General features: G+C 66.1%; 52 protein-coding genes and 1 other RNA gene (2 of these 53 cut by a window edge). 26 read left to right on the top strand and 27 right to left on the bottom strand.

Annotated elements, in window-relative coordinates:
* Positions 1-1326: the 3' portion of a methyl-accepting chemotaxis protein gene (locus QX132_RS28035; RefSeq protein WP_316163381.1), read on the top strand. It extends 423 nt beyond the left edge of the window; 1326 of the gene's 1749 nt are visible here — the last part of the coding sequence; its start codon lies off the left edge, out of view; it ends in the stop codon at positions 1324-1326.
* A gap of 45 nt (positions 1327-1371) precedes the next feature.
* A complete protein-coding gene (locus QX132_RS28030; protein ID WP_315734386.1) occupies positions 1372-2802 on the top strand; it encodes a methyl-accepting chemotaxis protein in 1431 nt (476 codons plus the stop codon).
* A gap of 9 nt (positions 2803-2811) precedes the next feature.
* On the opposite strand, the gene QX132_RS28025 is transcribed toward QX132_RS28030, so the two are convergent.
* From QX132_RS28025 to QX132_RS28005, 5 genes are all read right to left on the bottom strand, one after another.
* Positions 2812-3636 (bottom strand): TIGR00282 family metallophosphoesterase, encoded by an 825-nt coding sequence (locus QX132_RS28025; protein WP_315734388.1) that lies wholly within the window; start codon positions 3634-3636, stop codon positions 2812-2814.
* Position 3637: 1 nt separating this feature from the next.
* Positions 3638-4219, bottom strand: a complete 582-nt coding sequence (locus QX132_RS28020; RefSeq protein WP_316163386.1) for a 5-formyltetrahydrofolate cyclo-ligase — start codon at positions 4217-4219, stop codon at positions 3638-3640.
* A 107-nt stretch (positions 4220-4326) separates the two neighbouring features.
* Positions 4327-4488, bottom strand: a non-coding RNA gene (gene ssrS, locus QX132_RS28015) — 6S RNA.
* 318 nt (positions 4489-4806) lie between these two features.
* Positions 4807-5157, bottom strand: a complete 351-nt coding sequence (locus QX132_RS28010; protein ID WP_316163380.1) for a hypothetical protein — start codon at positions 5155-5157, stop codon at positions 4807-4809.
* A gap of 9 nt (positions 5158-5166) precedes the next feature.
* Complete coding sequence (locus tag QX132_RS28005; RefSeq protein WP_316160100.1) at positions 5167-6783, bottom strand: IS1182 family transposase; 1617 nt, start codon at positions 6781-6783, stop codon at positions 5167-5169.
* Between the two features lie 409 nt (positions 6784-7192).
* On the opposite strand from QX132_RS28005, the gene QX132_RS28000 reads away from it, so the two are divergent.
* Together QX132_RS28000 and QX132_RS27995 are read left to right on the top strand one after the other, a co-directional pair.
* Positions 7193-7648, top strand: coding sequence for a DsrE family protein (locus QX132_RS28000; protein WP_316163379.1), 456 nt, complete (start codon positions 7193-7195; stop codon positions 7646-7648).
* A 117-nt stretch (positions 7649-7765) separates the two neighbouring features.
* Positions 7766-9016: a TAXI family TRAP transporter solute-binding subunit gene (locus tag QX132_RS27995; protein ID WP_316163378.1), complete on the top strand. Its 1251-nt coding sequence runs from the start codon at positions 7766-7768 to the stop codon at positions 9014-9016.
* 74 nt (positions 9017-9090) lie between these two features.
* Here QX132_RS27995 and QX132_RS27990 read toward each other — a convergent pair whose 3' ends face one another.
* Both QX132_RS27990 and QX132_RS27985 read right to left on the bottom strand, forming a co-directional pair.
* Entirely contained in the window at positions 9091-9732 is a 642-nt protein-coding gene (locus QX132_RS27990) for a glutathione S-transferase family protein (protein ID WP_316163377.1), read from the bottom strand.
* A 3-nt stretch (positions 9733-9735) separates the two neighbouring features.
* Positions 9736-11004 carry a serine hydrolase domain-containing protein gene (locus QX132_RS27985; protein ID WP_316163376.1) on the bottom strand — a complete coding sequence of 423 codons (1269 nt, stop codon included), beginning with the start codon at positions 11002-11004 and terminating at the stop codon, positions 9736-9738.
* A gap of 211 nt (positions 11005-11215) precedes the next feature.
* On the opposite strand from QX132_RS27985, the gene QX132_RS27980 reads away from it, so the two are divergent.
* Positions 11216-11419, top strand: coding sequence for a hypothetical protein (locus tag QX132_RS27980; protein ID WP_316163375.1), 204 nt, complete (start codon positions 11216-11218; stop codon positions 11417-11419).
* 65 nt (positions 11420-11484) lie between these two features.
* Positions 11485-11871, top strand: a complete 387-nt coding sequence (locus tag QX132_RS27975; protein ID WP_316163374.1) for an ester cyclase — start codon at positions 11485-11487, stop codon at positions 11869-11871.
* Between the two features lie 303 nt (positions 11872-12174).
* Here the strand turns inward: QX132_RS27975 and QX132_RS27970 are convergent, their stop codons facing one another.
* The gene (locus tag QX132_RS27970; protein WP_315734404.1) at positions 12175-12558 is read right to left on the bottom strand and encodes a cell division protein ZapA; all 384 of its coding nucleotides are present in this window, start codon (positions 12556-12558) and stop codon (positions 12175-12177) included.
* Positions 12555-12905: a DUF4164 domain-containing protein gene (locus QX132_RS27965; protein WP_315771745.1), complete on the bottom strand. Its 351-nt coding sequence runs from the start codon at positions 12903-12905 to the stop codon at positions 12555-12557. The genes QX132_RS27970 and QX132_RS27965 overlap by 4 nt, the downstream gene beginning before the upstream one ends.
* A 268-nt stretch (positions 12906-13173) precedes the next feature.
* Between QX132_RS27965 and tkt the strand changes: the two genes are divergently transcribed.
* The 10 genes from tkt (at position 13174) to QX132_RS27915 (ending at position 23612) form a co-directional block, all read left to right on the top strand.
* A complete protein-coding gene (gene tkt, locus QX132_RS27960) occupies positions 13174-15159 on the top strand; it encodes a transketolase (protein WP_316163373.1) in 1986 nt (661 codons plus the stop codon).
* Between the two features lie 213 nt (positions 15160-15372).
* A complete protein-coding gene (gene gap / locus QX132_RS27955; RefSeq protein WP_316163372.1) occupies positions 15373-16380 on the top strand; it encodes a type I glyceraldehyde-3-phosphate dehydrogenase in 1008 nt (335 codons plus the stop codon).
* 104 nt (positions 16381-16484) lie between these two features.
* Complete coding sequence (locus tag QX132_RS27950) at positions 16485-16628, top strand: hypothetical protein (protein ID WP_315734412.1); 144 nt, start codon at positions 16485-16487, stop codon at positions 16626-16628.
* A gap of 27 nt (positions 16629-16655) precedes the next feature.
* Positions 16656-17846 (top strand): phosphoglycerate kinase, encoded by a 1191-nt coding sequence (locus QX132_RS27945; protein WP_315813510.1) that lies wholly within the window; start codon positions 16656-16658, stop codon positions 17844-17846.
* 46 nt (positions 17847-17892) lie between these two features.
* A complete protein-coding gene (locus tag QX132_RS27940) occupies positions 17893-18168 on the top strand; it encodes a hypothetical protein (protein WP_316163371.1) in 276 nt (91 codons plus the stop codon).
* A gap of 189 nt (positions 18169-18357) precedes the next feature.
* Positions 18358-19425 (top strand): class II fructose-bisphosphate aldolase, encoded by a 1068-nt coding sequence (fba, locus tag QX132_RS27935; RefSeq protein ID WP_315771738.1) that lies wholly within the window; start codon positions 18358-18360, stop codon positions 19423-19425.
* Positions 19426-19873: 448 nt separating this feature from the next.
* Positions 19874-20896: a class I fructose-bisphosphate aldolase gene (locus QX132_RS27930; RefSeq protein WP_315771736.1), complete on the top strand. Its 1023-nt coding sequence runs from the start codon at positions 19874-19876 to the stop codon at positions 20894-20896.
* Positions 20896-21573: a thiamine phosphate synthase gene (locus QX132_RS27925; protein WP_316163370.1), complete on the top strand. Its 678-nt coding sequence runs from the start codon at positions 20896-20898 to the stop codon at positions 21571-21573. Before QX132_RS27930 ends, QX132_RS27925 begins: the two co-directional genes overlap by 1 nt.
* A gap of 9 nt (positions 21574-21582) precedes the next feature.
* Positions 21583-22680, top strand: coding sequence for a tetratricopeptide repeat protein (locus QX132_RS27920; RefSeq protein ID WP_316163369.1), 1098 nt, complete (start codon positions 21583-21585; stop codon positions 22678-22680).
* A gap of 140 nt (positions 22681-22820) precedes the next feature.
* Positions 22821-23612, top strand: coding sequence for an inositol monophosphatase family protein (locus QX132_RS27915; protein WP_316163368.1), 792 nt, complete (start codon positions 22821-22823; stop codon positions 23610-23612).
* 238 nt (positions 23613-23850) lie between these two features.
* On the opposite strand, the gene QX132_RS27910 is transcribed toward QX132_RS27915, so the two are convergent.
* The 5 genes from QX132_RS27910 to QX132_RS27890 all read right to left on the bottom strand — a co-directional run bounded on the left by QX132_RS27910 (position 23851) and on the right by QX132_RS27890 (position 31309).
* Positions 23851-24447 (bottom strand): hypothetical protein, encoded by a 597-nt coding sequence (locus tag QX132_RS27910; protein WP_316163367.1) that lies wholly within the window; start codon positions 24445-24447, stop codon positions 23851-23853.
* A 369-nt stretch (positions 24448-24816) separates the two neighbouring features.
* Entirely contained in the window at positions 24817-27972 is a 3156-nt protein-coding gene (locus tag QX132_RS27905; protein WP_316163366.1) for a multidrug efflux RND transporter permease subunit, read from the bottom strand.
* Positions 27973-27977: 5 nt separating this feature from the next.
* A complete protein-coding gene (locus QX132_RS27900) occupies positions 27978-29174 on the bottom strand; it encodes an efflux RND transporter periplasmic adaptor subunit (protein WP_315734436.1) in 1197 nt (398 codons plus the stop codon).
* 281 nt (positions 29175-29455) lie between these two features.
* Entirely contained in the window at positions 29456-30484 is a 1029-nt protein-coding gene (locus QX132_RS27895; RefSeq protein WP_316163365.1) for a cyclopropane-fatty-acyl-phospholipid synthase family protein, read from the bottom strand.
* Positions 30485-30496: 12 nt separating this feature from the next.
* Positions 30497-31309, bottom strand: a complete 813-nt coding sequence (locus QX132_RS27890) for a DUF1295 domain-containing protein (protein ID WP_316163364.1) — start codon at positions 31307-31309, stop codon at positions 30497-30499.
* A 182-nt stretch (positions 31310-31491) separates the two neighbouring features.
* On the opposite strand from QX132_RS27890, the gene QX132_RS27885 reads away from it, so the two are divergent.
* From QX132_RS27885 to QX132_RS27875, 3 genes are all read left to right on the top strand, one after another.
* Positions 31492-32481 (top strand): flagellar motor protein MotA, encoded by a 990-nt coding sequence (locus QX132_RS27885; RefSeq protein ID WP_315734443.1) that lies wholly within the window; start codon positions 31492-31494, stop codon positions 32479-32481.
* 42 nt (positions 32482-32523) lie between these two features.
* On the top strand, positions 32524-33552 hold the full coding sequence (locus tag QX132_RS27880; protein ID WP_315734445.1) for a peptidoglycan -binding protein: 1029 nt from the start codon (positions 32524-32526) through the stop codon (positions 33550-33552).
* Between the two features lie 123 nt (positions 33553-33675).
* Positions 33676-34125 (top strand): GNAT family N-acetyltransferase, encoded by a 450-nt coding sequence (locus QX132_RS27875; RefSeq protein ID WP_315775430.1) that lies wholly within the window; start codon positions 33676-33678, stop codon positions 34123-34125.
* A 202-nt stretch (positions 34126-34327) separates the two neighbouring features.
* On the opposite strand, the gene QX132_RS27870 is transcribed toward QX132_RS27875, so the two are convergent.
* Both QX132_RS27870 and QX132_RS27865 read right to left on the bottom strand, forming a co-directional pair.
* Positions 34328-34528 (bottom strand): hypothetical protein, encoded by a 201-nt coding sequence (locus tag QX132_RS27870; protein ID WP_006614616.1) that lies wholly within the window; start codon positions 34526-34528, stop codon positions 34328-34330.
* Positions 34529-34674: 146 nt separating this feature from the next.
* Positions 34675-36531 (bottom strand): ABC transporter ATP-binding protein/permease, encoded by a 1857-nt coding sequence (locus QX132_RS27865; RefSeq protein ID WP_315813647.1) that lies wholly within the window; start codon positions 36529-36531, stop codon positions 34675-34677.
* Positions 36532-36754: 223 nt separating this feature from the next.
* Here QX132_RS27865 and rpmE point away from each other — a divergent pair, with 223 nt between their 5' ends.
* On the top strand, positions 36755-36982 hold the full coding sequence (rpmE, locus tag QX132_RS27860) for a 50S ribosomal protein L31 (RefSeq protein ID WP_015664357.1): 228 nt from the start codon (positions 36755-36757) through the stop codon (positions 36980-36982).
* Positions 36983-37138: 156 nt separating this feature from the next.
* Here the strand turns inward: rpmE and QX132_RS27855 are convergent, their stop codons facing one another.
* Positions 37139-37651 carry a DUF1465 family protein gene (locus QX132_RS27855; RefSeq protein ID WP_315713893.1) on the bottom strand — a complete coding sequence of 171 codons (513 nt, stop codon included), beginning with the start codon at positions 37649-37651 and terminating at the stop codon, positions 37139-37141.
* Between the two features lie 615 nt (positions 37652-38266).
* On the bottom strand, positions 38267-38458 hold the full coding sequence (locus QX132_RS27850) for a DUF1192 domain-containing protein (protein WP_315713892.1): 192 nt from the start codon (positions 38456-38458) through the stop codon (positions 38267-38269).
* 87 nt (positions 38459-38545) lie between these two features.
* On the opposite strand from QX132_RS27850, the gene QX132_RS27845 reads away from it, so the two are divergent.
* A complete protein-coding gene (locus tag QX132_RS27845) occupies positions 38546-39544 on the top strand; it encodes an NAD(P)H-quinone oxidoreductase (RefSeq protein WP_315775431.1) in 999 nt (332 codons plus the stop codon).
* A gap of 169 nt (positions 39545-39713) precedes the next feature.
* A complete protein-coding gene (locus QX132_RS27840; protein ID WP_315783597.1) occupies positions 39714-42593 on the top strand; it encodes an EAL domain-containing protein in 2880 nt (959 codons plus the stop codon).
* Between the two features lie 164 nt (positions 42594-42757).
* Here the strand turns inward: QX132_RS27840 and QX132_RS27835 are convergent, their stop codons facing one another.
* On the bottom strand, positions 42758-43237 hold the full coding sequence (locus QX132_RS27835) for a MarR family winged helix-turn-helix transcriptional regulator (RefSeq protein ID WP_315775434.1): 480 nt from the start codon (positions 43235-43237) through the stop codon (positions 42758-42760).
* A gap of 300 nt (positions 43238-43537) precedes the next feature.
* Here QX132_RS27835 and QX132_RS27830 point away from each other — a divergent pair, with 300 nt between their 5' ends.
* Together QX132_RS27830 and QX132_RS27825 are read left to right on the top strand one after the other, a co-directional pair.
* Positions 43538-45394, top strand: a complete 1857-nt coding sequence (locus QX132_RS27830; RefSeq protein ID WP_316163363.1) for a feruloyl-CoA synthase — start codon at positions 43538-43540, stop codon at positions 45392-45394.
* Positions 45395-45652: 258 nt separating this feature from the next.
* Positions 45653-46003, top strand: coding sequence for a PilZ domain-containing protein (locus QX132_RS27825; protein ID WP_315797037.1), 351 nt, complete (start codon positions 45653-45655; stop codon positions 46001-46003).
* A 16-nt stretch (positions 46004-46019) separates the two neighbouring features.
* Here QX132_RS27825 and QX132_RS27820 read toward each other — a convergent pair whose 3' ends face one another.
* The 7 genes from QX132_RS27820 to QX132_RS27790 form a co-directional block, all read right to left on the bottom strand.
* Complete coding sequence (locus tag QX132_RS27820) at positions 46020-47018, bottom strand: dipeptide ABC transporter ATP-binding protein (RefSeq protein ID WP_315753319.1); 999 nt, start codon at positions 47016-47018, stop codon at positions 46020-46022.
* Positions 47018-48016, bottom strand: coding sequence for an ABC transporter ATP-binding protein (locus QX132_RS27815; RefSeq protein ID WP_315753321.1), 999 nt, complete (start codon positions 48014-48016; stop codon positions 47018-47020). The genes QX132_RS27820 and QX132_RS27815 overlap by 1 nt, the downstream gene beginning before the upstream one ends.
* Positions 48016-48957 carry an ABC transporter permease gene (locus QX132_RS27810; protein ID WP_315734470.1) on the bottom strand — a complete coding sequence of 314 codons (942 nt, stop codon included), beginning with the start codon at positions 48955-48957 and terminating at the stop codon, positions 48016-48018. The genes QX132_RS27815 and QX132_RS27810 overlap by 1 nt, the downstream gene beginning before the upstream one ends.
* A complete protein-coding gene (locus QX132_RS27805) occupies positions 48923-49882 on the bottom strand; it encodes an ABC transporter permease (protein ID WP_315783606.1) in 960 nt (319 codons plus the stop codon). Before QX132_RS27805 ends, QX132_RS27810 begins: the two co-directional genes overlap by 35 nt.
* A gap of 43 nt (positions 49883-49925) precedes the next feature.
* Positions 49926-51719, bottom strand: coding sequence for a peptide ABC transporter substrate-binding protein (locus QX132_RS27800; protein WP_316163362.1), 1794 nt, complete (start codon positions 51717-51719; stop codon positions 49926-49928).
* Between the two features lie 388 nt (positions 51720-52107).
* Positions 52108-52434: a hypothetical protein gene (locus QX132_RS27795; protein ID WP_410052901.1), complete on the bottom strand. Its 327-nt coding sequence runs from the start codon at positions 52432-52434 to the stop codon at positions 52108-52110.
* Between the two features lie 9 nt (positions 52435-52443).
* A complete protein-coding gene (locus QX132_RS27790) occupies positions 52444-52701 on the bottom strand; it encodes a hypothetical protein (RefSeq protein WP_315734477.1) in 258 nt (85 codons plus the stop codon).
* Positions 52702-52843: 142 nt separating this feature from the next.
* Between QX132_RS27790 and QX132_RS27785 the strand changes: the two genes are divergently transcribed.
* On the top strand, positions 52844-54352 hold the full coding sequence (locus QX132_RS27785; protein WP_315783610.1) for a diguanylate cyclase: 1509 nt from the start codon (positions 52844-52846) through the stop codon (positions 54350-54352).
* 46 nt (positions 54353-54398) lie between these two features.
* Here QX132_RS27785 and QX132_RS27780 read toward each other — a convergent pair whose 3' ends face one another.
* The gene (locus QX132_RS27780) at positions 54399-55280 is read right to left on the bottom strand and encodes a UTP--glucose-1-phosphate uridylyltransferase (RefSeq protein WP_315734482.1); all 882 of its coding nucleotides are present in this window, start codon (positions 55278-55280) and stop codon (positions 54399-54401) included.
* A 219-nt stretch (positions 55281-55499) separates the two neighbouring features.
* On the opposite strand from QX132_RS27780, the gene QX132_RS27775 reads away from it, so the two are divergent.
* Positions 55500-56756, top strand: the 5' portion of a protein-coding gene (locus QX132_RS27775; protein ID WP_316163361.1) for a lytic murein transglycosylase. The gene runs 138 nt beyond the window's last position; 1257 of the gene's 1395 nt are visible here — the first part of the coding sequence; it begins with the start codon at positions 55500-55502; its stop codon lies off the right edge, out of view.

Here is a 56756-nt window from a genome sequence, read left to right as displayed (position 1 = left end):
TCGGCGGCGATCGGCAACGTCGTCAACCTGATCTCCCAGATCGCGCGCCAGACAACCCTGCTCGCGCTCAACTCGACCATCGAGGCCGCTCGCGCCGGCGACGCCGGCCGCGGCTTCGCGGTGGTGGCGACCGAGGTCAAGGCGCTTGCCGTCCAGACCCAGAACGCGACCGAGGAGATCACCCGCAAGATCGAGGCACTGCAGAAGGACGCCGCCGGCTCGGCCGACGCCGTCCACCGCATCGCCCAGGCGATCGAGGCGATCCGCCCGGTCTTCACCAACGTCAACGGCGCCGTCGCCGAGCAGAACCAGACCACCGGCGAGATGTCGAACAATGCGGCGCAGGCCTCGCAGTTCATATCCTCGGTGGTCGACAGCGCCGCTGACATCAGCAGCGCCACCCAGCAGGCCGAGAGCTATGGCGAGCGCGTCACGAACGCCGGGCGCGCCGTAACCATGTACGCCCAGAAGCTGAAGGCGCGCTGTGCCGTGCTGCTGCGCCAGGGCGATCGGCCCGTGCGCAGCGGCAGCGAGCGCCTGCCTTGCCATCTCAAGCTCGAGATCAAATCCGGCGCCCGCACGATCACGGCCGCGGTCTACGAGATTGCCAACGACGGCGTGCTGATCACCGGCCCCGACGCGAGCCGTCTCGCCGTGAACGAGGGGGTCGACGCCGTGCTGGAGGACGTCGGCCCGTGCCGCCTGCGCGTCACCGAGCAGGTGAAGGCCGGCGCCCAGGCGCGGTTCGATGCGCCCAATGCCGAGCTGCGCGAGAAGATCGAGGACAAGCTCTGGGCGCTGCACGAGGAGAACAATGAGTTCGTCACCCGCGCCATGGAAGCCGGCACCGAGCTGAACCGGATGTTCGAAAGCGCCGTCGCGCGCGGCGAGATCACGCTCGAGGACATGTTCGATACCAACTATGTCGAGATCCCCGGCACCAATCCGCAGCAGCACCGCAGCCGGATTCTCGACTGGGCCGAGCGCGTGCTGCCTTCGTTCCAGGAGGCCTTCCTCGCCAAGGACCAGCGCATGGCGTTCTGCGTCGCGATCGATCGCAACGGCTATCTGCCGGTGCACAACCGGATCTATTCGCATCCGCAGCGGCCGGGCGACGCAGCCTTCAACACCGCCAACAGCCGCAACCGCCGCATCTTCAACGATCCGGCCGGGCTCGCCGCGGGCCGCAACCAGCGGCCCTATCTGATCCAGAGCTACGCGCGCGACATGGGCAACGGCAACACCGTCATGATGCGCGAAATCGACGTGCCGATCCGGGTTCGCGGCCGGCACTGGGGCGGCTTCCGCACCGCCTACAAATTGTGAGTCGAGCGGTGATTTTCTGATCCTTTCAAGCCCTGGAGCCTGGACATGTCGGTCGCGCAACGCGCCATTCTGGAAAGTCACGACGCGCGCACCGGCGCCGAGCGGCTGATCGACGAGATCGCCGACCGCATCGGCGGCCTCGGCGTCGAGCTTGCCGACGTCGCCGGCAACGTCCAGGAGGTCGCCGCCCGCGTCAGCTACCAGTCGCAGCGGTTCGGGCATCTGCAGGCCACCGCCAAGACCATGGTCGCGGCCAATCACGACATCGCCACCGCCTCGCAGGCGGTGCAATCGGCCACGACCGCCGCAGTGGGCGACATCGCCCAGTCGCGCAACGTGGTCGACACCGCGGTGCGGCACATCGCCGAATTGGTCGACTCCGTGGAGCGGATCGAGCAGCGGCTCGGCTCGGTCGGCGATGCGCTGTCGCAGGTCGCCAAGGTCTCGGTCGCGATCGAGGCGATCGCCAAGCAGACCAACCTGCTGGCGCTGAACGCCACCATCGAGGCGGCCCGTGCCGGCAGCGCCGGCCGGGGCTTCGCTGTCGTCGCCAGCGAGGTGAAGTCGCTCGCCGAGGCGACTCGCCAGGCCACGCAGCAGATCGGCGACACCCTGCGCGGGCTCGACTCGCAGGTGAAGAGCCTGCTCGGCGAGAGCGGCCAGGCCTCGTCGCGCGCCAAGACGGCGGGTGAAGGCGCCCAGCAGATCGGCGGCATCATCGTCCGCGTCCAGGACGGCTTCACCAGCGTCGGCCAGGAGATCGACGGCGTGGCGAAGGCCGCGACCTCCAACCTCGCGCATTGCGACGCCGTGATCAGCGAGCTCAACGAGCTCGCCAAGGGCGTCGACCAGTCCTCGGTCGAGCTCAAACAAGCCGACAGCCGGATCGCCAAGCTGCTCGATCATTCCGAGGCGCTGATCGGGCTGATCGCCGAGAGCGGCGTACAGACCACGGACGCGCCGCTGATCAGGACCGTCGTCGACACCGCCCGGCAGATCTCGGCGACCTTCGAGGGGGCGATCGACCGCGGCGAGATCACGCTCGCCGACCTGATGGACGAGAGCTATCGCGAGATCCCCGGCACCAATCCCAAGCAGTACATGACGCGCTACGTCGAGTTCACCGACCGCGTCCTGCCGGCAATCCAGGACCCGATCCAGGGCAGCGACCCGCGCATCGTGTTCTGCGTCGCCTGGGCGCGCGGCGGCTATCTGCCGACGCACAATCCGAACTACCGCAAGCCGCAGGGGCCCGATCCGGTCTGGAACAACGCCAACTGCCGCAACCGCCGGCTGTTCGACGACCGCGCGGTGAAGAAGGTGGCCGCCGCCAGCAACAAGCCGTTTCTGCTCCAGACCTACCGCCGCGACATGGGCGGCGGGCAGTTCGTGCTGATGAAGGACCTGTCCGCGCCGATTGTCATCAAGGGCCGGCATTGGGGCGCGTTCCGGATGGGTTTTCGCCTCAAGGCCTGACGCAGGCTCTCATCCTCCCCAGAACGCCGGCCTCGTCGGCGACAGCCGGCCGCCGATGCGCACCGGCGCGACCTTGATCGCAAGCCCGGTGCCGTTGTCGGTCTCGACCGCCACGCCGCTCAACGTCGCCTCGCCGGAGGCCGGCTCGAAGCGCGCCGACGGGATGCCCGACTGGAAGCGGCGCAGCGGCTCGTCCTTCTGCATGCCGATGATGGAGTCATAATCGCCGGTCATGCCGGCATCGGTCATGTAGGCGGTGCCGCCGGGCAGGATCCGGTGATCGGCCGTCGGCACATGCGTATGGGTGCCGACGACAAGGCTGGCGCGGCCGTCGCAAAAATAGCCCAGGCCCTGCTTCTCGCTGGAGGCCTCGCAATGCACGTCGACCACGATCGCATCCGCCGCCTCTCGCAGCGGACAGGCGCCGAGCTCGCGGCCGACCGCCGCGAACGGATCGTCGAACGGCGTCATGAACACGCGCCCGAGCACGTTGACCACCAGCGCGCGGGCGCCGTTCTTGGCGTCGATCAGCGCGGCGCCACGGCCGGGCGTGCCTGCCGGATAGTTCGCAGGGCGCACCAGGCGCGGCGCGCGCTCGATGAACACCAGTGCCTCGCGCTGATCCCAGGAGTGGTTGCCGAGCGTGACCGCGTCGGCGCCGGCATCGACGAGCTCCTGATAGATCGCCTCGGTGATGCCGAATCCGCCGGCCGCGTTCTCGCCATTGACGATGACGAGATCGAGCGCCCAATCGCGGATCAAGCCTGGAAGGTGGTCCGAGACGGCGCTGCGGCCGGCCCGGCCGACGACGTCGCCGACGAAGAGAATTCGCAACTCAATTGCTCCGGAAATCCAAGGTCTCGCGCTCGGTTAGCACATAATCCAGCGCCGCGTCGTGGGCCAAGGCCGGGATGGCCTCGGTTTCCTGAATGGCGAAGCCGAGGCCGACGCCGATGACGTGATGCATCTTCCGCAGGTGCGAAAAGGTGTAGTCGTAGTAGCCCCCGCCGTAACCGATGCGGTGGCCGGTGCGGTCGAAGGCGGCGAGCGGCACCAGCATCACATCGGGCACCAGCTCGGCGGCTGCCGGCGACGGCTCGGGGATGCCGAGCGACCCGAGCGTCAGCCGGTCGCCCGGCGCGAAGGCGCGGAACGAGAGCGAATGGCCGCGCGCCAGCACGACCGGCAGCGCCAGCCGCGCCCCCTGCCCCGCCAGCTCACGCAGCAACGGCATCGGATCGAGCTCGTTGCGGACCGGCGCATAGCCGGAGACGACCGTGCCGGGCTCGAATGCGAAGGGGAGCCCGCGCGCGGCGATCGCCTGCGCGGCCACGCTCCGCGTCTCGTCGCTCAACGCGTCGCGCGCGACAAGGGCTGCGGCTCGGAGCTGCTGCTTGGTGTGCTGAGCGGCCTTCATCGGCATGCGACGTGACCTCCGTGACGGGCGGGCGGACGCGGGCACGCAAACGTTGCAGAAACGCAGCAGGTCGGCAACCGAAGGGGAGAGGAGAGACGGAAAACAAGCGCGAAGCCGCAATCGCCGTTGAAACGCTCGATCCCGGAGTTCCCTACGAAAGTAGGTGGGCACCATATGTCCAGGTCCACAGACCTGGCCAGGGACAGTTCCCTAAAGGATCGATAAGGCCCCGGGGATATGTTGGTTCCGGACGCGCGTCGCAGCCTCGCAGTTGCAATGTAACCATCACGGGATGATTTTGCCAGCGGTGGAAGCGGGTCGAGGCGCGACACGGTTGCCAACATTCGGCGTCGTCGCCCGGCCCGACCGGGCGCGCAGTACGCCGTGACGGCGATGGCGAAATCGAGGGACCGCGGCGCACACTGCGCCGGCGATGACAGCGATGGGGCGGCGGCAACACAACAGAACATGGCATGGGCTCGCGTCCTCGCGACGCGTTGCGTCCGAGCTGTTGATCTCGATCGCCCCCCTCAAGACAGAGGGCACAGGGAAGGCCGGGCGTCGGCTGACGCCCGTGGCCCGCCTGCTCAAAAAAATGCAGGCGGCAGGTACCACAGGTGCAGCCGGAAACACCCGGCCTTCCCTGCGCGACGGTTTGAACGGCTGCTTCGCGATCTCCTTGGTGCGCCGGGCTTGTTGGCCACCATGCGCGACAACGCGCTTGCGCGCATTGCGCGGGACACCAGCATCGGGGTGTCAGGACCACGCGACTTGACCGTACGTGCATCGCCGTTCGTCCGCGTGAAGTAGCTCACGCTGCGGCAATCCACGCCCATCGCATCCCACTGCCAACGGTCCGTGACGGTCGCGAAACGCCCCTCATGCGGCAGCAGGACGGGCGGAAAGATCGACCTGATTTGCCCGACGAGGCTGGGCAAGAATCCGAATTAGGGGGGTGAGAGGGCTCGGCGCGGTGCAATTTCGAGCCATGACTGCATCATGGTCCAGAATCGGATCAGGGCAAGCGAAACCGCCTCCCATGCGCCCCTCGCTTCGCCGGAAGTGGCATGTAGAGCTGCAAGAGCCCATTCGGCGATGCGGGCGAGGAAGTCGTCGAAGCCGAGAATGTTGAGGGCGCGGGTGAGATTGTAGCAGAGCGCCATGAGGCTCCATTCCCCGCGAACCTTGTCGAAGCCGCGGACAAGGAAGTGCTGATAGCCGGCGCGGCACTTGAGCGTGCCGAACGGGTGCTCGACGATGGCCGAGCGGCGGCGCATCAATTGGCCGGCCTGTTCGCTCGCCATCCTCTGGCGGTGACGATCCAGCACCTCTTCGTGCTCCCATCGAGAGACGCGGCGGCTTTTTTCCTTCGCAGAGAGACAAGACGCCTTGAGGGGGCAGATGCCGCAAGTCGCCACGGAGGCCAGGTAGCGGCGTTCCATCCTGCCGCTCGTATTCTTCCAGAGCTTCTTTGTTGGATGCAGCGCTTGGTCTGCGGGACACTGGTAGGTGTCGGTCGCGGAATTGTAGGTGAAGTCACCTCGCGTGAAGCGACCGTGCTTCTTGCCATTGCCGTGATGCAGCGGGACATAGGCGGTGACGCCGTCATCCTCGCAAGCCTTGATATCCTCGCTGTTGTAATAGCCAACATCTGCCAGTATCTGCAGCGCCTCGACCTGGAGGCCCTCCTTGGCCGCCTTCGCCATCATATGAAGGTGTCCTGTATCGCTGCGATTGACGACCTCGCTGGCGATGATCAGCTTATGCTTGTCGTCGACGACGCTCTGGACATTGTAGCCTGCGATCGTCTGGTCGCCCTTGCTCAGCAGTCGCGCATCGGAATCGGTCTTCGACACCTGTCCCTTGTCGCCCTTGTCCAGGTTCTCCAGATCGGACTGTGCGCGTTCACGCCTGGCCATCAGCTCCTTGATCTTGTCCCCGACATCGCCGCCATCCTTGTTGCCATCCTTGCCGTCGTCGGGCTGCTTGGCTTCCGCCGCGTCGTTGGTGTCGAGAGACTTGCCGTACGCCTCAATCTCCTCATCGAGCTTGGCGATCTGTTTGGCGAGCTTCCCGCGCGTGAAGATGCTGTCCTTGCTGGCATTGCCGTGGAACAGCGCGCCGTCGACCGCGACCAGGGTCCCGCCGATCAACCCGATCTCCTGCAGCAACAGGACGAAGCTACGGTTCGCCGCCTTCAAGGCAGCCCAGTTCTCCTTGCGGAAGTTCGCAATCGTCCGATAGCCGGGCTTCAGGTTCCTCAACAACCAGATCAGCTCCAGATTGCGGCCGGCTTCACGCTCGAGCCGGCGCGACGATCTGACCTGGTTCAGATAACCATAGAGATAAAGCTTCAGCAGGTCCGCCGGATCGTACGGCGGCTGCCCGACACCCGATCCCCTCCGCTTGGCGTGGCGGAAGCCAAGCTTGGCCAGATCGAGAGCGTTGACGTAGCTGTCAATCGCACGAACCGGATTGTCCGGCCCGACATAATCCTCAATCCGAGGCGGAAGCAGGCTCTCTTGATCGCGGCTCTCGCCGCTCTTGAACGGCCGATTCGTCATGCCCCCAAATCTTACCGTGAACACTGAGTTCTTGCCCAGCCTCGACGTGACAAGCCGCGCAGCCTGCGACATCGTAACGCGACGGGCAGTTTGCGCATGATGGATATGTGCGGATTGGCCGTCATGCAGTTTACGACGTGCATCTGCTCGCGTGCCGCCAGCCCAGCATTCCGCCGTCGTCCCGGACTAGCGCGCCCTTGCGCCGAAGCAATCCAGGATCTCTCCGCAGATGCAGTCTTGATTGCCTCGCTGCGCTCGCAATGACGCCCTGGCGATGACGGCGCTCCCGCGGCAGCGCCGTGTCGGCAGCGCATAGTGTCGCCACGATTGGGGCTCATCGGTCGAAGCTGAGGTTGTGGCAGATCATGCCCACATCCCAATGCCGTGTATCGTACATTGGAGTCCTGGCATGCGCTTCGATCTCAAATCTGTCACGGCCGCCTGCGCGCTGCTGATCGCGTCGGCTGCCGCGAGCCTCGCCGCCGACGTCAAGATTCATCGCGTCTCGATCCAGGTCGATCAGAACGATCCGGCGATCATGAATCTGGCGCTGAACAACGCCACCAACATCATGGAGACGTTCAAGGAGAAGGGCGAGGAGGTCGAGATCGAGCTCGTCACCTATGGACCCGGGCTGAACATGCTGCGCGAGGATACCTCGCCGGTGAAGGACCGGCTCAAGCAGATCGCAGAGCTCAGCTTTCCCGCCAAGATCAGGTTCTCCGCCTGCAACATCACCAAACGCGGCATGGAGAAACGCGAAGGACATCCGATTGCGATCGTCGCCGAAGCGAGCCTGGTGCCCTCGGGCGCAGTGAGGCTGATGGAATTGCAGGAGAGCGGCTGGAGCTACCTGAAACCTTAGGTAGTTTTTGCCCCAAAACTGCCAGGTTTAGGGCTCATTGAGATACGATCTTGGATTGATCTGTGTCATCAGTCTGCTCGGGGGAATGGCGAGCAGACGCGATCGGGGACTAGTCACATGCACAGAGTACTCGCCCGGCCGGCGCTGCTGGTGCTGGCAACGCTTTCGGCTGCCTTGCTCACCCCCGTCGGCGCGGTGCTGGCGCAAGAGCAGTCCGCCGCTCCGCTCTCGATCAAGCCTGCGCGCGCGTCCGAACGGCGGGCCGTCCAGCGTCGGGTCTCCGAGACCCGCGCGCCCGAGCCACGGAGCACCTCGGATGAAGCCGCCATCAAGACGCGTATGAACCAATGGACCGTCGGCCTGGCCGCGGGCCTGCCCGACGGCGGCTTCGTCCGCCTCGCCAGCGAGATGGCGCGGACGATGGACGATGGCGACAACATGCGCCTGATCCCGATGGTGACGCGCGGCACCACCTCGAACATCGCCGATCTCCTGTATCTGCGCGGCGTCGACGTCGCCGTCACCTACGCCGATGCGTTCGACTTCTACGCCAAGCAGGCCGGCCTTTCCAACATCAACGACCGCATCCGCTACGTGCTGCGCTTCTTCATCTCCGACGTGCACATCTATGCGCGCGAGGAGTTCAAGTCGCTGCAGGATCTGAAGGGCCAGAAGATCGCGGTTGGAACGGCCGGCGTTGCCGCCGCGCATACGGGGCAGCTGATCTTCCGGCGCCTCGGCATCGACATCGAGCCTGTCGCCATCGGTGGTCCTGTTGCGCTGGAGAAGCTGCACAAGGGCGAGATCGCCGCGATGGTCTATGTCGCCTCCAAGCCCGGCGAGCTGTTCAGCGGCAAGAAGGCGGATCCTGGATTCCACTTCGTGCCGGTGCCGTACACGCAGCAATTCTCGGATTTCTACTATCCGACCAGCATCAAGGCCGACACCTATCCGGGGCTGGTCGCACCTGACACCGCCGTGGAAACCATCGCTGTGCCGTCGGTGCTGGCCGTCTACAACTGGAAGCCGGGCAGCGACCGCGCCGACCGCGTCAATCGCTTCGTCGATGCGCTGTTCACCAACCTCGCGCGGCTGCAGCAGCCGCCGTTCCATCCGGGCTGGAAGGATCTCAATCTCGAGGCCCAGGTGCCGGGCTGGCAGCGCTATCCCTATGTCGACGCCGTGCTGGAGCGGATGAAGAACGAGGCCAATGTCGGCCTGCCGCCCGCCGCGACCGGCAGTCTGTCGCAGCAGGAGCGCTTCGAGGCCTTTCTCGAATCGCAGGCCAAGGCGCCGACCTCGAAGGCGGAGAAGGAGGAGCTGTATCGCTCGTTCCTGGACTGGAGCCGCAAGCGGCAGGGGAAGTGAGGCGATCGGGCTTCACAGCGATCGCCTCTACGCCGGATGACGTCATTGCGCGGTGGCACGCGGGCTGAGCGGGATCAGCTCAACAACAACGCCATGCCCGGGTCGCCCTTGGCCATGGCGCGCTGATAGGCCGGGCGGGCGCCGATGCGCGCGAGGTAGGCGCGGATGTTCGGGAACGGCGCGAGGTCGTAGGGCAGGAAGTAGCGCATGGTGGTGAGTGAAAACACCGTCATGATGTCGGCGGCGGTAAGCGCGCCGCCTGCCAGATAGTCCGCCTCGCCGCAGCGCGTCTCGACGGCTGCAAAGGCGCGGTCGAGCCGCCCCCTGATAGCGCCGAGCACGGGATTGTCGTCCGGCAGATTGAGCCGGTTGAGGATCATGAGCCGGCCCATCGCGGCCTGCAGGGTGCCGTTGGCGAAATGAAGCCAATAGAGGAACGGCGCGAAGCTCGGATCGTCCGGCCCGGGCCGCAACCGACCGTGGCCGTATTTGGCGATGATGTACTCGACGACCGCGCCGGACTCGGCGAGCACCAGCTCGCCGTCGGTGATCACGGGCGCCGCGCCGATCGGATGCAGCGCCTTGTACTCGGGCGGCGCCAGCATCGTCCGGGCGTCGCGCGTGTAGCATTTCAGTTCGTACGAAATTTCCAGCTCCTCGCAGAGCCAGACGATACGTTCGGACTGCGACTTGCCGAGGTGATGAACCGTGAGCATGCGCTATTTCACCATCGCGCCATAGACGATGTCCTGCACCTGCTCCCGATAATATTTGCGCAAGTCCCCAGGCGCCGCCGTGCCGACCACGACGACGAGACGCTCCCTGGGATCGCAGAAGAACTGCGTGCCATAGGCGCCGTTCCAGCTGAACTCGCCGGGATTGCCGGGCACCGCCGACAGGCCCTCGCTGACGCGCACGGCGACGCCGAGCCCGAAGCTGAATCCGGCGCGATGCGGCTCGACAGTGGCGACGGTGTTCTTGATCTCGGACCCGAGATGGTTGGAGGTCATGTGGTGCACCGTCTTCGGACTCAGGATCCGCACGCCATCGAGCTCACCGCCATTGAGCAGCATCTGGCCGAAGCGGACATAGTCGCCGATAGTGGCAAACGAGCAGGCGCCGCCGCAGTCCGACTTCGTCGGCGTGTCCAGGAGCTTGATCGCCTGCGGCTTGCCGGTCAGCGGATTGTTCGGAAACGGATGCGCCAGCCGCGGGCGTTGTGCGTCGGTCGGCGCGAACGTCGCGTCCTGCATGCTGAGCGGCTTCCAGACATTGGTTGAAAGATATTCCCCGAGCCGCTGCTCGCTGACCTTCTCGATCACGGCTCCGAGCACGTCGATCGAGAAGCCGTATTCGAACTGCGTGCCCGGCTGATGCGCCAGCGGCAGCTTGGTGATGCGCTCGATGAAGGCCTGGGTGTCGCCTTCGATCGCCGGCGCCGTGCCGTCGGGATAGAGCCGCGCCACCGCGCTCGAGCTGTCCGGCCGGCCGCCATACATCAGGCCCGAGGTGTGGCGGTAGAGATCATGGATCAGGATGGGGCGGGCCTGCGGCACCAGCAGCAGCGCGCCGTTCTCCTGGGTGACGCCGACCTTCATGTCGGCGAAGGCCGGATAGTAGTCGGCGAGCCTGGCCTGCAGCGGCAGCCGCCCCTGCTCCATCAGCATCAGCCCGCCGACCGCAGTCATCGGCTTGGTCATCGAGGCCAGGGCGAAGATCGCGTCGAGCGGCATCGGCGTGCCCTTGACCGGATCGAGCTGGCCGTACGCCTTGTAATGCACGAGCTTGCCGTCACGCGCGATCGCCACGACCGCGCCGGGCACGCGCTTGGCGGCGATCTCGCGAGCGAAGAAATCATCCATGCGTGCGAGACCCGCCGGCGAGAAGCCGACCTCGTCGGGCTTGGCTTCCGGCAAGGGCGCGGCAGCGACCTGCGTGATGATCATGGTGAAGGCTGTGGCTACGGCCGCCTTGAGCAGCGTCTTCATGGGCACTCCCTGATGCGCGGACGATCCCGTTTGTCGCCACGGGATTCAATGGCTCCGCCTGGACAATGAGTAGAGGACACAGGGAGGAACGACAAGCGGTCGCAACACGATCGCATCGCGATGACGTGATCGGCTTCGCTGCCGCACAATGGCGAATCCGCGCGACCAATCGAGGGGGACGGGTGAGACGCGCTGACACGCGAGATCACGCATGCTGAGGACGATCGGACTCATCCTTCACACGCTCTGGGCTGTCTGCGCGATGGCGACAGGCACATTCGCAGGTGTTGCCGTCGGCCTTCACTCAGGCGGCTGGATCGGCGCCGTCGTGCTGGGCGTCATCGGCCTGACCGTCGGCGCCCTGGCAGCGGCATTCCCGTTGGAAACCATCGCACTGATCTTGGGAGGACTTTGATCCCTGGTCGGAACCGTTGCCGTTGCGAGAGGTTGCCTGCTCTCGTTTCGAACGGACACAGCGCCATGACCGGACCCGAGCTCGCCAATCACTATCGCGCCTACATCGCCTGCCTGAATGCGCAGGCCTGGCCGCAGCTCGGCAATTTCGTGCACGAGCACGTCGTTCACAACGGCCGGCAGCTCGGACTCTCCGGCTATCGCGACATGCTGATCGGAAACTTCGCCGACATTCCCGATCTCCGCTTCGACATCGGCCTGCTGCTGTCAGACCCGCCCCTTGTTGCGAGCCGGCTGGAATTCGACTGCCGGCCTCGCGGCGCATTTCTCGGCCTTGCCATCAACGGCCGGCGCGTGTCGTTCACCGAGAACGTGTTCTACGAATTCCGCAACGGCAGGATCGCCGAGGTGTGGTCGGTCATCGACAAGACAGCAATCGAGGCGCAGCTGTGAATGCGAACGCGGGGCCGGCACTAGCGCCCCAATGTTGTCCGAACCTCGTCGCGCCATGTTCGCTTGGTCGTGGCCGGGGCTGTCGCCAAACTCTCCGCTGTCGTCCCCGCGAAAGCAGGGCCCAATAACCACAGCTGATTATTGTTGCACCCGTCCGCAGCCATCCTGGCCGATCGGGAGATCGCGCGGTATGGGTCCCGGCTCAAGGCCGGGACGACACCTTGGATGAGGCCGCGGGTCAGACAATCGCTGATGGAGAAACTCACAACGCGATTATTCGTTGCCGCGAGGGCTTGAATCACCTCACCCGATCGCCACACCACCGCCGATGGTGCGGTTGAGCACCTGCGTGGTGCGCTCGATGCGCTCGGCGGCAGCGTTCAGCGCTTTCGCCACCGCGACCTGAGTCGCACGAGCGCGGTCGGCGGACTGGTTGCGCACGTTGCGCAGGCCTTCGAGCTCCTGCTCCAGCACCTGCACGCGCTGATTGGCATCGATCAGCTCATCGCACACGGTGAGCGCGGCCATCACCGTGAGCCGGGCGTCGCCGATCTCGCCGAACTTGCCGCGCAGATTGGTGATGCGCTGCTCGAGACTCTCGGCGAGCTTGAGCAGCCTGAGCTCCTGGCCTTCCTCGCAGGCCATGCGATATTGGCGGCCGTTGATGGTGACGTTGATGTGGCTCATTCCTCGTCCTCATCGTCTTCAGCGGCGTTCTGCCCGTCGCCGCCAGCGAGCACGGTGCGGATGGTGCCGATCGCGGTGTCCAGACGTTCGGCGATCTCGCGATTGGTGCGCTCGAGCCGGCGCGTTTTCATCAACGAGCCGTCGAGCTCGTCGGCGAGACGCGAGCGGTCGGCGCCGAGCGCCTGGATGCGCGTGGCGAGCTCGTCCTCGTCACGATCCGCCTCGCGCCGCCGCTCGACCGCGCTCTCCAGCGCGTCGAGGGCCGTCATCAGTCGCCGCGTCGCCGCCTCGAGATCGGCGGCGCCGGGTTCCACCTGGCCGGTAAGATTGGCAGGGTGATCGTTCATGGCACGGATGCGAGGCCCTCGGAGCCAGCGGGATGCGACAAAAGCGCTGTCCGGCAAGCGGTTACGGGCAAAATCTTACGTGCTGGGCGAGCCAAGCGCAACGCTCGGCCGAAACTATGCACTACTAAGCAACTTTTGGGAGGTTCCCGGCGTTGCAGAACCTTTGATTCCCGGAACCGAGGTGCTAATCAGCCCGCAAAATCCCGGCCCGCCAGCAATACCGGCGGCGCTCCTGTCATCAGCATTTCACGTTTGGACGGATTCCAGCATGACGCAGGTCGATCATTCCCGCATGGCCAACGCCATCCGCGGGCTCGCAATGGACGCCGTCGAGAAGGCCAAATCGGGCCATCCGGGCCTGCCGATGGGCGCGGCGGACGTCGCCACCGTGCTGTTCACCCGCGTGCTGAAATACGATGCCGCAGCGCCCGCCTGGCCGGACCGCGACCGCTTCGTGCTCTCCGCCGGCCACGGCTCGATGCTGCTCTATGCGCTGTTGTATCTCACCGGCAACGAGGAGATGACGCTCGACCAGATCAAGCGCTTTCGCCAAGTCGATTCGCTGACGCCGGGCCACCCGGAGAATTTCCGCACCAAGGGGATCGAGACTACCACCGGCCCGCTCGGCCAGGGCATCTCCACCGCGGTCGGCATGGCGCTGGCCGAGAAGATGCTGCAGGCCGAATACGGCAAGAAGATCGTCGACCACCACACCTATGTACTGGCGTCCGACGGCGACCTGATGGAGGGCATCTCCCAGGAAGCGATCGCGATGGCCGGGCACTGGAAGCTCAACAAGCTGATCGTGCTGTGGGACGACAACGGCATCTCGATCGACGGCCCGCTGTCGATTGCCGACTCGGTCGACCAGGTGAAGCGCTTCAAGGCGTGCGGCTGGGCCGCCGAGCTGATCGACGGCCATGATCCCGAGGCGATTGCCGCCGCGATCGCACGGGCCCAGAAGTCGTCGAAGCCGTCGCTGATCGCCTGCAAGACCACGATCGGCTACGGCGCGCCGACCAAGGCCGGGACCTCCAAGGTGCATGGCGAGGCGCTCGGGGCAGAGGAGCTGAAGGGCGCCAAGGAGAAGCTCGGCATTTCGCAGGAGCCGTTCTCGGTGCCCGACGACGTGCTCGCCGCCTGGCGCGAGGCCGGCCGCCGCGGCGCGGCTGTGCGCGGCGAATGGGAGACCCGGCTTGGCGAGATGGGCCCGCGCAAGCGCGCCGAGTTCGAGCGCCGGCTGCGCCACGAGCGGCCCGCCGCGCTGGCGAAGGCGCTGAAGGATCACAAGAAGGCGCTGCTGGAGACCCCGCTCAACGTCGCCACCCGCAAATCGTCGGAGGCCGCGATCGAGGTGATCGCAGCCGCAATGCCGTTCGAGTTCGTGGCCGGCTCGGCCGACCTCACCGGCTCCAACAACAACAAGGCGAAGTCGGCTGTCTCGTTCTCGGCCAAGACGCCGAAGGGGCGCTTCATCCATTACGGCATCCGTGAGCACGGCATGGCCGCCTGCATGAACGGCATCTTCCTGCATGGCGGCTTCGCGCCCAACGGCGCCACCTTCCTGGTGTTCTCGGACTATGCGCGTGGCGCTATCAGGCTGTCGGCGCTGATGGGCGCCGGCGTCGTCTACGTGCTGACGCATGATTCGATCGGCCTCGGCGAGGACGGCCCGACGCACCAGCCGGTCGAGCATCTGGCCGCGCTGCGCGCGATCCCCAACATGCGGGTGTTCCGGCCGTGCGATGCGGTCGAGACCGCCGAATGCTGGGAGCTGGCGCTGAACCGCACCAACGGTCCGACCGTGCTGGCGCTGACGCGGCAGAACCTGCCGCAGCTCCGCACCTCAGCGCCGTCGGACAATCCGTGCAGCCGCGGCGGCTATGAGCTGGTCGCCGCCCAGGGCGAGGCCAAGGTGTCGCTGTTCGCGACCGGCTCCGAGGTCGAGATCGCGGTGGCGGCGCAGAAGCAGCTCGCCGAGCGTGGCATCCCAGCCCGCGTCGTCTCGGTGCCGTCGCTGGAGCTGCTGCTGGAGCAGCCGGCCGAGACCAGGGCCAAGATCATCGGCAACGCGCCGGTCAAGATCGCCGTCGAAGCCGCAGTGCGCTGGGGCTGGGACGCGGTCATCGGCCAGGACGGCATCTTCATCGGCATGCATTCGTTCGGCGAGAGCGGACCGGCCAAGGAGCTCTACAAGCATTTCGGCATCACCGCCGAGGCGGCTGTCGCGGCGGCCGTACAGCGGCTGGCGTAAAGGCCCGCTCGACCCTGCGCGGCGGTTCACCAAATCAGGAGCGCCGCACGAACGTGCTTCGCGACGGTTGAGCGATCGCAAAAAAAGGACTACGAAAGGACCATATCGTCCGCTCCCGCCCGGCAGAACCGGGCGGCAACAGTTCCAAAACCCTCGTGGGGCCCGTGAGAAGGCTGCCGACGGGGATGAGAAACGTCATTGAAGGAGACGAAAATGGCAGTCCGGGTCGGGATCAACGGGTTTGGCCGCATCGGCCGCAACGTTCTGCGTGCCATCGCGGAATCGGGCCGCAAGGACATCGTGGTGGTCGGCATCAACGATCTCGGCCCGGTCGAGACCAATGCCCATTTGCTGCGCTTCGACAGCGTGCACGGCCGCTTCCCCCACACCGTGACCGTCGACGGTGACAGCATCGACATCGGCAACGGCAAGATCAAGGTGACGGCCGAGCGTGATCCGTCGAAGCTGCCCTGGAAGGATCTCGGCGTAGACATCGCGCTGGAATGCACCGGCATCTTCACCTCAAAGGACAAGGCCTCAGCGCACCTGACCGCCGGCGCCAAGCGCGTGCTGGTCTCCGCGCCGGCCGACGGCGCCGACGCCACCATCGTCTACGGCGTCAACCACACCGCGCTGACCAAGGAGCACCTCGTCGTCTCCAACGGCTCCTGCACCACCAACTGCCTGGCCCCGATCGCCAAGGTCTTGAACGACACGGTCGGCATCGAGACCGGCTTCATGACCACGATCCACGCCTACACCGGCGACCAGCCGACGCTGGACACCATGCACAAGGATCTCTATCGCGGCCGCGCGGCGGCGATGTCGATGATCCCGACCTCGACCGGTGCGGCCAAGGCGATCGGCCTGGTGCTGCCCGAGCTCAAGGGCAAGCTCGACGGCGTCGCGATCCGGGTGCCGACGCCGAACGTGTCGGTGGTGGATCTCAAGATCGTCGCCAAGCGTAACACCGATCCGAAGGAGATCAACGAGGCGATGAAGCGCGCCAGCGAGCAGGAGCTCAAGGGCATCCTCGGCTACACCACGGCGCCGAACGTCTCGATCGACTTCAACCACGATCCGCACTCCTCGACGTTCCACATGGACCAGACCAAGGTCATGAACGGCAACCTCGTGCGCGTGATGTCCTGGTACGACAACGAGTGGGGCTTCTCCAACCGCATGGCCGACACGGCCGTGGCGATCGGCAAGCTGCTGTAACTCTCTCCCAGTCATTCCGGGGCGCCTCGCAGAGAAGCCCCCGGAATCTCGAGTTCCGGGTTCGGTCCGGCGGACCGCCCCGGAATGACGACTGAGGAAGCGTCATGACCCTTCCCAACTGGCTCGGTATCCCCGGTGCGATGTTGCTGATCGGCCTGATCGCTTATGGCTTCCGCCAAGGCATGCGGGTGACGGCGAAGCAGGAAGGCAATCCGCCGGAAAACACCGACGGATATAATCACCACTGATTAGTCCCTCGTTTTACGGTGGCTTCAATGAAACAATTCCGCACACTCGACGACGTCGACGTCAAGGGCAAGCGCGTGCTGCTGCGCGTCGACCTCAACGTGCCCATGGAGAATGGTCACGTCACCGATGCCACGCGCCTGGAGCGCGTCGCGCCGACCATCAATGAGATCGCGACCAAGGGCGGCAAGGTCATCCTGCTCGCCCATTTCGGCCGGCCCAAGGGGCGTGATCCGAAGGAGTCGCTGAAGCCGGTCGCCGCCGCTTTGTCCGCGGTGATCAAGCGCCCGGTCGCCTTTGCCGATGACTGCATCGGCGCGCCGGCCGCGAGCGCCATTGCCGCCATGAAGGACGGCGACGTGCTGTGCCTGGAGAACACGCGCTTCCACAAGGAGGAAGAGAAGAACGATCCGGCGTTCGTGGCCGAGCTCGCCAAGCTCGGCGACATCTGGGTCAACGACGCCTTCTCGGCCGCGCACCGCGCCCACGCCTCGACCGAGGGCCTCGGCCACAAGCTGCCGGCCTATGCCGGCCGCACCATGCAGGCCGAGCTCGACGCGCTCGACAAGGCGCTGGGCCGGCCTGCCAAGCCCGTGATCGCGGTCGTCGGCGGCGCCAAGGTCTCGACCAAGATCGACCTATTGGAAAACCTCGTCACCAAGGTCGATGCGCTGGTGATCGGCGGCGGCATGGCCAATACCTTCCTGCATGCCCAGGGCGTGCAGATCGGCAAGTCGCTGGCAGAGAAGGATCTCGCCGCCACCGCTCTTCGGATCATGGAGAAGGCGGAAGCCTCGAACTGCGCCATCATCCTGCCGGTGGATGCCACCGTCTCCTATCACTTCGCGGCGAACTCGCCGTCCTTCGCCTATGGGCTCGACGCCATTCCGCCGGACAGCATGATTCTCGACGTCGGCCCGCAATCGACCGCGCGCATCCATGCCGCGATCGACGATGCGGCGACGCTGGTCTGGAACGGTCCGCTCGGCGCCTTCGAGCTGACGCCGTTCGACCGCGGCACCATGGTCGCCGCGAAGCATGCCGCCGAACGCACCAAGGCCAAGAAGCTGGTCTCGGTGGCCGGCGGCGGCGATACCGTCGCCGCGCTCAACCAGGCAGGCGTGGCCGCCGACTTCAGCTATGTCTCGACCGCCGGTGGCGCCTTCCTGGAGTGGATGGAGGGCAAGCCGCTGCCGGGCGTCGAGGTGCTGAAGGCCTGATCTGCCGGCCCTTGTCGGCCATGGATGTTTCTGTTATGTTCCATCCATGGTCGAGACTCCGACAGACGCTGTCCATTCGATCCTGATCAAGATCCAGGAGAGCATTGCTGCGTTCCGGACAGAGGTCGGACAGTTCAGGCTGGATAATCGGACCGAGCACGAGCGCATGGAAGCCTTGATCCGCAAGCAGCGTCGGGACTGTGCCGGCATGCTGGTGATGATGCGCGCGGCCGCCAGTGACTTCGACGAGCGTGTCACCGAGGTCGAGGAGCGCATCGAGGTCGAGGAGCGCATCGCTGCTCTTGAAGCCAGGAAGACCTGATCTCCCATCGTTGAGCTACCGGCCAGCCCTACGCGCTAACCCTAGACATATCCTGATCGCCTCCTCCTCCGGGCTGCGTCGCCACTGCCCTTGGAATCCGCCCACCACCGCGTTATGCACGGTGCAGCAGTTTCGGCGCGTGCGCATCCTGCCGCACGGTCCAATCCTTAATCTCAGGGAGTTCCAGCCATGGCTCGTATCACGTTGCGTCAATTGCTCGATCACGCGGCGGAAAATGACTACGGCGTCCCGGCCTTCAACATCAACAACATGGAGCAGGCGCTGGCGATCATGGAGGCGGCCAATGCGGTCGACGCGCCTGTCATCATCCAGGCCTCGCGCGGCGCCCGCTCCTACGCCAACGACGTGATGCTCAAGCACATGATGGACGCGGTCACCGAGATCTATCCGCACATTCCGGTCTGCGTGCATCTCGACCATGGCAACGAGCCCGCGACCTGCATGACCGCGATCCAGGCCGGCTTCACCTCCGTCATGATGGACGGCTCGCTGAAGGCCGACGGCAAGACCCCCGGCGACTGGGACTACAATGTCGGGGTGACCAAGGCCGTCACCAACATGGCGCATCTCGGCGGCATCTCGGTCGAGGGCGAGCTCGGCGTGCTCGGCTCGCTCGAGACCGGCATGGGCGACAAGGAGGATGGCCACGGCGCCGAGGGCAAGCTGTCGCACGATCAGCTGCTGACCAATCCCGACGAGGCGGTGAAGTTCGTGCGTGAGACCAAGGTCGACGCGCTCGCGATCGCGATGGGCACCTCGCATGGCGCCTACAAGTTCACGCGCAAGCCGGACGGCGACATCCTCGCCATGAACGTGATCGAGGAGATCCACCGCAAGCTGCCGAACACGCATCTGGTGATGCACGGCTCATCGTCGGTGCCGCAGGACCTTCAGGAGATCATCAATTCCTTCGGCGGTAAGATGAAGCCGACCTGGGGCGTGCCGGTCAGCGAAATCCAGCGCGGCATCAAGAACGGCGTGCGCAAGATCAACATCGACACCGACAACCGCATGGCGATGACCGGCCAGATCCGCAAGGTGCTCTCGGAGCACCCGGAAGAGTTCGATCCGCGCAAGTACCTGAAGCCGGCGATGGAGGCGATGGCCAAGCTGTGCAAGCAGCGCCTGCAGGAGTTCAACACCGCCGGTCAGGCTTCCAAGATCAAGCGCGTGCTGACGACCGCCGAGATGGCCAAGCGCTACGCCAAGGGCGAGCTCGATCCGAAGGTGGCGTGAGCCGGCGTTTACAGCCCACTCGGCCCGCTGAGCTTGCTAGACCTCGGTGGTCACCGCGACGGCAGTGAGCTCCCCTCCCCCTTGCGGGGAGGGGTCGGGGGTGGGGGTCTCCGAGTGATCCTATCAGTGATGGGCTCGATAGCACGTGTCGGCGATCTTGCAGTTATGAGTTATGAGCGACACAGCGAAGGCCTGACCGCGCGCACCCCCATAGCGATTGACGAGGGACGATTGTAGACGCAACTCACTGAATTCAGCGCGCGTGGACCCCCACCCCCAACCCCTCCCCGCAAGGGGAGTCGGCTGCCTTTGACGCGACAGGTCGTCTGATCAGCAATCTCTCCTTCACCTCTGCGAGAGCCTGCCTTGGCTGTGGCCAATGTTTGCTCGGCATCCGCCCGAGAACCGTCTATTTTGATGGGCAGGGCAGGTGCGTCTGGAGCCAAGCATGAATCTCTCCGCACTGAACAGCACGGCCCTTGCCATGGTCACGCCGGGCAAGGGCATCCTCGCCGCCGATGAATCGACCGGGACGATCAAGAAGCGCTTCGATGCCATCAAGGTGGAATCGACCGAACAGAACCGCCGCGACTATCGCGAGATGCTGTTTCGCAGCGCAGGCATGTCGTTCATCTCCGGCGTCATCCTCTATGACGAAACCATCCGCCAGAACGCCGCCGACGGCACCCCGCTGGTGAAGCTGATCGAGGCGGCCGGCGGCATTCCGGGCATCAAGGTCGATGAGGGAACGCAGCCGCTACCCGGCTGCCCCGGCGAGCGGGTCACGGTCGGCGTCGACAGGCTTGCGGATCGGCTGGCGACGTACTACGCGCTGGGTGCGCGCTTCGCCAAATGGCGGGCCGTGATCGATATCGACAAGGACAATATCCCTTCGATGACAGCGATCCATGTCAACGCGCATGCGCTCGGCCGCTATGCCGCCCTGTGCCAGGCCGCGAACATCGTGCCGATCGTCGAACCGGAGGTGCTGATGGACGGCGATCATGACATCGGTCGCTGCTTCGACGTCACGCGCCGCGTCCTGAACGAGGTGTTTCGTGAATTACGCATCCAGCGCGTCGCGTTGGAGGGCATGATCCTGAAGCCCAACATGGCGGTGCCCGGCAAGCAGTCGCCGGACCAGGCCGGGGTGCAGGAGGTCGCCGAAAGGACCGTCCAACTGCTGAAGGAATGCGTGCCCGCGGCGGTGCCCGGCATCGCCTTCCTGTCCGGCGGACAATCGGACGAGAGTGCCACCGCGCATCTCGACGCGATGAACCGGCTCGGGCCGCTGCCCTGGAGGCTGACGTTCTCCTATGGCCGCGCGCTGCAGGCGGCGCCGCAACAGGCATGGGCCGGCAAGGCGGCGAACGTCCCCGCCGGCCAGCGGGCCTTCACCCACCGCGCCCGCATGAACGCGCTTGCAAGCCGCGGCCAGTGGACCGCGGCGCTCGAGAAAGAGGCCGCATAGTGTCCGGCAAGACGACATCCGCGCGGCCCGCACCGCGCCTCTATCTGGCAACGCCGGTCGTGACCGATGCGGCGGCGCTTGCCGCCGGCCTGCCGGCGATCCTCGCCAATGCCGATGTCGCGGCGGTGCTGGTGCGGCTGAAGGACAGCGATCCGCGCAGCATGATCACGGCGGTCAAGACGCTGGCGCCGGCGATCCAGGGCGCCGGTGCGGCGCTGCTGATCGACGGCCATCCCGACATCGTGGCCCGCGCCGGCGCCGATGGCGCGCATCTGACCGGCGTCGCTGCGCTGGAGGAGGCGCTGCCGGGGCTGAAGCCGGATCGCATCGCCGGCGGCGGCGGCCTGTCGACACGCCATGATTCGATGCGTGCCGGCGAACTCGGCGCCGACTATGTGCTGTTCGGCGAGCGCGATGCGCAGGGACGGCGGCCGTCGCCGGATGCCGTCAACGAGCGCCTCGCCTGGTGGGCGGAGCTGTTCGAGCCGCCCTGCGTCGGCTATGCGATCTCGCTCAAGGAAGCCACCGACTTCGTCGCGGCCGGAGCCGATTTCGTGCTGGTCGACGACCTCGTCTGGAACGACGCCCGCGGTCCCGCCGCGGCGCTTGCAGAGGTCAGCACCGCGATCCGGAGCGCATATGCGGCCGCGCCGGCCGACGCGCCGGGACAGAGCTGAACGGGGCCGATGACGATCCTGCGCCTGACATGTGTTGTTGCTGCGTTCGCCATGGCGATGACGGGCGCGGCCGCGCAGATCTCGCTGACGCCACCGGCTCTGCAGCCGGCGCCAGCCGAAAAGCCCAAGCCGATCGAGCGGCCGGCGGAGAAGGCGGCTGAGAAGCCCAAGCCGCCGGCACCGCCCGCGGCAAAGAAGCCGGCCCCTTCCCCCTCCGGCAAGCCGGCCGCTCCGGCACCGGCCACGACGCCGCAGCCCGCCGCCAATGATCCCAACGTCGACCTGGTCTACGGCGCCTATCAGCGCGGCCAGTACAAGACCGCCTTCGACCTGGCGTCGCCGCGCGCCCAGGCCGGCGATCCCAAGGCCATGGCGATGCTCGGCCAGCTCTACGAAAACGCCATGGGCATCCGCCGCGACTACGACAAGGCGGCGACCTGGTACAAGCGCGCCGCCGAGGCCGGCGACCGCGAGGCGATGTTCGCGCTGGCGATGATGCGGCTGGCGGGGCGCGGCGGCCCGATCGACAAGCCGGAGGCGGTGAAGCTGCTCGCTTCCGCCGCCAAGCTCGGCGAGCCCAAGGCTGCCTACAATCTCGCTTTGCTCTATCTCGACGGCCAGACCCTGCCGCAGGACCTCAAGCGCTCGGCCGAACTGCTGCGCATGGCGGCCGACGCCGGCAGTCCCGAGGCGCAATATGCGCTGGCGACGTTCTACAAATCGGGCACCGGCGTCCCACAGGACCCGGAGAAGGCCGCCCGCCTGCTGCAGGCCGCCGCGATCGCCGACAATGTCGACGCCGAGGTCGAATACGCCATCGCGCTGTTCAACGGCACCGGCGTGCCGAAGGACCAGCCCGCGGCCATCGCGCTGCTGCGCCGGGCCGCGCGGCAGAACAGCCCGCTCGCCCAGAACCGGCTGGCATGGGTGCTGCTGTATGGAATCGCCACCCAGATGGACAAGGTCGAGGCCTACAAATGGCACCTGGTGGCCAAGACGGCCGGCAAGGGCGATCCCAAGCTCGACGAGAAATTCGCCGACATGCCCCCCGAGGACCGCGCCAAGGGCGAGCAGGCCGCCAAGCGCTGGCTGGGCACGATCAAGTAACCTGCAAATGATCGGCCGCTGATCCGGTCTTGACGCCGCGGCCCCGGCAGGGCACCCACAGCCAGCCATTTCACCCGCCTTCGTCCCGATATGGGCGAGGCGCGCACCGCAAGGTGCGGTCAGCCCAGCGCATCGAGCACATGATCCATTCCGCCCTCATCAACGTCATGGTCAAGGCCGCGCGCCGCGCCGGCCGCAACCTCAAGCGCGATCTCGGCGAGATCGAGCACCTGCAGGTGTCGCTGAAGGGGCCAGCGAACTTCGTCTCGCGCGCCGACAAGAAGGCCGAGGAGATGCTGTACGAGGATCTCTCCAAGGCCCGTCCCGGCTACGGCTTCACCGGCGAGGAAGGCGGCAAGCGGGAAGGCAGCGACAAGTCGCACACCTGGATCGTCGACCCGCTCGACGGCACCACCAATTTCCTGCACGGCATCCCGCAATTCGCGATCTCGATCGCGCTCCAGCGCGAGGACACCGTGATCGCCGGTGTGATCTACAATCCCGCCAATGACGAGCTCTACATCGCCGAGCGTGGCAAGGGCGCGTTCCTCAACGACCAGCGGCTGCGCGTCGCCGCACGGCGCCAGCTCCACGAATGCGTCATCGCCTGCGGCCTGCCGCATATCGGCCGCGGCGACCACCAGCTGTTCCTGCGCGAGATGACCTCGCTGCAGGTCAAGGTCGCAGGGCTCCGCCGCTTCGGCGCCGCCTCGCTCGACCTCGCCTTCGTCGCGGCGGGGCGCTTCGACGCCTATTGGGAGCGCGACCTGCAACCCTGGGACATCGCCGCCGGCTTGATCATGGTGCGTGAGGCCGGTGGCACCGTTTCCGGCATCGACGGCAAGGAGGACGCGCTGGCCACCGGGCACGTCGTGTGCGGCAACGAGGTCATTCACCGCGAGCTGGTGAAGGTGCTGAAGGCGGCGGCGTAGTTCGAGCCTACGATCGCGTCTCAGTCTGCACTCTGCGGGCCTGGCGCGAGCTCTGGCCTCACACATGGTGTCCGTCCCGGCCTTGAGCCGGGACCCAGCCACCGGCTCTCGTGCCTGAGCAAGACCGGTCGACCAGCGTGCCTCAAACCTCTCCCTGGGGGTATGGGTCCCGGATCGGCGCGCGCGTGCCGCGCGCTTGTCCGGGACGACACCGAGGGTGTCGTTTGGTTGCCGGGCTCTACCGCCGCCCGCTGGTGAACGCCTGGGGCGTAGCACCTGGCAGCGCCGGCGAGTTGATGTCGCTGTCGACGCGGTCGGACGACTGGCCGGCATAGCTGAAGCCGAGCGACAAACTGACGTTGCTCGTCGGCTTGAACTCGACACCGCCGTTGATCGCATAAGCGGGCGTCGAGGTCGAGCGCGAATCGAACGTCGCGAACGGGCCGCCGAGGCCGGGATTGTACTTCAGCGCCTCGAAGCCGCCATAGACACTGACGCCGCTCTTGAAGGTGTAGCCGTATTGCGCGCCTTCGGTCGTGTACGAGCCGAGCGAGCCGTAGCGATTGACGATGTTCGAGCTCAGGCCGACGCCAGTGAGCGCCGACCAGTTGTTCGCCACGCTGTAGCGCCGCGAGAAGAAGCCGCTGTCGCTGCCGTTCGCCGTGAAGCTCGGAAAGTTGCCGTAGGAGTCGAGGCTGCCGGCATCGCTGAAGCCGACCGGCCAGCCCGGCAGCCAGTATTTCACGGGGCCAGACTGGGCGTGAGCCCCGGGAGCGCCGAGGCAGAGGCCAGCCAGCAGAAACGCGAAAGCCAATTTGCGTGGGAACATCGACATGCCGTTACCGCTTCACGTCGGCGGATCATACACGCGGAGAGTGGCGAACTCCAGACAGAGAGGGGATTTCGAGCGCGGCCGCGAAGCCGGTGCGCTCCCCTCCCCCTTGCGGGGAGGGGTCGGGGGTGGGGATCCACGAGTCACGCTCGATGTGATGACCCACCGCCCTATTCATGTGTGCGCAGTCGGTCCGCTACAGATCGTGCGCTTCGCACCGATGTCCGCTGACTGACTCTTGAACGGAGCATGCCACGACGTTCGGCGTTCGGCGCCCCCAACCCCCAACCCCTCCCCGCGAGGGGGAGGGGAGCAGACCGGCCGCGCGGCAGGATGTCGGCACAATCCTCCGGACAGACCATTCATGATCGCCTACGACTTCGCCGGCGCCGGTGGCCCATAGGCCTCACGCTCCGCCACCGGCTCCGTCTTCTCCCGATCGCCTGCGAGCACGCGCTGCACCGAGACGAAGAACACCGGCACCATCAGCAGCGCCAGGATCACCACCGCGATCATGCCGCCCATCACGTTGGTGCCGAGCGCCTGCTGGCTGGCGCCGCCGGCGCCCGTCGCCATCGACATCGGCAGCACGCCGCAGACGAAGGCGAGGCCGGTCATGATGATCGGGCGGAAGCGCAAGGAGCAGGCCTCGATCGTCGCCGCGACCAGCGGCTTGCCGTGGGCGCGCAGGTCCTTGGCGAACTCGATGATCAGGATCGCGTCCTTGGCGGCGAGTCCGATGATGGTGATCAGCGCCACCGTGAAGTACACGTCGTTGGACAGGCCGCGCAGATTGGCGGCGACGACGGCGCCGAGGATGCCGAGCGGCACGGTCAAGAGCACCGCGAACGGGATCGTCCAGCTTTCGTAGAGCGCGGCCAGGCACAGGAACACCACCAGTGCCGACAGGCCCAGCAGCAGCGGCGCCTGCGAGCCCGACAGCTTCTCCTGCAGCGACTGTCCGGTCCATTCATAGCCGAAGCCGCGCGGCAGCTTGCCGGCGAGCCGCTCCATCTCCTTGAGGGCATCGCCCGAGGTGTAGCCCGGCTTGGCCTCGCCGGAGATGCGGATCGCCGGATAGTAGTTGAAGCCGGCGATCTGGCTCGGTCCCCTGGCCCATTGGATCGTCGCGAACGACGAGAACGGCACCAGCTGTCCCTTGGCGTTCTTGACGCTGTAGTTGAGGATATCGTCTGCGTTCATGCGGCTGATGCGATCGGCCTGCACCACGACGCGCTGCATGCGGCCGCGGTTGGGGAAGTCGTTCACGTAAGTCGAGCCGAGATTGGTCGAGATCGTGTTGTTGATGTCCTCGAAGGTGACGCCGAAGGCGCCGGCCTTCTCGCGGTCGATCATCAGATTGACCTGGGGTCCCGGCGGCAGGCCTTCGACATAGACCTTCTGCAGCACCGGGCTCGCATTGGCTTCCGCGATCAGCTGGTCGGCGGCGGCGGTCAGCGCGGCATAGCCCTTCTGGCCGCGGTCCTGCAGGCGGAAGCTGAAGCCCGAGGAGTTGCCGAGATTGTCGATCGGCGGCGGCTGCAGCGCCGTGATCTTGGCGTCGCGCAAGCCGGCGAGATCGCGGTTGATGTCGGCGACCAGCGCCGCGGCGCCGTCACGCTTGCTGCGCTCCGACCAGTCCTTCAGCGAGATGAAGGCCTGGGCGGTGTTGACGCCCTGGCCGGCATAGCTGAAGCCGGTCAGGAAGGTGACGTTCTCGATCCCTTCGCGCTTGGCGAGATACTTCTCGACCGCCTCGACGGCCGCCTGCGTCCGCGCATAGGAGGAGTCCGCCGGTGTCTGCACGTCGGTGGTGATGAAGCCCTGGTCATCGACCGGCAGGAAGCCGCCCGGCAGCCGGATGAAGGCGAAGGTCAACCCGACCAGGAAGATCGCATAGATCAGCATCAACCGCCCGGTGCGCTTCAGCGCGCCGCCGACCACGCCGGCGTAGCGGTTGCGGCTGTTGTCCATGAAGCGGTTGAACCAGCCGAACACGCCCTTCTTCGCATGGCCGTGGCCGGCCGCGACGGGCTTCAGCAGGGTCGCGCACAGCGCCGGAGTCAGCGACAGCGCCAGCAGCGCCGAGAAGCCGATCGCGGCGACCATGGTGACCGAGAACTGCCGGTAGATGATGCCGACCGAGCCGGGGAAGAATGCCATCGGCACGAACACCGCCATCAGCACCAGGGTGATGCCGATGATGGCGCCGGTGATCTGGCCCATCGCCTTGCGCGTCGCCTCCTTCGGCGACAGCCCCTCCTCGGTCATGATGCGCTCGACGTTCTCGACCACGACGATGGCGTCGTCGACGAGGATGCCGACCGCGAGCACCATGCCGAACATCGTCAGCATGTTGATGGAGTAGCCGACCAGCATCAGCGTCGCGCAGGTGCCGAGCAGCGCCACGGGCACGACGATGGTCGGGATGATGGTGTAGCGGATGTTCTGCAGGAACAGGAACATCACCACGAACACCAGCACGACGGCTTCGACCAGGGTCATCAGCACCCGCTTGATCGAGGCTTTGACGACCGGCGTGATGTCGTAGGGGATTTCATAGCTGATGTTGGACGGGAAGAAGCGCGACAGCTCCTTCATCTTGGCCTCGACCGCGCTCGCGGTCGCCAGCGCATTGCCGGTCGGCGACAGCAGCACCGAGAGACCCGCGGTCGGCTTGCCGTTGAGGCGGGTGTTGAACTGATAGCTCAAGCCCCCGATCTCGATGCGGGCGACGTCGCGCAGCCGGACCGTCGAGCCGTCGGCATTGGCGCGCAGGATGATCGATCCGAACTCGTCGGGCGAATCGAGCTGGCCCTTGACCAGCACCAGCGCCGAGGTGCGCTGCGAGGTCGTCGCGGGCTCGGCGCCGATGCTGCCCGAGGCGACCTGCGCGTTCTGCGCGCCGATCGCCTTGGTGACGTCGTCGGCGGTGAGGCCGTAGCCGACCAGCTTTGCCGGATCGAGCCAGACGCGCAGCGAGCGCTCGGTCGAATACAGCGTGGCGCGGCCGACGCCGGGAATGCGCCGGATTTCGCCGAGCACGTTGCGGATCATGAAGTCGCCGAGGCCGACCTCGTCGAGGCTGCCGTCGGTGGACTGCAGGGTGATGATCTGCAGCACCGCGGCGGAGGCTTCCTCGACCAGGATGCCCTGCTGGATGACGGCGCGCGGCAGCCGCGCCTCGACACGCTTGAGGCGGTTCTGCACCTCGACCGAGGCGTCATTGGTCGACGTGCCCGGCACGAAGTTCGCGGTGATCTCGACCTGGCCTAGCGAATCGCTGGTGGATTCGAAATTGAGAATGCCGGAAGCGCCGTTGAGCTCCTCCTCGATGAGCCGCGTCACGCTGTTGTAGAGGTTCTCCGGCGATGCGCCGGGATAGCTCGTCGAGATCGAGATCGAGGGCGGCGCGATGATCGGATATTGCGCCACCGCCAGCAGCGGAATCGCGATCGCGCCGATCAGGCAGATGAACAGCGCGACGACCCAGGCGAAGATAGGCCGGTCGATGAAGAAGCTCGGCATGCGACTTACCGCGTCGCCGACTTCGATTCGAGCTGCGTCGCGGCGCTGACCTCGGTCCAGACCTGCGGCGCGACCCTGTCGCCGGCGGCGAACTTCTGGAAGCCGTCGACCACGACCTTGTCGCCGGCGCGCAGACCGTCGGTGATCAGCACCAGGCCATCCTGGGTCGGACCGGTGCGGACCGGCCTGGCGATCGCGCGGTTGTCGTCGCGGATGACGTAGACCTCGGACCCGCCGGCCGCGTTGCGCTGCACCGCCTGCTGCGGCACGCCGACGGAGTCGCTGTCGATGCCCTGCTCGATGCGGACGCGGACATACATGCCCGGCAGGAGCTCGCGCTTCGGATTGGCGAACTCGCCGCGCAGGGTGACCTGACCGGTGGCGGCATCGACCTTGGCGTCGGAGAACAAGAGCTTGCCCGGGATCGAATACGGCGTGCCGTCGTCGAGCACGAGACGGACCTTGATCGCGTCGGGCGAGATCTGGTCGAGGTCGCCCGACTCGAACGCCCGGCGCAGGCGGTTGAGCTCGCTCACCGACTGGGTGAAGTCGGCATAGATCGGATCGAGCTGCTGGATCGTGACCAGCGAGGTCTCGTTCTGAACCGCGATGGCGCCCTCGCTGACCTGGGCCGCGCCGACGATGCCGTCGATCGGCGCGCGCACGGTCGCATAGTCGAGGTTGAGCTGGGCGCGCGCGAGATCGGCCTTGCGGGCCTCGATGTCGGCCGCGGCTTCGCGCTCGCTCGCGACCGCCTTCTCCTGCTCGACCTCGGGCGCAGCGCGCTCCTTGAACAGCAGGGCGATGCGGCGCGCCTGCTGCACCGCGCGCTCATGCACCGCCTCGGCCTTGGCCAGCGCCGCCCGGCTCGACAGGATCTCCACCTCGAACGGTTTCGGATCGATGCGATAGAGCGGATCGCCCGCCTTGACCTCGCTGCCCTGGCGGAACAGCCGCTCGACGATGATGCCCGAGACGCGCGGACGGACGTCGGAGACGCGGGTCGGCGCGATGCGGCCGGGCAGCTCGCGCACGATCGCTCGCGCCTTCTGCTCGACGGTCACGATGCCGACGTCGGGGATGACGATCTGCTCATTGGCGGAGGCCTGAGCCTGGATGGGGTCGTTACAGCCGGCCAGCAGCGGCGCGGCGGCCGCGAGCATCAATGCACTGCTGACCAGCGACGCGCGAAAACGAGACATGGGTGGAGGAGCCCCTCGATGATGATGAAAACCGGTCGACCGGACGGCCCAGTCATAGCGCCATTCTGGCGCTCGCCTTGCCTGCAACATAGAAAAGAGCTGCTGCGACGCAACGCGGAACCCGGGCGGCTTGATGTCACACGAACTACGTGACTGATAGATCAAGATTTTTTTGGACTCACCTAATTGTGAGTGCTTTGTGGCAGCAGGTTCCCCGCAGAATCCGCACAGTGAAACGCGAATCTCCTTCGGAGCTGCGGCATCCCGCCGCAGCGAACAAATTAGTTCGCCGGCCGCAGGCGGTAGTGACTGACGCCCCATTCACGGCCTTCGTCGTGCCCGAACAGACCCGCGGTGGCGAGGAAGAACCAGCGCCAGCGGCGCATCCACAGCGCCGTGTCGTCGCCATAGACCGGCTGCAGCACCTGCAGGATGCGGTTGTAGTCGGCATCGAAATTGGCCAGCCAGTCCCGTGCCGTGCGCTGATAATGCGTGCCGCTCCAGCACCATTCCTTCTCGACCGCGAACAGATCCGCATACTGCCGGATCAAGGTGTGGCTCGGCATGATGCCGCCGGTGAAGAAATGCTGCGCGATCCAGTCCTCGCGATCGTTGCGGTCGAACAGGTAGGATCCGGTGCGGTGGGTGAAGATGTGCATGAACAGGCGGCCGTCCGGCGCGAGCCATGATCTGACCCGCCACAGCAGCTCGCGCCAGTTCATCATGTGCTCGAACATCTCCACCGAGACGATGCGATCGAACCGCGCGTCGGGAGCGAACCCGTTCATGTCGGCGGTGATGACCCGCAAATTGAGCAGGCCGCGCGCGGCCGCCATCTCCTCGATCGCGCGGCGCTGCGAATGGGAGTTCGACACCGCCGTGATCTTCGCATGCGGGAACTGCCGGGCCATGAACAGCGACAGCGAGCCACAGCCGCAGCCGAGCTCGAGAACGCTCTGGCCGTCCTGCAGATCGGCATTGGCGACGGTCTGGCGCAGCGCCTCCTCCTCCGCCTCCTGCAGGGTCGAGACCGGCTCCTTGTAGAAGCAGCAGGAATATTTGCGGTTCGGCCCGAGCACGCGGGCGAAGAACGCCGCCGGCACCTCGTAGTGCTGGCTGTTCGCCGCGTCGGTATGCTCGGCGATCGGGCGCATCGTCAGCAGGCGGGCGAACTCTGCATCACCCATTGCATCGGCCCCGCCCAGCCGCGCCGCGGTGCGTGCGCACAATTCGGAGATCGCTGAGCGGATGACGGCGTCGGGCAGCGGCACACGCTCGGCGGCGCCGATGATGGTCGAGATGAAGCTCATGCAGTGGCTCCGTTACTTCGTAAAAGGATTTGGCGGCAGGGGAAAGAACGCGCTGGTGCGCGCCTGGTAGGCCCGGTAGCGGTCACCGCGCGAGCGCAGCATCTGCTGCTCCAGCGGCGGGATGCCGGTGACGTGGACCAGGATCCAGTACATGAACAACGGCGCGAGCAGGCTGGCGAAGCCCCACGGATGGTCGAACGACAGCGCGATGACCGGATAGGACAGCCAGCACACCCACTCGAAGAAATAGTTGGGATGGCGCGACCAGCGCCACAGGCCGACGTCGCACACCTTGCTCTTGTTGGCGGGATCGGCGCGGAACGCCTTGAGCTGGGCATCGGCCAGTCCCTCGCCGGCGATGCCTGCGAACAGCACGAAGATGCCGAGATAGTCCTGCAGACGCAGCTCGGCGGCCGGCGCATGGGCCGCGACGAACATCGCGAACACCAGCGGGATCGAGCCCCAGGCCTGCTGCTGCAGGAACAGGAACATGCGCCGCGGTGCGGCCGCGCCCCATTGCCGGGCGAACTCCGCATAGCGCGGGTCGTCGGACATGCCGCGGCTGCGTGCTGCGACATGGCCGCCGAGCCGCAGCGACCAGACCGCCACCAGCACCGCGACCAGCCACTGCCGTGCGTTGGGGGCCGCGCCGCCGGCGGGCCAGATCGCGCCCGCGGCGCCGACCAGCCCGACGGAAAATGTCCAGATCGTGTCGACCCAGCCGGAGTTGCCGCTGCGCTGCTGCACGACCCAGGCGAGCCCCATCAGCACCGACATCGCCGCGGCCATCGCCAGGAGCGCTTGCAGATATTCAACGACGGTCATGACAAAGCCAGGGCGTTCCCGCTAGATATGAGCCACGGGACTAACTACGCCGCGGATGCCCGCCGGTTTCAGCCATAGTTCCGCGCAGGGGACGGGGATTGCGCCGATCGCGGCTTTTTTCCCGCTGCTGCTGTGCCATAGTGGATTTTAGGGACCGGTCCCCGCAACGGATGTCATCGACAATGCCTCAAGGCTCCCCTTCCCGCTCCGCGATGGACGTCGAAATGACCAAATTGTCCTCGCCCCGGATCTTCCTGGTGCGGATGCTGGTCTTCCTGGTGCTGTGCGCGCTGGTCGGCGTCGTGCTCTACAAGCAGATCATCATGGCGTTCTTCGCCAATCCCGGCCTCAACGCCCTGATCGGGGCGGTGCTGCTGATCGGCGTCATCCTGTCGTTCCGACAGGTGGTCCGGCTCTATCCGGAAGTGTCCTGGGTCAACAATTTCCGCATCGCCGATCCCGGCCTGGCGGTGCCTCGCCACCCGGTCCTGCTGGCGCCGATGGCCGCCATCCTCGGCCGCGAGCGCTCGGGGCGGATGTCGATCTCACAGCAGACCATGCGCCACCTGCTCGACTCGATCGCTACGCGCCTGGACGAGGCCCGCGACATCTCGCGCTACATGACCGGCCTGCTGGTGTTCCTCGGCCTGCTCGGCACGTTCTGGGGTCTGATCGAGACGGTCGGCTCGGTCGGCAAGGTGATCGAGGGCCTCAAGGTCGGTGGCGACGCCGGCGCGCTGTTCGATACGCTGAAGGGCGGCCTTGCCGCGCCGCTGGGCGGCATGGGCATCTCGTTCTCGTCCTCGCTGTTCGGCCTTGCCGGCTCGCTGATCCTCGGCTTCCTCGACCTGCAGTCGAGCCAGGCGCAGAACCGCTTCTATACCGACCTGGAAGATTGGCTCGCGGGCACCGTGCGCGAATATGGCGGGACGGGCGATACCGGGGCCGATCTCTCGGTCGCCATCGAGCGGCTGCGCACCGCCATGGAGGACGGCTCGAACCGCGGCGCCACCGCGGCGATGGCCAACCTCGCCGAGGCGATCCAGGGGCTGGTCGGGCACATGCGCACCGAGCAGCAGATGATCCGCGAATGGGCCGACGGCCAGGGCGAGCAGAACCGCGAGATCAAGCGGCTGCTGGAGCGGCTCGCGCGGCAAACCGAGAAGAGTTGAGCTGCTCCACCGGCCTGCCGAAGACGAACTAGGAGACGCTGAATGGCGCTTGCCCGTACCCGCCGTGGAGATTCCGGCCTCAACTACTGGCCGGGCTTCGTCGACGCGCTCTCGACGCTGGTGCTGTCGATCGTGTTCCTGCTGACCGTGTTCCTGGTGGTGCAGTTCTTCCTGTCGCAGGAGGTCACCGGCAAGGACAAGGCGCTGGAGCAGCTCAACGCCAAGATCGCGCAGCTCAACGAGATGCTGTCCCTGGAGAAGCTCGGCAAGCTCTCGCTGGATGACCAGGTCGCGCAACTGCGCGCCGGGCTCGCAAGCGCCGAAGCCGAGCGCGACCGCGTCAAGGGTCTCTATGACGGGCTCGCCAATGCCGGCAGCAATGCCGCCGGCCGCGCCAACGAGCTCAACCGGGCGCTCGACTCCGAGAAGCAGGTCACGGCGCGGGCGCTGGCCCAGATCGAGGTGCTCAACCAGCAGATCAGCGCATTGCGCCGCCAGCTCGCCGCGCTCGAGGATGCGCTCGATGCCTCGGAGAAGCGCGACAAGGAATCGCAGAGCCGCATCGCCGATCTCGGCTCGCGCCTCAACGTCGCGCTGGCACAGCGGGTGCAGGAGCTGACCCGCTACCGCTCGGAGTTCTTCGGCCGGCTGCGCGCCATCCTCGGCAACCGTCCCGACATTCGCGTCGTCGGCGACCGCTTCGTGTTCCAGTCCGAGGTGTTCTTCGACACGGGGCAAGCCACCCTGCTGCCCGAGGGCCAGCAGGAGCTGAACTCGGTGGCAACGGCGCTGGTCGATCTCGACAAGCAGATCCCCGCTGAGATCTCCTGGGTGCTGCGGGTCGATGGCCACACCGACGTTCGTCCGATCAACAGCCCGGTGTTCAAGTCGAACTGGGAATTGTCCTCGGCGCGCGCCATCTCGGTGGTGCAGTATCTGATCTCGCTCGGCGTGCCTGCCCAGCGCCTGGTCGCGGCCGGCTTCGCCGAATTCCAGCCGCTCGACCCCGCGAATACCGAGGATGCCTTCCGCCGCAACCGGCGCATCGAGCTGAAGCTGACGGAGCGGTGAGTTGAGACGACACGCCTCTCACCACGTCATGGCCAGGCTTGTCCCGGCCATCCAAGCCGTCGGAGGTCTCCAGGCTGGAAAGGCGTGGATGCCCGGCCCGAGGCCGGGCATGACGACCTCATCTTGACCGTGCCCTTCACTCTTCGCCCCTATCGCGCCGCCGACGAGGACGCTGCGATCGCGCTGTGGCAGGAGACGTGGCAGCTCGCTTATCCCGCCATCGACTTTGCCGCGCGGGTGCCGTGGTGGCGCGAGCGCTGGCGCAGCGAGCTGGTACCGAAGGCTGAGGTGATCGTGGCCGAGACGGAGGGCACCCTCGCCGGCTTCGTCACCATCGATGCTACCGGCTATCTCGATCAGCTCGTGGTGTCGCCCCAGCATTGGGGCTCGCCGCTGGCGACGCAGCTCGTCGACGTGGCCAAGCAGCGTTCGCCCGGCGGCATCACGCTGTTGGTCAACAAGGACAACGCCCGCGCCATTCGCTTCTACAAGCGCTGCGGCTTCGCGGAGGCCGGCGAGGACGTCAACCCGACGTCGGGCCGTCCGGTGCTGCGAATGGCGTGGACGCCTTAGAAGCGATTGGATTGCACTGCGGCGACACACACCACTGTCGTCCCGGACAACCGAGCGCAGCGAGGGCAGATCCGGGACTCATACGCCGCGGCAGAGGTTTTGCGACGAGTGGGTGTCCCTGGCATTCGGGCGCCAAACATCGGTCTGTGGTTATGGGCCCCTGCGTTCGCAGGGGCGACACCGAGGGTGCAGCGATCAGCAACTACACGCCGCGAAACAGCACGCCGATCGTCAACACCACGAACGCAATCGCCAGCGCATCGAAGGCGTGCGCGGCCGACAGCAGCGGCACCGAAGCGTGCATGTAGTGCGCGAGCATCGCGACGAGGGCGAGCACCAGCGCGATTGCGAAGATCACGAACGAGGGCGGCGTGAGGGCAAAACTGCCACGACGATAAGGCATGTCCGTTGCTCCTGTTAGGACCAGGCACGCCTGCTACGAGCGGCGCGCCATCTGTTCCGGCAGGGAACGTACAAGGCGGGAGAAAGGTTGCAGGGTCGGGAACGAGAATTCGAGGGTGTTGCCGGCCGTCCACGGTGTTGCAGGAACTACACGCCCTCGAACTGCAGCCGGGCCAGCCGCGCATAGAGACCGTTGGCCGCAACCAGCGACGTGTGGGTGCCCTGCTCGACGATGCGGCCGCGGTCCATGACCAGGATGCGGTCGCAGGACAGCACCGTGGCGAGTCGATGCGCGATCACCAGGGTGGTGCGGTCCTTCATCAGCCCCTCGAGCGCAGTCTGTACCAGCGTCTCGCTCTCGGCGTCGAGCGCCGAGGTCGCCTCGTCGAGCAGCAGCAGCGGCGCATCGCGCAGGATGGCGCGCGCGATGGCGATGCGCTGGCGCTGGCCGCCCGAGAGCGTGACGCCGCGCTCGCCGAGCGAGGTGTCGAAGCCGTTCGGCAAGCGGCGGATGAATTCGCTGGCATGAGCGAGATCGGCGGCGCGCTCGACCTCGGCGTCGGTCGCCTCGGGCCGGCCGAAGCGGATGTTCTCACGCGCACTGGCGGCGAACACCACGGATTCCTGCGGCACCAGCGCGATGCGCTCGCGCATCTTGCGCGGGTCAGCCGCGCGCACCGGCACACCGTCGAACGAGATCGAGCCGGACGCGGGATCGTAGAAGCGCAGAAGCAGATGGAACAGCGTGCTCTTGCCGGCGCCGGAGGGGCCGACGATTGCGACCTTCTCACCGGCGCGGATCACAAACGAGACATCGTCGAGAACGCAGACGTCTGGGCGACCCGGATAGGCGAAGCTGACCCGCTCGAAGCCGAGGTCGCCACGCGCCGGCTCCGGCATCGGGCGCGGTTGCGCGGGCGCCGTGATTTCCGGCTGCACGTGCAACAGCTCGAACAGCCGCTCGGCCGCGCCGGACGCCGCCGACACTTCGCCCCAGACCTCCGAGAGCTGGCCGAGCCCGGCGGCCGCGAAGGCCGCGTAGAGCACGAACTGACCGAGCCGTCCGGCGCTGATCGCACCGGTCAGCACGTCGTGCGAGCCGACCCAGAGGATCGCGACGACGCTGGAGAACACGATGAAGATGATGATCGCGGTGAGCACGCCGCGCGCCTGGGTCGAGACCCGCGCCGCCTCATAGGCCTGCTCGACCTCTCCGCCGAAGCGCGCCGCCGCGAGCCTCTCGCTGGTATAGGCCTGCACCGTCCTGATCGAACCGATCAGCTCGGACGCATAGGCCGAGGCGTCGGCGAGCGTGTCCTGGGCGTTGCGCGACAGCCGCCGGACCCAGCGCCCGAACGCCACCAGCGGCAGCACGATCAGCGGGATCGCCAGCAGCACGAAGCCGGACAGCTTCGGGCTCGTGATCACCATCATTGCGGTGGCCCCGATGAACAGCAGCAGATTGCGCAGCGCGATGGACACGGAGGCGCCCGCCGCCGATTTGATCTGGGTGGTGTCGGCGGTGAGCCGCGACACCAGCTCGCCGGAGCGCGCGGAATCGAAGAACGACGGCGACAGCGACATCAGATGCGCGAACACGTCGCGCCGGAGATCGGCGACGATGCGCTCGCCGATCGTCATGACGAGGTAGTAGCGGGCCGCGCTTGCCAGCGCGAGCACCGCCACCACGGCGATCATGACGCTGAAATAGCTGTTGATCAGTTCGATGCCTTTCGGCGTGAAGCCGAAATCGATCATGCGGCGGACCGCGATCGGGACCAGCAGCGTGGTCAGCGCCGCGACCGTGAGCGCGATCAGCGCCAGGAGGGCACGGCCGCGATAGCGCAGGACATAGGGAGACAGCGCCAGCAGCGGGCGCAGCTTCGAGCGCCGCACAGGGCTTGCCGGCTCGGCCAATGCCTCGACGGCCGCAACGGCATCTCCGACCGGATCCTGCCCTGGGGCAGCGCCCTGCCGCTCGTCAAGCCGTTCCACTACGCTCATGGGCCACCTGAGAATTGTTCCAAATACCGATCTGCCGTCCTGATAGGCCTGCCGGGCCGGGCTTGGCAAATCCGGAAACGTACCAAGGTGTTCATCCGCGACCTTGGCTTGTTTTGGGCAGAACCTTGGGCTATAGAGCCCGGCAATTGTCCCCCTTCAGTGACGACAGGATCAGGCGCGGCCGCGCCGCATCATGTCTTCGCATCGTGCCGTAGGATCAGCCATGAAAGCCGACATTCACCCGAATTATCATACGATTACGGTCGTGATGACCGATGGCACCGAGTACCAGACCCGCTCGACCTGGGGCAAAGAGGGCGACAAGCTCAACCTCGACATCGACCCCAAGTCGCACCCGGCGTGGACCGGCGGCACCCAGCAGCTGATGGATCGCGGCGGCCGCGTCTCCCGCTTCCAGAAGAAGTTCCAGGGCTTCCTCAAGAAGGATTGATGCCTTCTTGCCCCGGTACCGGCCTTCCTGGCCTGCGCCTGATGAACAGCTCACAGCAAAACGCCCCCGGAGACGGGGGCGTTTTTGTTTCTGGGCTGGTCGCAACGAGACCTTCGGCTGGGGGAGCGGCCCGGCGGGGCCGCCCGATGCCGGGGCCTACTGCTCGAACGCGGCCTTCAGCCGGTTGAGATGCGGCACCAGAGGATTGCCGATCGCGCTCTGGTCCGGCGGCGGGGAATGAATGGTCGAGTCGAGCCGGCGGACCCGCACCTGCAAGCTCATCGAGCGCGAGATCAGGCTCTGCAGCTGCTGCGGCAGCTTCTCCAGCAGATCATCCGGCCCGGGATCTGCAGCGGTCAGCTTGACCTTGGTCTTCTCGCGGTTGGCCTGGCTCAGGGTCATCTCGCCCTCCTTCACCGCGCGGTGCAGGAGCAGCCAGGACGCCAGTTGCATCAGGCGGGTGGTGAGACGCATGCTCTCGGTCGCGTAGGTCAGGCTGACGGCGCGGTCGAGCGCCTTGGCCTCGTTGCGGCCGTCGCCATCGAGATAGGCGGCGGTCTCCTCGACCAGATCCATGCCTTCCCGGAACAGCGCGCCGAATGCAGCAGAATTGGTGAGCCGCTCGTTGAACTGAACCAGAGCGCCATCGCCCAGCAAACGGTCCGACATGGTTAACGCCTCTTAAACGCGACTGTTTACGCAACCCGGCAACGACGCCGGTATGATGAACAAATCATTGCGCGGCCGGTTTCGAGAGTCCAGCAGCAACGCCTTTTATGGTTTCCACGGCGTGGGCCATGCCGTGCCCTCGTACCACTTGCGACTGCAACACGGCCGATCGCGGCCGAGTCGCACGATCAGCTCAACTAGCAACCATGATCACGGCAATAGTTTGCAGTCGTCGAACGAGGATCGTCACGCCTGCCGCGGCGCACAGGATTTTCGCGCGCGACCTGCTGGCGACCGAAGACCGGCACGGGCGCAATGAGCAGACACGACGTTCGTTCCACGATCGCCGCCTGCGCATGGGGGAGCGCGCCAAGGACGACCGCCCGGTTCGCCCGGCTCGGCGCGGGCGCAAAAAAAAAGAGCCGCCGTTTCCGGCGGCTTTGAAGTTGATAACAGGGAGGCGTCAAACAGAGTGGACAGGAGCCACTCGGTGTCCAAACGAGGACGGTTTCGGTTGTAAACGCGAAAGCTTAATCAACCGTAAATGGCGAAAATTTTTCAATCTTCGTTAGCCATGTCGGCCACTGGCCGACCGTGTTTCTACGGCCGCGAGGTTCACGACTTGAAGATGCTGGCGGCGGCATCACGCGAGGCGCGCTTTTTCGCCACCGCCTGCTCGATGCGCTCGATCTCGGCGCGGAGCAGCGCCACCCGGCTGGTCAGCTCCTCGACCGACAGCATCGACAGATCCTGCCCGATCTCGTGCGAAACGGCCTTGCGCGGCCGATCGTCGTCCTCGTTCGCCATCTCACCCTCCTCCCGGTTGCCAGCCATGCCCCGGCTGGCTTAAGCACGCGGCAGCACCCGCTTTCAGCCCTCGCCGAAGGATTTCTCATGGAACAGCTGCCCGCGCAAATGACCGTGGTCGCCATCAGCCAGCCGGGCGGACCCGAGGTGCTCAAGCCGGAAACCCGGCCCGTCCCCAAGCCCGGCCCCGGCGAGATCCTGATCAAGGTGAAGGCCGCCGGCGTTAACCGTCCCGACGTCGCCCAGCGCTCCGGGAGCTATCCGCCGCCGCCCGGCGCCAGCGACCTGCCGGGGCTGGAAGTGGCCGGGGAGGTCGTGGCCCTCGGCGAGGGCGCCGTCCGGCACAAGCTCGGCGACACCGTGATGTCCCTGGTCGCCGGCGGCGGCTATGCGCAATATTGCATCGCACAAGATGCGCAGGCGATGGCGGTCCCCTCCGCGCTCTCAATTCTGGAAGCCGGCGCTCTGCCCGAGACCCTGATGACGGTCTGGCACAACGTGTTCGAGCGCGGCGGCCTCAAGCAGGGCGAGACCCTGCTGGTGCATGGCGGCTCTTCCGGCATCGGCACCATGGCGATCCAGCTCGCCAAGGCGTTCGGCGGCAAGGTGCTGGTCACCGTCGGCTCGCAGGACAAGGCCGACGCCTGCGTCAAGCTCGGCGCCGACCGCGCCATCAACTACAAGACCGAGGATTTCGTCGCCGTGGTCAAGGAGGCGACCGGCGGCAAGGGCGCCAACGTCATCCTCGACATGGTCGGCGGCGACTACATCGAGCGCAACTACGACGCCGCGGCCACCGATGGCCGCATCGTCCAGATCGCCTTCCTGGGTAGCCCGAAGGCGACCGTCAATTTCGTCAAGCTGATGGTCAAGCGCCTGACCCATACCGGATCCACGCTGCGCCCGCGCAGCAACGCCGACAAGGCGGCGATGGTGGCGGCGATCGAGGCCAAGGTGATGCCGTTCCTGCGCGAGGGCCGCATCAAGCCGCTGATGGACTCGACCTTTCCCCTCGTGGATGCAGCGAAAGCGCATGCACGCATGGAGACGAGCCAACATATTGGCAAAATTGTGTTGGAAATCTAGGTGCAGTCTAAACAGAGCGTGTTTGGAAACTCTTTGATTCTCCTCGCTTTCGTGCCAATGATCGCGCACATCTAAACCGTGCCTGGAACGGCTCCAATTAGCCCGGCGACGACCTCTTTCGATTTGGCTTGTTTCGCTTTGGATTGGTGTCGAACGCGGAGATTTGACATTGCGTCTGATCAGGTGCCTCGCGTCGTTGGCGGCGCTGGGCCTCGTGATGTGTGGTGCCGCTGCCCCCGCTCAGGCCGTTGACGCCGTCAGCGTTCGCAGCGACGCGCCTGCGATCGACCTCACGGGCATCCTCGATCATCAGCGCAGCGAGAACGACCGCATCCAGGTCTCGACCGCGCCCGGCACCGACGGCATCGTCCGCCGCATTGAGGTGCGGGCGCGCGAGGGCGGCCAGAACTGGATCGTGTTCGCACTGGCCAACAATACCGACGACCAGCTCGACCGCCTGATCGTGGCACCGCACTACCGCGTGGTCGGCTCCGGCGTGCTCTGGCCCGATCTCGGCCTGTCGCGCATCGCCACCATCACGCCCTCGGTCGGCGACCTGCCGGAGCGGCAGGAGAGCCCGACCGCCGACGTCTTCCGCGTCACCCTCGATCCCGGCTCGGTCGTCACCTTCGTGGCCGAGCTGCGCACCGACAAGCTGCCGCAGCTCTATCTGTGGGAGCCCGAGGCCTACAAGGACAAGGTCAACTCGTTCACGCTGTACCAGGGCATCGTGATCGGCATCTCCGGGCTTCTCGCGCTCGTGCTCACGATCCTGTTCGTGGTCAAGGGCAGCATCATGTTCCCGGCGGCCGCGGCGCTGGCCTGGGCGGTGCTGGTCTATATCGGCGTCGATTTCGGCTTCTGGGGCAAGGTCCTGGACATGTCGAACAATGCCGAGCGCGTCTGGCGCGCCGCGGGCGAGGCGATCCTGGCGGCGACCCTGCTGGTGTTCCTGTTCGCCTATCTCAATCTGTCGCGCTGGCACGTCCGCTACTCGCACATCACGCTGGGCTGGCTGTTCTTCCTCGGCTCGCTGGTCGCGGTGGCGCTGTTCGATCCGGCGGTCGCCTCGGGCATCGCACGGATGTCGCTGCTGCTGATCGCGGTCCTTGGCTTCGCACTGATCGTCTATCTCTCCAGCCACGGCTTCGACCGCGCGGTGCTGCTGATCCCGACCTGGTTCCTGCTCACGGTGTGGGTCGCCGCCGCCGGCATGACGGTCGCAGGTCAGGTCACCAACGACATCGTCGGCCCGGCCCTGCTCGGCGGCCTCGTGCTGATCGTGATGCTGATCGGCTTCACCGTGATGCAGCACGCCTTCGCCGGCGGCGGCGCCACCACCGGCATCGTCTCCGACGTCGAGCGCCGCGCGCTGGCCCTGGCCGGCTCCGGCGACCTGATCTGGGACTGGGACGTCTCCGCCGACAAGGTGTTCACCAGCCCGGAGACCGAGAGCCTGCTCGGCCTGAAGCGCGGCACACTGGAAGGCCCGGCCGCGAAATGGCTCGAGGTGCTGCATCCGCTCGATCAGGACCGCTTCCGCGCCGCGCTCGACAGTGTCCTCGACCAACGCCGCGGCCGCCTGGTGCAGGACTTCCGGCTGCGCACGCCCGACGGCCATTTCATGTGGTTCGCGCTCAAGGCGCGCCCCGTGGTCGGCTCGGACGGCGAGGTCTCGCGCGTGGTCGGCACGCTCACCGACGTGACCGAGTTCAAGAATGCCGAGGAGCGCCTGCTCCACGATTCCGTGCACGACAATCTGACCGGCCTGCCCAACCGCAAGCTGTTCATCGACCGTCTCGCCGCCGTCGCCAATTTCGCCAAGTCGATGCCGGCGATGCGGCCGACCCTGATGGTGATCGATCTCGACCGCTTCAAGCAGGTCAACGACTCTGTCGGCATCGCGGTCGGCGATTCCATCCTGCTGACCCTGGCGCGGCGGCTGTCGCGCATCCTCAAGCCCCAAGATACGTTGGCCCGGCTCGCAGGCGATCAGTTCGGCCTGATCCTGCTGTCCGAGCAGGACCCCGCCCGCATCACCGCGTTTGCCGAGACCATCCGCAAGACCATCCGCGCGCCGATCGCCTTCAACGAGCGCGAGATCTTCCTGACCGCCTCGATCGGCCTTGCTCTGTCCGACCCGCAGACGCAGCTGTCGGAGGACATCATCAAGGATGCGGAGCTTGCGATGTATCACTCCAAGCGCATCGGCGGCGACCGCATCGACGTCTACAAGCCGGCGATGCGGGCGCGCAAGAACGACCGCCTGACGTTGGAGAGCGAGCTGCGCCGCTCGATCGAGCGCCAGGAGATCACGATCCTGTACCAGCCGATCGTGCGGCTGGAGGATCGCTCGATCGCCGGCTTCGAGGCCCTGGCGCGCTGGGATCATCCGAAGCTCGGGCGGATGTCACCGATCGAGTTCATCACCATCGCCGAGGAGATCGGCCTGATCGTCGATCTCGGCACCTTCGTGCTCGACCAGACCGCGCGCCAGCTCGCGGTGTGGCAGCGCGCGACGCGGCTGCGCGAGCCGATCTTCGCCAGCGTCAACGTCTCCTCGCGCCAGCTCCTGCGCCACGACCTGATCCACGACATCCGCTCGGTGCTGGCGCGCTCCTCGGTCGCGCGGGGCTCGCTCAAGATCGAGCTGACGGAATCGCTGGTGATGGAGAACCCGGAGCACGCCGCGCAGATGCTGACGCGCATCCGCGAGCTCGGCGTCGGCCTGTCGATCGACGATTTCGGCACCGGCCATTCCTCGCTCGCCTATCTGCAGCGCTTCCCGTTCGACACCTTGAAGATCGACCAGTCGTTCGTGCGCACCACCGCGCGCGGCACGCGGCCGGTGATCCTCAAATCGATCATCGCGCTGGCGCACGATCTCGGCATGGACGTGGTGGCGGAAGGCGCGGAGACCGACTCCGATGCCGTCGAGCTCTATCAGCTCGGCTGCGAATACGCCCAGGGCTACGCCTTCGGCGAGCCGATGGACGCCGACGCCGCGATGCGGCTTCTCACGGAAGAGCGGCTGGAAGCGGCGAGCTGAGAGCTGCAATGCATCCAGCATGGCAACAGCCTCAGGATGCATCTTTCATTTTGCTTCGTTTGAGGTAGAGTTACCGCGGTACCGCGTAAAGGGTGCCGTGTGAGTGATGACCAATGCGTGCTTGCGGGGCAGAAGGCTCGCGACATGGCCCGTTCGCGACGAGCCTAGTCCGTCTCGAACTGCGACAGCGCCGTGAGCGCGCGGCGATAATTGTCGCCCCCGAGCCGGCGTGCCACCCGCTTCTCGTGCGCGGCGACCAGTGCATTGGCCTTCTTGAGAATCAGGCGACCACGCGGCGTCAGGCCGAGCGCATGGGCCCTGCGGTCGTGCTCGGAGCGTTCGCGCACGATCAGCCCGGCCTGCTGCAGGTCGTCGAGCAGCGCGACCATGCGCGCGCGCTCGATGCCCAGCGCGCCGGCGATCGCGATCTGCGCGGCGCCGGGATTGGCCGCGATCGTCTCCAGGATCGAATAGAGGATGACGTCGAGGTCGACGGCCGCGAGCGCGGCGTTGACGTCGCGGAAGATCCAGTGCTGCAGGCGGCGGACGAAATAGCCGAGATGGCTCTCGAGCTCACCGAGACCGATCCCGGAAACCCGGCTGGCTGCGTCTCGCTGCGCTCCGGCGCTCGCACTCTTGGGCATGCTGGCTCGCTGACATGAAGCATCCCTGCCTAGACCGATGCCGTCGCAAGGGCAAGCCGCCGCAATTGGTCACATCCACAATAATTGCAAAATACAACCATTCTGTTAGTCTCGCGATCAACGACTACAATATGGGAGGGAGACGCATGCCGTCATTCATGGCGACGGCTGCCTGCATTGCGACCGCAATGCGGCGGCACATTGCACCCGATCGCAGCGCCTGTTGCGCAGCATTCTCCTTCCCCACTCCCTCCCGCATTGCATCGTCCGCAATCACGGCCCGCAGCGCGGAGACGCGCCATGGTTGATGCAGAACGCCGGCCATCCGGGCCTGCGATGTTCGCCGAGCCGTCGATCGAGGCCGTCAGGCGTGACGACGGCGCGATCATCCTGCGCTCGCGCATGCCGTTGCAGCCGGCCGCGCGCTGCACCGGCGAATGGCTGGAGCATTGGGGCCACCATTTCCCGGATCGCACGTTCCTGGCCGAACGCCGTGGCGACAACTGGACCTGGCTGACCTACGGCGAAACATTGATGCAGGTCCGCGCCGCCGCGGCCTGGATGCTCGCGCAGGGCCTTGGTCCGGAGCGTCCGCTCGCGATCCTGTCCGACAACAGCATCGCCCATGCCGTGCTGGCGCTCGCAGCGCAGCATGTCGGCATCCCCGTCTGCGCGATCTCGCCGGCCTATTCGCTGATGTCGACGGATCACGAGAAGCTGCGCGCGATGATCCGTCTGCTCGATCCAGGCACCATCTTCGTCGCGCAGCGCGAGCCGTTCGCGCGCGCGCTCGCGGCCGTCGACGGCCTGCATCGGGCAACGATCATTGCCGGTGACGGCGATGGAACGAGCGCGGTGCCGCTGCAGACCCTGCTCGCGACGAAGCCCGGCGCCGAGGTCGACCGCGCCTTCGCCGCGGTCACGCCGGACACGGTGGCCAAGCTGCTGTTCACCTCCGGCTCGACCGGGCAGCCGAAAGCGGTGATCAACACGCACCGGATGCTGACCATGAGCCAGCAGGCCAAGGCGCAGCTCTGGACCTTCCTGCGCGAGGTCGAGGGCGGCCCCGTCATCGTCGACTGGCTGCCATGGAGTCACACCTTCGGCGCCAACCACAATTTCAACCTGGTGCTGAGCCACGGCGGGTCGATCTACATCGACGGCGGCAAGCCGGCGCCCGGCCTGTTCGAGACCTCGCTCGCCAATTTGCGCAGCCTGGTGCCGACGATCTATTTCAACGTGCCGCGCGGCTTCGACATGCTGGTCGCGGCACTCAGGGCCGATGACGATCTACGCCGCAGATTTTTCTCCGGCGTCAGGTGCATCCTCTATGCGGCCGCGGCCCTGCCGCAAAATCTGTGGGATGCGCTCAACGAGATGAGCCGGGCCACGATCGGCCGTCCTGCACCGCTGGTGTCGGCGTGGGGCGCCACCGAGACATCGCCGCTCGCGACCGACTGCCACTTCTTCGCCGAGCGCGCCGGCAACATCGGCGTGCCGATCCCCGGCACCGAGCTCAAGCTGGTGCCGACCGGCGAGAAGCTCGAGGTCCGCGTGCGCGGGCCGAACGTGATGCCGGGCTATTGGAAGGCGCCCGAGCTCACGGCCGCGGCTTTCGACGAGGAGGGCTTCTACAAGATCGGCGACGCCGTGAAGCTCGCAGATCCCGAGCATCCGGAGCGCGGCCTGTTCTTCGACGGCCGCATCACCGAGGATTTCAAGCTCAGCTCCGGGACATGGGTGAACGTCGGCGCGCTGCGCATTGCCGGCATCGCGGCGCTGGCGCCGTTGGCGCAGGATATCGTGATCGCAGGCCACGGCACCGACGAGGTGCACTTTCTCATCGTGCCCAACATCGCAGCGTGCCGCGCCGCCGCTGGGCTGACCGAGACGGCCGCAGCCAGCGACGTTCTGGCGCATCCATCGGTGCGCACTGCCATCGCGCGAGGATTGGCTAAGCTTCGCACTGAGGCGGTCGGCTCGTCGCGCTATGCGACCCGTGCGCTATTGATGGCCGAGCCGCCCTTGCTCGATGCCGGCGAGATCACTGACAAGGGCTATGTCAACCAGCGCGCGGTGCTCACCCGCCGCGCTGATCTGGTCGCACGACTGAAGGATGAAACCGCGACCGAGCTGATCAGGCCTGACATGTCCTGACCCAGAACTACGCAACTACTCAACACTCACAAAATGGCGTCCGTACAACTGCGGAAACGCCCCCGCGCGTACGGCAACTAGTTGCCATCCGCACTTAACCGGGCATCAACTGCGAATCCTTAAAATGGCTCGCATCTAGATTCCTCACATGTCCGGACCGCCCCATGGCTCAGCCGCGTTGAGGTCTCTCGCGAGGCCAGCGAGGCCGGCCGGCGCTCGACCGATATCCGCGACGGCTCGACTGTTGTCGCCGACAAGGTGCAGCGACTGCGCACCGAACTGGTGCGGGTGATCCGGACCTCGACTGCCGACGTCGATCGCCGGCTGTCGACGCGGCTCAACATCAACCGCCAGGGCACGCTGCAGGTGAATGGCGAAGCGATCCCTGTCACCGTGCGCAACCTCTCGCTCGGCGGCGCCCTGCTCGAAGCCGTTCCGGTTCGTCTGACGATCAACACGTCGGTGACGCTTGCCATCACCGGCATGGTGTCCGATCTGCCGGGGACCGTGACCCGCGTCGGCGACCGCACCGTGTTGGTCCAGTTCGCACTGAACCCAGAGCAATCGGTGCGGCTGACGGCGCTGGTCTCGAACCGTCAGGCGGCGTAACGCGCCGCCCCCTGCCTCAACGGAAATGGCAGGCGACGAGATGCCCCTCGGCGCTTGCCTTCAATGGCGGCACTTCCTTGCTGCAGACGTCCTTGGCGATCGGGCAGCGGGTGTGAAAGTGACAGCCCGATGGTGGATTGATCGGGCTCGGCACCTCGCCCTTGAGCCGCACGCGCTTGCGCTTGACGCTCGGATCCGGGATCGGCACCGCCGACAGCAGCGCCTCGGTGTAGGGATGCTTCGGCGTCGAATAGAGCTGGCGTGACGGCGCGGTCTCGACAATGCGGCCAAGATACATCACCGCGACGCGGCGACTGATGTGCTCGACGACCGAGAGGTCGTGGGCGACGAACAGATAGGCGATGCCGAACTTCTGCTGCAGATCCTCGAGCAGGTTGATGACCTGGGCCTGGATCGACACGTCGAGCGCCGATACCGGCTCGTCGCAGATGATCAGCTTGGGCTCGACCGCGATGGCCCGCGCAATGCCGATGCGCTGGCGCTGGCCGCCGGAGAACTCATGCGGATAGCGCGTCATGTGGTCGGCCTGCAGGCCGACGGTCTCCAGGAGATGAACGATGCGCGCCTCATATTGCTGGCGTGAGGTCGCCAGCCCATGGATCGTCAGCGCCTCGCCGATGATGGCGCCGATCGTCATGCGCGGATTGAGCGAGGCGTAGGGGTCCTGGAAGATGATCTGGATGTCGCGGCGCAACGCGCGCAGCCTGTCGCCGGACAGCGCGATGACGTCCTTGCCCTCGAAGCTCAGCTCGCCCGAGCTCGGCTCGATCAGCCTGAGGACGCAGCGCCCGGTGGTCGACTTGCCGCAGCCGGACTCGCCGACGAGGCCGAAGGTCTCGCTCGGCTCGATGTGGAAGTTGACGCCGTCGACCGCGCGCACGCTGCCGATCTGGCGCTTCAATAGTCCACCGCGGATCGGAAACGCCTTGGTCAGGTTGCGCACGCTGAGCAGCGGCGCGGGGGCGGCGGGCGTGGCAATCGCAGCTTCGGTCATCACAGCAATGTCTCTTCGGCGCGGATGCACGCCACCTTGTGGCCGGGCTCGATCTCGCGCAGCTCCGGCTGCGCGCGCTTGCAATCGGGAATGGCGAAGCGGCAGCGGGAAGCGAAGCGGCAGCCCTCCGGCGGATTGACCAGCTTCGGCACGCTGCCGGGGATGCTCTCCAGCCGGCTCTTCCTGACCGCCGCAAGATCGATACGCGGGATCGAGCGGATCAGGCCCTGGGTATAGGGATGGCGCGGATTGGCGAACAGGCGATCGACCGGCGCCTCCTCGGCCACCCGGCCGGCATACATCACCACGACCCGCTGCGCGACCTCGGCCACCACGCCCATCGCGTGGGTGATCAGCATGATCGACATGCCGAGCCGCTCCTTCATATCGAGCAGCAGATCGAGGATCTGCGCCTGGATCGTGACGTCGAGGGCGGTCGTCGGCTCGTCGGCGATCAGGAGCTTGGGATTGCACGACAGCGCCATCGCAATCATCACGCGCTGGCGCATGCCGCCAGAGAAATGATGCGGATAGTCGTTCACGCGGGCTTTCGGATTGGGGATCTGCACCAGCGCCAGCATCTCGGCCGCCCGATCCATCGCCGCCTTCTTCGACAGGCCCTGATGCAGCCGGATCACCTCGGCGATCTGGTCGCCGACGGTGTAGACCGGGTTGAGCGAGGTCATCGGCTCCTGGAACACGATCGCGATCTCGCTGGCGCGGATCTTGTTCATCTCGGACGAGCCGAGCGGCACCAGGTCACGGCCCCGCCACAGGATCTGGCCGCCGGCAATGCGACCGGGCGGCATCGCGATCAGCTTCAGCACCGACATGGCCGTCACGGTCTTGCCGGAGCCGGACTCGCCGACCACGCACAGGGTCTCGCCGCTGCCGATCGAGATGTCGACGCCGTCGACGGCCTGGACCTCGCCCTCGTCGCTGTTGAAATAGGTCTTCAGCCCCTTGATCTCGAGGAGCGGAGCTACGCGGGCATCCATCACATCACCTTCCGCGGATCGAGCGCATCACGCAGGCCGTCGCCGATGAAGTTGATCGCGATCACGGTAAGGAAGATCGCGCCGCCGGCGAACAGCGCCCAATGCGGCGCGATGTCGAGATAGTCCTTGGCGTCGAACAGCAGCCGGCCCCAGGTCGGAATGTCCGGCGGGAAGCCGAGACCGAGGAACGACAGCGTCGATTCCGCGATGATCGCGGCCGCGACGTCGATGGTGCCGGCGACGATCACCGGCCCCAGCGCGTTCGGCAGGATGTGGCGGACGACGAGACGGGCGTTGGAGGCGCCGAGCGCGCGCGCGGCCTCGACGAATTCCTTCTCGCGCAGCGACAGGAATTGCGCGCGGACCAGACGCGCCACATGCATCCAGCGAAAGCCGCCGATCACGAGCACGATGAGCACGAAGACGCCGCCTTCCGGGCCGAGCCAGCCCTTCAGGAAATCGCGGAACAAATAGATGATCAGGAGCAGCAGCGGCAGTTGCGGCAGCGACAGGAACAGATCGGTCAGCCACATCAGCGCGGCATCCACCGGTCCCTTGGCCGAGCCGGCGATCGCACCGACGAGAATGCCGACGAACAGCGCCACGCCCATCGCGGCAAAGCCGACCGCGAGCGAGATGCGGCCGCCATAGATCATGCGCGCCAGCAGATCCTGGCCGAGATCGTCCGTGCCGAACGGATGCTCCCAGGACGGCGGCGCGAGGCGTGCCGTGAAGTCGATCTCGTTGATCGGAATCCGCCACAGCCACGGGCCGAGCAGGATCGAGAGCGCGAGCAGCAGCAGCACGACGATGCTGGCGGCCGCGAGGCGGTGACGGAGGAAGCGGCGGAGCGCGTCGCGGCCCGGCGAGAAACGCCGTTTGGGCGATGCGGCGACCGGCGCCGTCTCAACGGAAGGAGATGCGTGGGTCAAGCCAGCCATACAGAATGTCTGCGATGAGGTTGAAGAGGACGACGAGGCAGGCGAACACGAAGGTCACCGCCATGATGACGGGCGTGTCGTTGGCGAGGATCGCGCTGATCAGGAGCGAGCCAATGCCGGGAATGCGGAAGATCTGCTCGGTCACGATGGCGCCGCCGAACACGGTCGGCATCTGCAGCGCCACCAGCGTCACCACCGGGATCAGCGCATTGCGCACCACGTGCTTGACGATCACCTTGCTCTCGTCGAGACCCTTGGAACGCGCGGTCGTGACGTAGTCGAGCTTGATGACGTCGAGCACGGCGGAGCGGACATAGCGGGTGTAGGACGCCGCCTGATAGAGGCCGAGCACCGTGACCGGCATGATCGCCTGCTTGATGCTCTCCCACCACCATTGCCAGCCGGTGGCGCTGAGGTCGGCGCGATAGACGAACGGCAGCCAGCCGAGATTGACGCTGAAGATCAGGATCAGCAGCAGGCCGGTGAAGAAGGTGGGCAGCGAGAAGCCGATGAAGGCGAAGGTGTTGGCGATCTGGTCGAAGATCGAATAGGGCCGCCGCGCCGCGAGCACGCCCACCGGCAGCGCCACCGCCAGCGCCAGGATCTGCGCGGTACCGACCACGTAGAGCGTGGTCGGTATCCGCTGCAGGATCAGCGTGTCGACGTTGACGCGACTGGCGAAGGAGAAGCCCCAGTCGCCCTGGAACATGGCGACCAGCCAGTGGACATAGCGCAACAGCACGGGATCGTTCATCCCGAACTTGATGCGCAGCGCCTCGCGCACCTCGGGCGGCACGTTCGGGTTGCTCGCGAGCTCGCCGAATGGATCGCCCGGTGCCAGCGCGAGCAGCACGAACAGAATGAGACTGATGCCGAGCAGGCTCGGCACAGCGACGATGAGGCGCCTGAGAAGATAGTTTCCCATCGCTCCACCCCTACGATGTCTGGCTGGTCATGCTGGCCGCGCGTCAGCTCGCCCGATACCAGGTGGCGATGAACGCCAGATCGTTGTCCCAGCCGCTCTTGTACAGCACCATGCCGTTTTTCACGCCGATCGCATTGAGCCGGTTGATCTCCGGCAGGACGTAGTTGTCGCGCACGACGAGATCGTTGAGCTTGATGAACAGTGCGGCGCGCTTGACCGGATCGAGCTCGCTCTGGGCCAGCTTGTAGGTCTCGTCATACTCCTTGTTCTGCCAGCGGCAGATGTTGCGGCCCTGCCACTTGTTCTCCTTGGTCGCGGCCTCGGTGGACACGAACTGGTTCATGAAGAACTGCGGATCCGCCTGCGGCATCGTGGTCTGATACATCTGCATGTCGCAGTAGAAATGCGAGTAGGTGTCGGGGTTCGCGACGTCCGAGGAGAAGAACACCGACGCGACCACCGACTTCAGCTCGACCTCGATGCCGGCCTTCTGGAACGCCTGCTTGATGATCGCCTGGTTCTTCTGGCGCGGGCCGTTGATCGAGGTCTGGAACACGAATTTGAGCGGCTTGCCGTCCTTCTCGCGGATGCCGGAGGCGCCCTTCTTCCAGCCGGCCGCATCGAGGATCTGGCTGGCCTTTTCGATCGAGAACTCGAAGCTGTTGTTCTTCGAACGGAAGCGTTCGGGATTGTTGAGGAAGTTCGGCGTCGCGACGCCGGCGCGTCCATAGATGAACTTCTGCACCGACGCACGGTCGATCAGCAGATTGATCGCCTTGCGCACCTCGGGATCGGAGAACAGCGGGTGCTTGGTCTTCAGGCTGGCGCGCTCGCCGTCGACCTCGACATTGGGATCGGTGACGTTGAGGCCGATATATTCGATGTTGCCGGTCAGCGTCAGCTCGGTCTTGCCCTGGCCGCCCGCCTCGAGCTTGGTCAGGATCTCGTCCTCGACCTGCAGATTGTAGGCGTAGTCGTATTCACCGGTCTGCAGCACCGCGCGCGCAGCGGAGACGGCATCGCCGCCGCCCTTGATCTCGACCGTGTCGAAATAGGGCTGCGTCGGCACGTGATAGTCCGGGAAGCGCTTGCCGGCGACGGTGTCGCCCGGCTTGAAGTCCACGAACATGTAGGGACCGGTACCGACCGGCTTCAGGTTCGCCGGCGCCTCGCGCGACTTCGCGCCGATATAATCCGCAAAGTGATGCTTGGGGATGATGCAGCCGAACGAGGCGACGAAGGCATCGGCCCAGAACGGCGTCGGCTGCGGAAAGATCAGCTTCACGGTCAGATCGTCGATCTTCTCGATCGACTTGACGTTCTTGTAGCTGCCGATCGAGACCGCCGAGGTCTCGGGGTTGTTGGCGTATTCCCAATTGAAGATGACGTCGTCGGCGGTGAACGGCTTGCCGTCGTGCCATTTGACGCCCTTTTTCAGCTTCCAGGTCACCGACAAACCGTCGGCCGCAAGACCGCCATTCTCCTTGCTCGGAATCTCCGCGGCGAGAATCGGCACCAGATTGCCGTCCTTGTCCCATCCAGCCAGCGGTTCGTAGAACAGGCGGCTGGCCTCCTGGTCCTTGGTGCCGATGGCGAAATGCGGATTGAGCAGCGTCGGCGCCTGCCAGAGCAGCAGCTTGAGCGGACCGCCGCCACCGGCCTTGGTCGGCTTGTAGGCGATGGCTTGGGCGGCCACGGCGACGCCGGAATGGGCGAGCATCGCGCCGGCCGTCGGCGCGGTTAGCCCCACGGCAATCATCCGCTGCACAAATTCGCGCCGTGACAGGCGTCCTGCTTTGACATCAGCGATCTGGCTACGGAGATCACGCTCGTTCATCAATCGACTCCAAAGGTGGTGCTGAATGCCAAAAAACGCGTCCCCGTCTTGCATCGATCGGGAACTGCATAAAATTGGATCAGCCTTCGAAGCGACTGTCAAAGCAGAATCCGGGCCAATTCCGCAATAAAGAACGGATCGATTGTCGCACTTCGCAGATGCGGAAAGATTGACTGCGAGTCACATCCCGGAAAATGGAACTACGTCGCTAGCGACGGTCGCCACACACCGGAATGTTCTGCTTCGGCATGAACGCCCTCGATGTGCGCTCAGCTCTCGCGACACCAGTTCGGCAACTGCCAGATGTCGTTGTCCCATTCCGAGGAACGGCCCTACAAACCTTTGCGGATGCCGCTGACGCGCGTACCCGGCGACGCCATCGTGATCATCAGCATCTCCATGTCGCAGTAGACGTGCGTGTAGGTGTCGGAATTGGCGACGTCGCTGGAGAAGAACGCCGAGCCACCACCGACTTCGGCTCGAGCTCGATGGCCGCCTTCTGGCAGGCCTGCGTGACGATGACATGGTTCTTCGGCCGCGGGACGTTGGTGGAGATCTGGACTACGAGCTTGAGCGGCTTGCCGCCCTTCTCGCGAATGCCGCTCGCGCCCTCCTTCCAGCCGGCGTTCTCCAAAATCTCGATCGCCTCGTCGAGGTTGAACTCGAAGCGCGCCACCGCCCGGAAAGCAGGATGCAGGCCAATTGCCGCGGGCACGGATGCAGCTCAGCGCTCCGGCTTCAGCTTGCGGAAGCGGACACCCTTGCCATCCGGCAGCCGGGTCGCGACATAGCCTGCCGCCAGGCAGGCCTCGCGCTGCGGCATTTTCTCCTGCGGGCTCCGCAGGCTGTCCCACCACGAGGCGCGCTGCGCGGCGCGCGGCAGGCTGTCGCCGATCAACTCCTCGATCTCGTCGAGGCTGAGCACCAGCTCGGGGCGGGTCTGCCGCTTGAGGTAATCTCGAAGCGCATCATAGTCCGGCAAGTCTCGACTCCATCGTACCAGCGCGTGTGCGGCCGCCTTGACGACAGGCACCGCGAACGCAACGACTCGTTAACCTAACATGCGTTACTTCGGCTTTATCCGTCAGTCTACGGATGGGACTCCACGGGGACGGGACGATCCGATGCGCTGGGAACGCCGAACGGGCCGGGCGACGCAGCCTTGGCGGGTCTCGGCGCGCACGCTGATCACCTGCTCCATCTCGACCATCATCGGTTTCTCCGCCATCTGCGCCAGCGTCATGATCGACCTGCGCCGGAGCGAGGAGGTCCGCGCCCGGCAGGCGCTGGAGAACATGGCCGCCAGCATCGGCGCCGACATCAGCCGCAACGTCGAGCTCTACGATCTCTCGCTGCGGGCGGTGGCCAGCAACATGTTGCTGCCCGAAATCAACGAGGTCAGCAAGCCGGTCCGCCAACTGATCCTGTTCGACCGTTCGTCCACCGCGAAGAATTTCGGCACCATCCAGGTGTTCGATGCCCGCGGACGGCTGTCGCTCGAGTCGTCGACGCTCGACCCGCTGCCGGAGGACCGCAGCGACGCCGATTTCTTCCAGGTGCATCGCGACCGGCCCGACACCGGACTCTATGTCGGGCGGCCCGCCCAGCATCATGGCCAATATTCCATCGTTCTCAGCCGCCGCATCTCGACGCCGGACGGACGCTTCGCCGGCGTCGTCGCCGGCTCGATCCGCCTCGGCTATTTCCGCGACCTGTTCGCACGGCTCACGCTCGGGTCAGGCGACAACATCACCGTGCTCCGGCGCGACGGCACCGTCGTCGTCGGCGCGCCGTTCGATTCGGCCGCGATCGGCCGCAATCTGGCGCGGGCGCCGGCCGTGACCCGCGCGCTCACCGAGCCGTCCGGCTGGTCGAGCAGCTATGGCGCGCTGGACGATCTGCCGCGGCTCCTGGTCTGGCGCAACGGCAATGAGCCGCTGGTCGTGATCGCCAGCAAGTCGTGGGACAGCGTCTACGCATACTGGCGCAATGAGGCTGCAGAGATCGGGGCGATGATGCTGGCGCTGATCGTGTTCGTCCTGGCCGCGACGCAGGTCGCCGCGCGCGAGATCCAGCTCCGGGCGAAGATCGAATCCAGGCTGGAGCAGCTCGCGACCACGGATCCGCTGACGGGCCTGAAGAATCGGCGCAAGTTCGACGAGACGATCGAACTCGAATGGTGGCGGGCGCAGCGCACCGGCGCGCCGCTGGGGCTGCTGATGATCGATGCCGATCACTTCAAGAGCTACAACGACACCCATGGGCACCAAGCCGGCGATCAGGTGCTGGTCGGCATTGCCGTGTGCATCTCCGATTCGGTGCGGCGCGCCGGCGACTGCGCCGCGCGCTATGGCGGCGAGGAGTTCGCGGTGCTGCTGCCGGGGACCTCGGAAGCGGATGCGCTGCGCGTCGCGGAGACGATCCGCAGCAAGGTCAAGCTGTGGGCGGGAGAAGCGTGCACCACCTCGATCAGCATCGGCGCCGCCAGCGTCACGCCGTCGCGCGACACCGATTGGACCGGCCTGCTGAACGCCGCCGACCGCGCCCTCTACATGGCCAAGGCCGCCGGCCGTAACCGCTGCGCCAGCGCAGCGGTGCGTCACCCGTCACCCGCGGCCTCGCTGGCGGCGTGATGCCGCCAACCGCCTCGAAGGCGCGGCATTTCTCGCCGGCTTGGCCTCAGCCCTTGCCTTCGAGATAGCGCTTCATGTCCTCGCGCAGGCCATCGCGCAGGTCGGCCCGCGCCATGCCGAAGGCGATGTTGGCGCGCAGGAAGCCGGACTTCGAGCCGCAATCGTGCCGCTCGCCGTCGAAATCCACGCCATAGAATTTCTGTGTCTTCGACAATCCGATCATCGCGTCGGTGAGTTGGATCTCGCCGCCGGCGCCGCGCTCCTGCGTCGCCAGGATCTGGAAGATCTCAGGCTGCAAGATGTAGCGCCCGGTGATCGAGAAGTTCGACGGCGCGGTGCCCTTGGCCGGCTTCTCGACCATGCCGTCGACCTCGAAGATCTTGCCGTCGCGCTTGCCGACGCCGCAGATGCCGTATTGATGGGTCTGGTCGGCGGGCACTTCCTGCACCGCCAGCACGTTGCTCTTCTCCGGAAGCTTGCTCGCCGCCGCGATCATCTGCGCCAGGCACCCCGGCGAGTTCAGCACCAGCTCGTCCGGCAGCACCACCGCGAACGGCTCGTCACCGACGATGTCGCGCGCGCACCACACGGCATGGCCGAGGCCGAGCGGCGCCTGCTGACGGGTGAAGCTGACCGCGCCGGCCTCCGGCTGGTCGCGCGCCAGGATCTCGATCTCGGTCTTCTTGCCGCGCGCCGCGAGCGTCGCGTCGAGCTCGTACATGCGGTCGAAATGATCCTCGATCGCGGTCTTGTTGCGCCCGGTCACGAATACGAAATGCTCGATGCCCGCCTCCTTGGCTTCGTCGAAGACGTATTGGATGAGCGGCCTGTCGACGATCGTCAGCATTTCCTTCGGCATCGCCTTGGTGGCGGGAAGGACGCGGGTGCCGAGACCGGCGACCGGAAAAACGGCTTTGCGGATCTTCATGGGGATGACTAGACCTTGTGGCGATATGAATGCGAAATCGATCGCATTTTAGGTAGCTCGTTTGCAGCCGAGAACAAAGGCGGATGTTGGGTCCAGTGTTCCGCTCGACACGAACCGAACGGCTAAATTTCGCTGCGGAAATCGTTAACCTTGTTAATCTCCCGTTAAGCAGGACCGGGCCTCGTGGAGCCCGATCTTCCATGCGGTCTGGATCGAGACATGATGCGACGGAACGTGATGCTGACAGCTCTGAAGGCCGGTGCTGGCGCGGCGGTTCTGGTCACGGCGTTGACGGTGGTGTCTGGTTCCGCTGTCGCGCAATCCGGCGGCGGGCCGCTGAACTTTCTCGACGGCCTGTTCACGGGCACCCCGACCAAGGGCAACCCCGCCCCCAACCAGCCCCCCGCCGCCGGCGGGCCGCAGCCGTGGAGCGGCGAGGACGGCGCCTCCGGCCATCCGCTGATGACGGCGGCCGCGATCCGCGAAGCCGCCGGCAATTTCGACAATTGCGTCGCCGGCATGTGGCCAGATGCCGCACGGCGCAACATCACGCAGGACAATTTCCAGCGCTTCACCGCCGGCCTGTCGCCGGACCTGCGCATCATGGACCTGCTCGACGCGCAGCCCGAATTCACCAAGTCGATCTGGGACTATCTCGACATCCTGGTGAACGACAACCGGCTGGCGAAAGGCCGCGAGGTGCTGGCGACGTACAAGCCGCAGTTCGATGCGGCCGAGCGCGCCTATGGCGTCGACCGTTACATTATCGCTTCGATCTGGGGCATCGAGTCCAACTACTCGACCCAGATCGGCGACCGCAGCGTGCTTCAGTCGACCGCGACGCTCGCCTGCATCGGCCGCCGCCAGGCCTATTTCAAGGACGAGTTCCTCTCCGCCCTGGAGATCCTCAATCGCGGCGATTTGCGCCCCGAGCAGATGCGCGGCTCGTGGGCAGGCGCCTTCGGCCCGACCCAGTTCATGCCGACCGCGTTCAAGCGCTTCGCCGTCGATGCCGACGGCGATGGCCGCCGCGACGTCGTCGACAATCCGGCCGACCTGATCGCCTCGACCGCCAACAATCTGAAGAAGGACGGCTGGCAGAGCGGCCAGAGCTGGGGCTACGAGGTCGTGGTGCCCCAGGGCTTCAACTACATGCTCGCTGACCGCGCCAAGAGCATGAGCTTCGGCCAGTGGGAACAGCTCGGCCTGCGGCGAGCCAACGGTCAGCCGTTCCCGGCCAGCGCCGAAAAGGCCTATCTGCTGGCGCCGGCCGGCGCCCAGGGCCCCGGCTTCCTGATGCTGCAGAACTTCCGCGTCATCATGAAATACAACCCGGCGGAAGCCTATGCGCTGGCGATCGGCCACTTCGCCGACCGTCTGCGGGGCGGACCGCCGTTCGTTCAGGCCTGGCCGCGCGAGGAGCGGACACTGTCGCGCGGCGAGCGGCTCGAGCTGCAGCAATTGCTCGCCGAGCGC

Origin of the sequence: Bradyrhizobium sp. SZCCHNRI20481, assembly GCF_032485055.1 — a bacterium.
Classification (GTDB): Bacteria; Pseudomonadota; Alphaproteobacteria; order Rhizobiales; family Xanthobacteraceae; genus Bradyrhizobium.
The sequence above is the reverse complement of the archived record's forward strand: the minus strand, read 5'-3'. Positions and strand labels throughout refer to the sequence as shown.

Bases quoted from the DNA above. Each gene is read 5' to 3' on its own strand.
- QX132_RS28030 (WP_315734386.1), top strand. From the start codon at position 1,372: ATGTCGGTCGCGCAACGCGCCATTCTGGAAAGTCACGACGCGCGCACC.
- QX132_RS28020 (WP_316163386.1), bottom strand. From the start codon at position 4,219: ATGAAGGCCGCTCAGCACACCAAGCAGCAGCTCCGAGCCGCAGCCCTT.
- QX132_RS28005 (WP_316160100.1), bottom strand. From the start codon at position 6,783: ATGACGAATCGGCCGTTCAAGAGCGGCGAGAGCCGCGATCAAGAGAGC.
- QX132_RS28000 (WP_316163379.1), top strand. From the start codon at position 7,193: ATGCGCTTCGATCTCAAATCTGTCACGGCCGCCTGCGCGCTGCTGATC.
- QX132_RS27995 (WP_316163378.1), top strand. From the start codon at position 7,766: ATGCACAGAGTACTCGCCCGGCCGGCGCTGCTGGTGCTGGCAACGCTT.
- QX132_RS27990 (WP_316163377.1), bottom strand. From the start codon at position 9,732: ATGCTCACGGTTCATCACCTCGGCAAGTCGCAGTCCGAACGTATCGTC.
- QX132_RS27985 (WP_316163376.1), bottom strand. From the start codon at position 11,004: ATGAAGACGCTGCTCAAGGCGGCCGTAGCCACAGCCTTCACCATGATC.
- QX132_RS27980 (WP_316163375.1), top strand. From the start codon at position 11,216: ATGCTGAGGACGATCGGACTCATCCTTCACACGCTCTGGGCTGTCTGC.
- QX132_RS27975 (WP_316163374.1), top strand. From the start codon at position 11,485: ATGACCGGACCCGAGCTCGCCAATCACTATCGCGCCTACATCGCCTGC.
- QX132_RS27970 (WP_315734404.1), bottom strand. From the start codon at position 12,558: ATGAGCCACATCAACGTCACCATCAACGGCCGCCAATATCGCATGGCC.
- QX132_RS27965 (WP_315771745.1), bottom strand. From the start codon at position 12,905: ATGAACGATCACCCTGCCAATCTTACCGGCCAGGTGGAACCCGGCGCC.
- tkt (WP_316163373.1), top strand. From the start codon at position 13,174: ATGACGCAGGTCGATCATTCCCGCATGGCCAACGCCATCCGCGGGCTC.
- gap (WP_316163372.1), top strand. From the start codon at position 15,373: ATGGCAGTCCGGGTCGGGATCAACGGGTTTGGCCGCATCGGCCGCAAC.
- QX132_RS27950 (WP_315734412.1), top strand. From the start codon at position 16,485: ATGACCCTTCCCAACTGGCTCGGTATCCCCGGTGCGATGTTGCTGATC.
- QX132_RS27945 (WP_315813510.1), top strand. From the start codon at position 16,656: ATGAAACAATTCCGCACACTCGACGACGTCGACGTCAAGGGCAAGCGC.
- QX132_RS27940 (WP_316163371.1), top strand. From the start codon at position 17,893: ATGGTCGAGACTCCGACAGACGCTGTCCATTCGATCCTGATCAAGATC.
- fba (WP_315771738.1), top strand. From the start codon at position 18,358: ATGGCTCGTATCACGTTGCGTCAATTGCTCGATCACGCGGCGGAAAAT.
- QX132_RS27930 (WP_315771736.1), top strand. From the start codon at position 19,874: ATGAATCTCTCCGCACTGAACAGCACGGCCCTTGCCATGGTCACGCCG.
- QX132_RS27920 (WP_316163369.1), top strand. From the start codon at position 21,583: ATGACGATCCTGCGCCTGACATGTGTTGTTGCTGCGTTCGCCATGGCG.
- QX132_RS27915 (WP_316163368.1), top strand. From the start codon at position 22,821: ATGATCCATTCCGCCCTCATCAACGTCATGGTCAAGGCCGCGCGCCGC.
- QX132_RS27910 (WP_316163367.1), bottom strand. From the start codon at position 24,447: ATGTCGATGTTCCCACGCAAATTGGCTTTCGCGTTTCTGCTGGCTGGC.
- QX132_RS27905 (WP_316163366.1), bottom strand. From the start codon at position 27,972: ATGCCGAGCTTCTTCATCGACCGGCCTATCTTCGCCTGGGTCGTCGCG.
- QX132_RS27900 (WP_315734436.1), bottom strand. From the start codon at position 29,174: ATGTCTCGTTTTCGCGCGTCGCTGGTCAGCAGTGCATTGATGCTCGCG.
- QX132_RS27895 (WP_316163365.1), bottom strand. From the start codon at position 30,484: ATGAGCTTCATCTCGACCATCATCGGCGCCGCCGAGCGTGTGCCGCTG.
- QX132_RS27890 (WP_316163364.1), bottom strand. From the start codon at position 31,309: ATGACCGTCGTTGAATATCTGCAAGCGCTCCTGGCGATGGCCGCGGCG.
- QX132_RS27885 (WP_315734443.1), top strand. From the start codon at position 31,492: ATGCCTCAAGGCTCCCCTTCCCGCTCCGCGATGGACGTCGAAATGACC.
- QX132_RS27880 (WP_315734445.1), top strand. From the start codon at position 32,524: ATGGCGCTTGCCCGTACCCGCCGTGGAGATTCCGGCCTCAACTACTGG.
- QX132_RS27870 (WP_006614616.1), bottom strand. From the start codon at position 34,528: ATGCCTTATCGTCGTGGCAGTTTTGCCCTCACGCCGCCCTCGTTCGTG.
- QX132_RS27865 (WP_315813647.1), bottom strand. From the start codon at position 36,531: ATGAGCGTAGTGGAACGGCTTGACGAGCGGCAGGGCGCTGCCCCAGGG.
- rpmE (WP_015664357.1), top strand. From the start codon at position 36,755: ATGAAAGCCGACATTCACCCGAATTATCATACGATTACGGTCGTGATG.
- QX132_RS27855 (WP_315713893.1), bottom strand. From the start codon at position 37,651: ATGTCGGACCGTTTGCTGGGCGATGGCGCTCTGGTTCAGTTCAACGAG.
- QX132_RS27850 (WP_315713892.1), bottom strand. From the start codon at position 38,458: ATGGCGAACGAGGACGACGATCGGCCGCGCAAGGCCGTTTCGCACGAG.
- QX132_RS27845 (WP_315775431.1), top strand. From the start codon at position 38,546: ATGGAACAGCTGCCCGCGCAAATGACCGTGGTCGCCATCAGCCAGCCG.
- QX132_RS27835 (WP_315775434.1), bottom strand. From the start codon at position 43,237: ATGCCCAAGAGTGCGAGCGCCGGAGCGCAGCGAGACGCAGCCAGCCGG.
- QX132_RS27830 (WP_316163363.1), top strand. From the start codon at position 43,538: ATGGTTGATGCAGAACGCCGGCCATCCGGGCCTGCGATGTTCGCCGAG.
- QX132_RS27820 (WP_315753319.1), bottom strand. From the start codon at position 47,018: ATGACCGAAGCTGCGATTGCCACGCCCGCCGCCCCCGCGCCGCTGCTC.
- QX132_RS27815 (WP_315753321.1), bottom strand. From the start codon at position 48,016: ATGGATGCCCGCGTAGCTCCGCTCCTCGAGATCAAGGGGCTGAAGACC.
- QX132_RS27810 (WP_315734470.1), bottom strand. From the start codon at position 48,957: ATGGCTGGCTTGACCCACGCATCTCCTTCCGTTGAGACGGCGCCGGTC.
- QX132_RS27805 (WP_315783606.1), bottom strand. From the start codon at position 49,882: ATGGGAAACTATCTTCTCAGGCGCCTCATCGTCGCTGTGCCGAGCCTG.
- QX132_RS27800 (WP_316163362.1), bottom strand. From the start codon at position 51,719: ATGAACGAGCGTGATCTCCGTAGCCAGATCGCTGATGTCAAAGCAGGA.
- QX132_RS27785 (WP_315783610.1), top strand. From the start codon at position 52,844: ATGCGCTGGGAACGCCGAACGGGCCGGGCGACGCAGCCTTGGCGGGTC.
- QX132_RS27780 (WP_315734482.1), bottom strand. From the start codon at position 55,280: ATGAAGATCCGCAAAGCCGTTTTTCCGGTCGCCGGTCTCGGCACCCGC.